The following is a 57,671-nucleotide window of genomic DNA, read 5'->3' as shown; positions in this document are numbered from 1 at the left end:
TCATTGGCTTGTTTGATAAACTCATCCGCACGCTCAAAAAAAATCGCATTTAAAGCTTCTTCTTCTGTTACATCAGTCGCATTAATTTTTTGAGACATGGTCTTTTCCAACGAAAACAAGATCAGACATTATAGACAAAGCCTTGCATAAACAAAACCGTTGCCTTAATCTAAAATAGCCTAAGCAATTAGAATAATCATGATGCAAGATGCAATCGCTATTCAAAGTCTAAAAACAGATATTGCCTTACTTCGTCAACATATCCATCCACCGCAACTTTTACAACAGGTGGAGGGCTTACCGATTTACTATGGACTGCAAGCAGAGGTTGACGAGTACTATCGTCAATGGCAACCATTGATTGAAAGGGCACAACAGCTTTGTCAGCCATTTATGCAGGATGAAATCGTAGACGTGATTCATTTACCGAGTCATTTGAATTTACCTCTGTTTTTCTTTCATGTGGATCGTATTCGGATTAATAAAACCCGAGCGAAGGAATCAAAAACGTTTCGGGGCGTGGCAGCTTTAGTCGAAAAATGTGGGCAGTTTGATACAGACCAGATTTTTGCGATGCAAGAATGGCTTGAAAGTGATGACACGGCGGCGTTGGTCGCACACCGTGAATTTATTGATCTGCGGACTTATGTATTTCAACATGGTCAGAGCGAATATACGCGAACTCGTTTTTATATGAATGGCATGATTTTAACTGTAGAACCGCATTTTAAATTGGTCGATGCACGGGATAAACCACGTAAGCAACGTAATGATAGTTACAGTGATCCGATTGCAGATAATGGCACGTGGAAGATTTTTGGGAAGTATCGGTAATTACTCCCAGAAAATATCTTTATGAGACAATACTTGGAGCTTTTTATCTGCTTTTTTCATCACATGCGGTTGCTGCGCCTTGACCCAACCTAAAGCAAATAAAAATTGCGATTGCTTAGCTGTATGCTGCTGAAAAATTTGCTCGGCTACAAATAAGTCATTATAAAAACCTAAATATTCTTGAATCGGTTGTAACTTATCTAGGAATTGCTGAACCTTCTTTTCAGGATATAAGCCTGATACAAAATCAATGCAGTAGCGTAATTGCTTCACGCGCTTACGGGTACGATGTTGCTGTTCGATAGGAAGGTCAGAAAACTGAGATGCGTCTTTTAAGATTTTTTGATAAAGCCCTGTCAAGCTTTTGGCCACTTGTTTTGTGAGTTTGGTTTTTGATTCATTTTCACTATAGCTAAAGCTGAGTAGTGATAAAAACAGTTGGGTGGTTTTGGTGTTACTCAAAAGCTTAGTGACATTTGTCGCTGCTTGAGCGTTGAATGGAAAATTAAAATCACAAACTTCTTTGATCAACGGAATGACTGAATCTTGAATGGCATCATTATCTCGCGATTGCCCTAAAGCCCTGAAAATGTCAGCCAATTCACTTTCCCAAGTCGCATCAATTTGCGTTGACCAATGTGAAAAATGCTTGAGTGCTGAGCGTAAACGTCGTAAACCAACACGCGCTTGATGAATATGTTCTGCTTCAGCAACACCATCAGCAATTGCAGCGGCATTGGGTGAAATCTGATTTAAACTATTTTCAATAATCAGTTTGAGGGCTTGTTCAGCAGAAAACTCTGGTTGCAATTGTAATGTTTTGGCTTTAGTTGCGGGGGAGACTTTTTTACCCATTGCCAGTAAATTTCCACGCTCGGCTTTACTGCGTACATCTAACCACAGTTGATATTTTTCCACTAAGTGATTTGAAAAAATAATCAGATCTCGAGCCGATCCCTGTTTTAACTCAAACTCGACTTCACAGATTTTGGCTTGATCAGTTGGTGTACGAATTTCGCCATCATCAAGGCAGACTTCAATCTGAGAACCTTGGAATTCAAAAACGTGAAATGTGCGCTCAACATCGGTTTGGAACTGCAAAAGTAAATCAGCAGGTGTATCGCCTAGTAGGTCGCGTAAAATGTCTTGAACAGTTTGATTATGTTGATACAGGGATAAATCCAGCTCGGGTTCTTGTTCACATTGACCCAAATGAATATCTTCTTCAATCCGTTGTAAATGATTTTTACTCGCCGCCTTAAAGGTTTGAACCCAATGTTCACCTTCCTGACGCAGACGAATCGCAACATGATTCTTCGCCAGTAGGCGATCAGCGGTATCATAGTATTTTGCTTGTAATCGAATTTTTTGCGCTTTTTGCTTATTTAATGCCAGTTGAACACTTTTTTTCTTAGATACAGGAAGTTGAAATTTAAGTTCTATTTCCATGATGCCGTGACTCCTGATCTTTTAGAATGAAGAATTTAAAAATGGGTGTATTTTACTTGTGGATCGTTGTTTTTCATACTGTACTATCTTGCGCCAAAAAAGCCGATCTCGCAATGAGAGCTATAGCTCGTAAGGTGGTATATCAATAGAGTATCGCTTTGTTGGCATGCAATGACTTTATTTTGTACAAAAAATACAGTACCGTGTCATGAGCGTTATACAGGATTAGGACGATCAAAATGAATGCACCAGCGACATTGACCAAGCCAGTGGAATTTTCATTGCCAATAAAAAACTATGATGAATTTTATCGTTTTTATTTAACCGAGCATCGTAGTATCGCAAGTCGCCGTTTACATGTGGCGGGGAGTTCGGTTGGTTTATATTTCTTTAGTAAAGCGATTCGTCAGCGCAAGGCAAAATACTTGGCCTATGGTTTATTGTCGGGCTATGCCTGTGCATGGGTTGGGCATTTTTTCTTTGAACATAATAAACCTGCAAGTTTTAAACAGCCACTTTTTAGCTTTATTTCGGATTGGCGGATGTTGTCCGATGTGGCACGTGGACGTTTGAGTTTGGTTGATCGCCAGTTTGATCAGATAGATTCTTGAGTTGGATCGGCACTAAAAATAATCAGAGTTAAAACGACGTAATATGTCGCCTAGCTGCTTCGGCAGCTTTTTATTCGTTCTGATTTTCATCGTTTAAAAGTGACAACACACAACCTCTCTTTAAATTTTCGAATAGAAAATATAATCTGAGGTGAACTTACTTATAGTGAAATTCTAATGCGCGGTGTTTACCTCATTACCAATGATGATCCTCTCCAATTATTACTAGAAAAATTAAATGCAGCATTGGGGACAGGGCATATTGCCATTTTGCAATATCGCCGTAAAAAAGTAGCGAAATTAGATCAACCAACCGAAGTCGAACAAATCAAAAGCCTTTGTGAAAAATACCAAGTTCCATTTGTGATTAATGATGATTTGGCAATGGCGGAAAAATTTGGTTTAGGAGTTCATCTTGGGCAGTCAGATGGTGAAATTACCGAAGCGACTCAACGCTTAGCGCAAGATGTCATTATTGGGCGTACTTGTCTCAATTCATTAGAGCTGGCTGACAAAGCAATTGCCGATGGGGCAAGCTATGTTGCTTTTGGTGCCGTATATGCAACGGCAACCAAGCCTGAAGCAGGAAATGTTGGCATAGAGGTTATTCAACAAGCCAAACAAAAATATCATGTGCCCATTTGTGCAATTGGTGGTCTAACTGTGGAAAATTCTCAAGCTGTGATTGATGCTGGGGCGAGCCTTTGTGCGGTGATTAGTGATATATTAGGACGATCAACAGCCGAAATTCCTGCTCGTGTAGACGCATGGGCAAAGTTATTTGCATAATTTTTTCATTCGCCTTGTGGAACTGTAGTCGTTCCTCATTTTCGATTTAGGTTGAGTCTTTTATGAGTTTATCTCCAAAGCAAGAACAGTTATTTAAACAAGCAAATAAACATATTCCGGGCGGTGTAAATTCGCCTGTACGTGCATTTAACGGTGTTGGCGGTACGCCTGTCTTTATTGAAAAGGCAAAAGGTGCGTACTTATGGGATGTAGATGGCAAGCGTTATGTCGATTATGTTGGTTCATGGGGACCGATGATTTTAGGTCATGCGCATCCTGATATTATCCAAGCAGTCCAAACTGCGGCTGAAGATGGTCTGAGTTTTGGTGCGCCAACAGTTCATGAAACCACTTTAGCGGATACGATTTGCGACATCATGCCTTCAATTGAAATGGTTCGTATGACCAGTTCAGGTACAGAAGCAACCATGACTGCGATTCGTCTAGCTCGTGGTTATACAGGTCGTGACAAAATCGTGAAGTTTGAAGGCTGCTATCACGGTCATTCAGATTCATTATTAGTGAAAGCAGGTTCAGGCTTACTGACTTTAGGCGAGGGCGAACCAACATCGAAAGGTGTGCCAGCCGATTTTGCTAAACATACACTTACTTTACCGTATAACAATATTGAAGCTTTGAAGGAATGCTTTGCTAAGTTTGGTCATGAGATCGCTGGCGTAATCATTGAGCCTGTGGCAGGTAATATGAACTTAGTCACGCCGATTGATGGTTTCTTACAAGCCATTCGTGATGTCTGTGATGAATACAAATCTGTGTTTATTATCGATGAAGTGATGACTGGTTTCCGTGTTGCTTTAGGCGGCGCTCAGTCGGTCTATAACGTAAAACCAGATTTAACCACTTTAGGGAAAATTATTGGTGCAGGTTTACCTGTTGGTGCATTTGGTGGTAAACGTGAAATCATGGAATGCATTGCGCCTTTAGGTGGTGTCTATCAAGCAGGTACATTGTCAGGAAATCCATTGGCAATGCGTGCGGGTATCGCCATGTTCAAGCATTTACGTGAACCTGATTTCTATGCAAAGCTCGCTGCGCAGTTAGCAAAATTATTGACTGGTTTACAAGCTGCGGCAGACGAAGTGGGTATTCCATTTAAGACCCAACAAGTCGGTGGTATGTTCGGTTTGTATTTCACAGATCAAGATGACATTACCAGCTTTGATTCAATGTTGGCTTGTGATGTTGAAGCATTTAAGAAATTCTTTCATGGCATGTTAAAACGTGGTGTTTACCTTGCGCCATCTGCATTTGAAGCAGGATTTATTTCGTCGATGCATTCTGATCAGGATATTGCCGATACTATTCAGGCAGCAAAAGAAACTTTTATTGAAATGAAATAATGCTGTGATGCCTACATAAGCCCGACTTGTTCGGGCTTTTTTAATGGAATAGATTTAGATTGATCTGAATAAAAATAGACCTTAATCGATTTAAAATAATCAATGATTGGAATGCAATCTTAACGAGTTCCCAGTTATTTGTATGATAAACCTCAACTACGAACAGCAAAGTTAAATAATCTTTACTGTACCGCAAGATAAAATAATGCTTGAATAGTAAACTATATTTGCGCTTATCTTGGGCTGTCCAAAAGCCTTAACGTTTTGGCTTGCGCAAGCTATAGATGGCGCTTCTATGGATCATATTTTAAATAAGCTTTTGATAAAAAACTCATAGGAATGGAGTAACAATGAAAACTAAACATTATTTAACTGCGGCGGATGTGGAAATTCTGGTTGATGCAGCATTGCAATATGCAACAGAACATAGCTTTAATGTCAGCATTGCAGTTGTTGATGACGGTGGAACACTGTTGATGATGAAGCGTATGGATGATGCATCGGTATTATCGACAAAGATTTGCCAAGAAAAAGCCCACTCTGCTGCGGTCAGTCGTAGGGCAACCAAAGTATCAGAAGATCTGATTCGTGATGGCAAAATCGGTTTTTTAACAATAAATGCAGCGAATGGCATGTTAGAAGGCGGTGAGCCGATTGTCTATCAAGGGCAGGTTGTAGGGGCTGTTGGGGTTTCAGGTGTGCAATCTTTTCAAGATGCAGAAATTGCTCAGTATGCGATTCAACAATTTTTAGGGAAACAGGCCTAAATTATCGTTTAAATTCGATTCTGGATGAAATATCGAGAGAAACACGAAAAAAATCAGTAAAAATACGTGTCATGCATTGTAATTCAGCTCTAAGCTTTTTATGATTGCCCGCTTGTTTTCATCCAGTCGTTGGAAAGCTACCTTGAATGATTTTCTAAGTGAACATTTGATTCATCGTGATGAAGATTTTATGGTCATCCACAAACCAGCAGGCTTACTCACCGTGCCGGGGAAAACTGCTGATTTACAAGATTGTTTGATCAATCGTTTATTAGAATTAGAAGCAAAAACGTTACTTATCCATCGTTTAGATCGAGATACTTCAGGTATCTTAGTGTTTGGCTTATCTAAGTTCGGTCAAAGCACCATTTCACGTCAATTTCAAGATCGTCAAACCTCAAAAATTTATCAAGCATTGGTGGCAGGACATTTACAGGGTCAGGGCACGGTTGATATTCCTGTGATTTATGATCCAACTCGTCCACCACTTCATATCGTCGATGCCTCATATCACAAACCTGCATTAACCGAATGGCAAGCGATTGAGCATTTTGAAATCCAAGGGCAACCTGTTACACGTGTCAAACTAACGCCAATTACAGGGCGTTCCCATCAGCTTCGTGTGCATATGCAATATCTAGGTCATCCGATTCTTGGCGATACTTTATATGCCACAGCAGAACAGCAACAGCTTTATGCGCGTTTATGTTTACATGCAACGCAATTGAGCTTTGCTCACCCTAAAACTGGTGCAACACTCACTTTTGATTGTGCTGTGCCGTTTTAGCAGTAGATTTTTTGATTAAACAGGATATAGAGCACGCCATTTGAGCTTGCTTTATGTCAAAATATTGGGGTTATTAGGTGGTTCAATCGCACCATAATACCAAACTTAAAACTACATAAAATAGCTTAAACTTTCGTCGGTTTAACGCATACAATATGTAGGCTAACATGAAATAAAGGTGGAATAAATTGCAGCAGTTTGCTATTGGTCAACGTTGGTTATCAGATACAGAAACTGAACTTGGTTTAGGTGTTCTTATTGATGTAGATGAACGTTCTATCAGCATTTTATTTCCAAAAAGCGATGAGACCCGTGTTTATGCACGCAATAATGCACCTTTGTCTCGGATCATCTTTAATGTAAAAGATGAAGTTCAAGACCAAGAAGGCGTTAAATGGGTTGTAGAGTCCATCGAAGATCGTCACGGTGTATTGCGTTATGATGTGATTCGCAGCTTAGAAAATGGCGAACAAGAGCGTAAATCCCTGAATGAAACACGTATCGGTGCGCAAATCCAGCTTTCAAAACCATTAGAACGACTGTTAGCCAGTCAGGTCGATTACAAAGAATGGTATGACCTTCGCATTGAATCTATGCTGTTGCAAGCCCAAATGCACACCAGCCCATTACGTGGTTTTCTCGGTGCGCGTGTGGGACTGATTCCGCATCAACTTTATATCGCGCATGAAGTCGGTAAGCGTTTTGCACCACGTGTTTTGTTGGCTGATGAAGTAGGTCTAGGTAAAACCATTGAAGCTGGTTTGATCATGCATCAACAGCTTAAAACAGGGCGTTCAGAACGTATCCTGATTTTAGTGCCTGATTCATTGCAATATCAGTGGATGATTGAAATGCGCCGCCGTTTCAATCTGCAATTTTCTTTGTTTGATTTAACCCGTACGGCTTCGATCAAAGAACATGATCCTGATCTCAATCCATTTTTGACTGAGCAATGTATTATTGCCAGCGTAGATCTGATGGTTGACCATGAAGATTTACGTGAACAAGCCATCGAAGCTGGTTTTGATTTGCTCGTGGTCGATGAAGCGCACCATTTAATGTGGAGTGAAGAAGAGGGCGGCAATGATCGTTATGATCTGGTCGAAGAACTTGCAGAACAAACAGCGGGTGTATTATTGCTTACAGCAACACCTGAGCAGCTTGGCGTAGAAAGTCATTTTGCCCGTTTACGTTTGCTTGATCCGCAACGTTTTAGTAGCTTAGAGCGTTTCCTCGATGAAGAAGAAAAATATCAACATACTGCAAAAGTTGCAGAAGTGTTGATGTCAGATGATGCATTGACTGAAGAACATCTTGTCGCACTTGAAAGCTTATTAGGTCATCGTATTGATGATCAGCCAGAACAGCGTATGCGCGCTATTCATGAATTATTAGACCGTCATGGTACAGGTCGTATTTTATTTCGTAATACTCGTGAAGCGATTCAGGGATTCCCTGGGCGTGATTGCCAACCTGTGCCTTTGCCAGCGCCAGCCGACTGGTCGATGGATGGCAAAATGCGTGAGCAAATGTGGCCAGAAGAAGGTCAACTTGATGGCGCGTGGATGGAAAGTGATCCGCGTGTATCATGGTTGATGGAAGTGCTACGCAAAGATTTAAAACACAAAAAAGTGTTATTAATCGCACGTAGTGGACCTGTGGTTGAAGCACTCGAAAATGTCTTACGTTTACATGCAGGTATTCGTACTGCGATGTTCCATGAAGGCATGAGCTTATTGGAACGTGACCAAGCGGCGGCATATTTTGCTGAAGACAGTTATGGCGCTCAAATTCTCTTATGTTCTGAAATTGGTTCGGAAGGGCGTAATTTCCAATTTGCCAGTGATCTCGTTTTATTTGACTTGCCTTCAAACCCTGACGTGCTTGAACAGCGTATTGGGCGCTTGGATCGTATTGGTCAAGAAAATCGCATTCAGATTCATGTGCCATATTTAATTGGTACTGCGCAAGAGCGTATGTTCCGTTGGTACAACGAAGCGCTCAATATTTTCAGCAGTATTTCGCCGACAGCACAAACACTGCAAGAAAACTTTATTATTGAGCTTAAAGACTGTTTGTTGGCGGATCAAGGCCAGACCTTTGAAGATCTACTTGAAGAAGTTAATGTACAACGTCAAGCCTTAGAAGCTGAGTTACAAGCGGGTCGTGACCGCTTGTTAGAATACAACTCGTGTCGTCCGATTGTGGCGCAGGGGATTGTACAAGCACTTGAAGATTATGATGACAATACGACGTTGCCAATGTTCGTAAAACGTTTTATGTCATCGACCAATATTGATTTTGATGAGCAAAGCAATGGTACTGTGATCATCAAACCAACCGATCAGATGCAAGTTCAAGGTTTAACTTTAGACGAAGAGGGTATGACTGCAACCTTCTATCGTGATCAGGCACAGATCCGTGAAGACGCACAATACTTGACGCTGGAACATCCATTTATCGAAAGTATGATGGAAATGATCCGGACTCAATCCTTTGGTAGTACCAACGTTGCATTGCTCAAATCCAATGCTCTGAAACAAGGCTCGGTATTACTCGAAGTTTGGTTTAAAGTGGAAGTGATCGCACCGAAAGCACTAAACTTGCCATCAAGCTTACCAAAGCAATTGATTCGCGTATTGCTCAGTGAAAATGGTCAGGATCTATCTGCCAAAATTGATCCAAGTATCTTACGTCCGTACTTACATCATTTAGATGGCAATAGCTGTCGCCAAGTGGTGAAAGCGCGCCGTGATGTGATTGAAGAGCGCTATGCGCAAGCTTTGGAAATTGCCAAGACCTCTTTACCAGAGTTGATGCAACAAGCCAAAGAACACTATAGTAATAAGTGGCAATATGAAATTGAGCGTTTAACCTATCTCAAACAATTCAATCCAAGTATTCGTCAAGATGAAATTGAACGTTTACAAAAGTTCCAGCAAGAAGGCTTGGGTTTATTGGATAGTCTTTCTGTGACACCAGAAGCGATTCAAGTTTTGGTTGTGGTAAAGCCTTAATATTATAAGTTCGATTTATGACTATTAATTTTTGAAACAATCAATAGTCATAACGGAATCATGTAACTTCTTTATCAAATTTTAGGATATGCCTTCGGCTCGACCTACTTTTCTTTCGGGAAAAGTAGGCAAAACCATTGTCATTTGCAAAACCTGTCCACCTCTTTCAATGATCTAAGTTTTCGCAGAAACAAGGTATTACAGATAATGCGCAGGTTGCAAATGACGTTTCCGAGTATCAGATTTTATTTAAGACTCCGATTGCATGAAAAACAAGGAGTTGTGCCTCGTTTTTTTATGCTGAGATAAAATTATTTTTGGTCAATATTGGCTTCTAAGAACCATAAATATTGATCTAAATCTTCCAAAGCAGCATGAATAATATCTTCAGAAATTGGATCTTCAATTTCATCAATGGTGTCACGCAAATGATTTGCCACCACGCCATAACGATCGGCAAGTTCTTTTAAGTGATCTTGTACAGCATGTATAGCGACTGGATAAGGTTTTAAATGCGAGCTTTCAGCAACGGTTTGAGTCGTTCCCAATGCAGTTCCACCAATCTGTACCGCACGTTCAGCAACATTATCCAAATGCGTAATAAGTGAAGTGCGGAACATGTCTAACATTTCATGAACAGCGATAAAGTTACTACCACGCATATTCCAGTGTGCTTGTTTGGTCAGCAATGATAAATCAATAAGATTGGCAAGAATTTGATTGAGTATTTTTACGGTGGCTTCTTTGATCGAGTCGTCTAAATTATTACGTGTATAAACTTTTAAAGTTTTAGCTGCTGAAGAACTCATAGTTACCTCATTCAATTATAGTAGGGTGAAACGAAGTGAATAAAACGTTTATTTCAACTTTAGCCTACGCCTAATGATGGGGGACTGTGTGTTTTAATTTTCTATGCTTTTGTAATACTTAAACTATAAAAAGAGGGCAAGTATTTAATATTCAAATACTTACCCTTTTAGAATTGTAATTTAGAGTTTTAGATGCCATTTATCTTAGACTGGCTTCATCCAAGTGGCGAGCACCTTCCAAAATCATACGAATCATTACCATGGTTTGTTCTGCAACTTCTAGACGTTGTTCGGCAGGCAGATCAAGAACTTTTGCCCCCATATTGAAAACCAATTGGGTGATGGCTTTCGCTGCAATATCCGCATGGCTGATTTTGCTGTTATTCATTTGCTCCAAACGAATCAGATCTTCTTGTAATTCTTGTTGGAAAAAAATCAACTGGCGATCAACTGCAGCTTTATAAGAGGTCGAACCCGTATAGCTTTCACGAAGTAATAAACTGAGATTGCCTTCATCGGCATCGAGTTGTTGAATAAACACTTCGACTGAGCTACGGATAATACTTTGTTGCAATATGGCTTTTAATCGAGCTTCACGAATAATTTTACGCAAAACCAAGCCAGCTCGATCAATTAAGGCAATTGCAAGTTCATCAATATCTTTAAAATGACGATAAAAACTATTTGGCGCAATCGCTGCTTCACGTGCAATCTCTCGAAGACTGAGTGATGAAATGCTTTTTTGTGGACCGATTAAATTTAAGGTTGCTTGAAATAATTCTTCTTTGGTAATCGTCGCTTTTCGCCCAACAGTACGGATGGGTTGTTTAACTGGATTGACATCTTGTTGCGCTAATGTGTCATGAGTTGGTGCTGTCAAAGAAGAATGAACCATTGTTGTCAAAATATAAGTGAGCTAGTTCAGAGTATAGCGGTTGTCTGTGAACTTGTGAAACACAAATTATTATACACATGTATATATACAAATATATATACATGTGTATAATAATTAAAAAACAACCAGAGTACCTGCTCATGTATGCAACCGAAAAGAGAAATTCTCTATTCAATTCATTGGCTCAAAGCGTAATGAACAGCCATGACGCCAATTTTTGGTTACAGAAGATCAATCCGCTATGGTCGATTAATCAACCCTTAGCCAAAGTCGTAAAAAAACAAATTGTGGCAAAAGATACCGTGAGTCTTATTTTGCAGTGCAATCGTCATGTAAAGCGTGGTGTAGCAGGTCAGCATCATCCGATTACGGTTGAAATCGCTGGACGCCATTACGAACGTACTTATAGTTTGATGCAATTGGATGAAGATAATCTTTGTTTAACGGTTAAAAAGGTTGATCAAGGAATCGTGAGCTCTTGGTTGGTTGAACAAAGTAAAATCGGAGATATTCTGTATTTCGGTCAACCGTATGGCGAAATGCAACGCCGTCATATTCAAACCTCTCATTTATTACTATTAGCGGCAGGTAGTGGCATTACCCCGATGTTGAGTCTGGTTGAAGACCTTTGTCAGTCAAAACAACTTGTGCGTATGCCTGTTCAATTGATGTATTGGGTGAAAACGCATGAAGATGCAGCTTATGCTGAATATTTAAAAGAAGTTGCTGAAAATTTTCCGAATTTTAGTTATCAGATTTTTTATACCCAACAACAAGATCAACGCTTAAACCAAAGCCATGTTGAGCAATTCACGACTTTAAGTGAAACGACAGTATATGCATGTGGACCATCTGGATTTGCAGCGACAGCGGAAACATTGTTTGCAGATGCGGCTTCAATTCAGACAGAAGCATTCAGTTTGAGTCAATTTGATGTTGATGCAAATGATACAGGCTTTATTAATGTTCGTTTGACGCAGTCCAATAAGACGGTAGCAATTCCAAAAGGCCAATCGATCTTAGCGAGTTTGGAACAACAAGGCATCAAGCCAAATCACGGTTGTCGTATGGGCATTTGTAATAAATGCGCGTGTAGCAAAGCGCAAGGTGCAACCAAAAATCTTCTGAATGGTTCAGCAAATCATGAACCTGCTCAGCTATTAAAAATTTGTGTAAATTCGGCTCAATCAGATCTTGTGATTGATCTATAAGCGAGAAAATGATTATGAATATGCCTGTTAAAATTGAATATTTTAAAAATCCTAAAAACCGTGATTTGACTGCCGCAGAGTTAGATGATTTTGCGCGAGAGCTGGATCAAATCAAACAAGAGGTCTTGAATGATTTAGGTGAAAAAGATGCCAAATATATCCGCCGTGTCTATTCTTCTATTCGTTATAGCAGCATATTAGGGCGTGCTTTGCTATTTGCAGGTTGGTTTCCACCAGCATGGTTATTGGGTACAGGTTTATTGGGCTTTGCCAAAATCATGGAAAACATGGAACTTGGCCATAATGTAATGCATGGTCAATATGACTGGATGAATGATCCAAAATTCAATGGTCAGACCTATGAGTGGGACACTGTAGGAACATCAGACAATTGGAGACAAACGCATAACTTTAAGCATCATACCTATACCAATGTGAAAGGGATGGATGATGATGTTGGCTATGGTGTGTTTCGTCTGTTTCCTGAGCAACGTTGGTCGAAACTTACTTTAATTCAACCTTTGTACATCGTGCCATTTAGCTTGTTATTTCAATGGGGGGTTGCGATTCAAAATCTTGAATTAGGCAAAGTGATTTACAAGCGTAAATCAGTCGCGCAATTAAAGCGTGAATGGCAGCCAGCGCAAAAGAAAATCATGAAGCAAATGTTCAAAGATTATGTGTTTTTCCCATTGATTGCAGGGCCTTCGGCAATTCCTGTTTTTGCAGGCAACTTGGTTGCTAATGGGATTCGGAATGTTTGGACATTCAGTATTATTTTTTGTGGTCACTTTACCAAAGATGTGGAAGTTTTCCCCAAAGCTATTTTACAAAATGAAAGCCGTGGGCACTGGTATATGCGTCAGATTCGTGGCTCATCCAATTTAACGGGTTCGGAAGCGTTTCATATTTTGACAGGTCATTTAAGTCATCAGATTGAACATCATTTATTTCCAGATATTCCTGCACGTCGCTATCGCCAAATTGCACCGAAAGTTCAGGCTGTCTGCGAAAAATATGGCTTAAATTATAATAACGCGAGCTTTGTGAAACAGTTCGGTGAAGTGGTTGGGCGTATTTTTAAATATGCATTGCCGTTTAAGAAGTAAATTTTTGAACATAAAAAAGCCCCAAGTTTAATTGCCTCGGGGCTTTTTTCTATTTAGAAATCAAAAGATGTTTGTAAGAAGAAAGTACGTGGCTGTCCCACGTATTTACCGCCCGTTGAGTCAGATGAGCGAGTAAAGTATTGTTTATCGAATACATTTTTCACTCCTCCAGCAACTTTTAAACCTTTCAGTTGATGACTAAAATCATAACCCGCCCTTACTGCAAAAGTTGAATAACCCGGAATGTCGCCAATACGACCATCTGCGGTTTCTTGTGTCTGATAAACATCACCAGAACCCGGAGCATGTTGTTTTGATTGCGCAAACATGTCTGCATTAATTGACCACTGATCAACTTGAAACGCTAAACCGAGGTTACCTAAGTGTCGTGAATAATAGGGTAAATCTTTGCCTTCAAACTTGCCTGCTTCAGAAGTTGCTTTGGTAAAGGTATAGTTACCATAGGCTTTAAGACCCTCTAAAGCATCAGCGAGTTGACCAAAATCATAACTGATCCCAGTTTCTATCCCTTTATGGCTGGTTGCACCTAAATCTGTCCAAATCCCTGTACCAATAGTATCAGGGCGCTCTAAGAAAAGTTCTTTATCGAAGTCTAAATAAAATATGGTTAATTCGGCACTGAGACCATTACCTAAATATTTAGTACCAATTTCATAGTTTTTTGACTTCTCAGGATGTAAGCCATCAAGTGTTGAAAAAGCTGTATTTTTACCATCAACAGTTTTCGTCGTGACAAGTTGATTATATTGTTGTGGTCCAAATGAAACGCCTGCATTGGCAAAGATATTCCAGTTCTCATTGGCTTTATAAAGTACAGAAAGGCTTGGTAAGAACTCTTCTGATTTGATTTTTGGATTGATCGTGTTGGTTGGTATGCCATTGCTATATGCGGTGAAGTTATTATGTGTATCAATCGATTCAAATCGAAGGCCTGGAGTGATCACCCAATCTCCGATGCCAAATCGGTTATCGATATAAATCGCATGTGCTTTGGTGCCACCTTCACTGGTTGTGTTTGCAATAGACTTACCAGGACTTCCTGTAGCGGTGTCATATTGTGAGCGTCCTGAAAACTCGGAGCTTTCTTCTTGTAAATAACGGTAACCCACGGTCACTTCGTTATCCATACTTGCCCATTGATAGGCACGTGAGTAACGCGGCTCAATACCAAAGTATTTGTAATCACGCGGTGAGCTGCTGAGCGTACTTGTGCCTTTATTGCCAATTGATTCTAAATCGCTGGTACGAAAAGAATCAACGTAATAACCCAAAAGTTCAAAATTATTCAGTTCATCTTTGTGGCTATATTTCACTGAAATATCAGATCGACGCCCTGCGAAATAATTGCGACTTTGATTAGATTGATAAGGATTTTCTACAAACTTTTCGGCAGTTAACCCTTCGGGCATTTCTCCACGCCCTTCATAGTGATGTAGGTTAATGGCAATTTGATCTTGGTCAGTCCATTGGTAAGCTGTTTTTAACATGACATCATCAATGTCAATATTATTATTTGCTTCCCTATATCCATCTCCTTTTGTCCCAGAATAAAGTAAAGCTAGACCTAAACCATTGTCCAATGTTCCACCGAGGAAAAGATTTGGGGTGTATTTAAGTTGATCTGTACCCGTTGCAAATTCTGTGGTTAAGCCAACTGAGCCTGAAAACTCCTGTGGAATGGCACGTGTTGTAAAGTTAATGATTCCACCCACGTTTTGTGGTCCAAAACGAACAGAACCTGCACCGCGAACTACATCTACAGATTCAATATTACCCATTGATACTGGAGCTAAAGATAATTGTGGTTGACCGTAAGGAGCGACTGCAAGTGGAATACCATCCATTAATACAGTTGAACGAGGGGATAGGCGCGACGTTAAACCACGTACGCCAATATTCAAGGAAACATCACTTCCACCAGTACCATTACTGTCTTGGACTTGGACTCCAGGAATCTGTTTTAAAGCATCGCGGATAGAGGTTGTTGCGATTTCATCGAGTCGGTTTTGATCGATAATGCTGCGTGCACCTGCATGTTGCAGTACTTTTTCTGCATTTGCTTCCTCTAGCCAGTTACCTTGTGCTTGAATAGAAATTGTTGCAAGCGTTTGTGTTTCAGCTTGTGGTACTTCATTGGCAACCGCGCTATGGCAGATGCCACTGAGTAATGTTGCGATAGCGAGACTTAAAGAAGAGGGCGGAAATTTTACTAAACAGGCGGTAGAGTAAGATGTAAATTTCATAAGGCTAGAAAATGGTGTAAATTTACCGAATATTAATCTTTTATTACACAAAATGAAATAATAACTATTATCATTTATAACAATTGTATGGCTTGGGTTTATTGTTTTTATGGGAGATATTTTAGTCCAATATATCTAAAAAAAGCCGTGCTTGAGCACGGCTTTAGTGAAATTGACCTTATTATTTAAACTGAATCGTTCCATTGGCATTGACAATAATTTTAGATTCGCCTGCTGCCATATCTTGTGCAGGAGCTGCTTCTGCCATCGCTGCAAATTTTGGCATCGCACCACGCATAATTGGCTGCGGGAAATAATTACTGGTATTTAGGTTGAGATTAACAAGATTATATTGCGCTTTATTCCAAGCTTGGCTAATGGCTTGCGCACGTTGTTGGAAACTTTTAGACGCTTCAATCATCAATTCATTTTCAACTTTTTTACGCTGTTCATCAGACACTGTAAAGTTGATGGATTGAGTTTGGAAGTTTTGTTGTAACTCACTAATCAACTGGCTGGCTGCTTTAAAGTCTTTACTCTCGATTTGGATTTCAGCGCGACCACGCCATTCTTTGAGTTTTCTGCTGTCATTGTCATAAACTGGATAGGTACTTTGTGCACCCGTTTCTACTTTGACTTGTGTATATTTGCGAGAAATTGCTTGTGCTTGATTCATCAGTTGATTGATTTGATTTGATAGCTCAGCAGGTTGTTTATGGCTTTTCTCAATATAGAGAACAGCTCGCATTTCATCATTCGCCACTTGACGTGAAGCATCGGCTTGAATATTGACAATGTTATAGTTTATTTTTTCTGGCTCATGGGCAAAAAGAGTTGGACTCAGTGTTGCTCCAAGCATCATGGTCATGAGAGCTAAAGTACGCATAAAAAATCCTTGGAATTTAGTATCAAAAATTTATTTTTACATGTTCGATATTAAAAAGAAGTCATGGAAAATATCTGCACATTTTGTGGGGTATTTGTAATATCTTGATGCTCTCTTGCAACGAAGAAAAAATAAACAAATATTTTATAAATCAATGCATTGGTTTATAATATTTGACCATTTATCTAAAAATAATTGTCTGGTTAAAAAAAGCTTACTTTCTTTCGCTTGTCACATAGTATGATGATAATTCATCATACTTAATTGAAAGAACTTTTTTTTCAATAATATTAGATCAGTGTCAGGCATAAAAAGTATTTCTTTTCTCTAAAAATTAGGTATCATCTCGCTCCTAGTTGAAAGATATAAAATATTGTGTCTGCGCTAGATTCTTACAAGCACCGAGTCCTACGACCGCAAGTCACCAGACTTATTTCTTTTACCCATATCAGAGATGGTAATTCGATATGAGCGTTACTTCCGTAAATCCTGCCGCTAATGCAACCAACGAATATTATTTGACTCGCCAAAGTCAGATGGAATCAAATGTTCGTAGTTATCCTCGTAAACTACCGTTGGCAATAGCAAAAGCGCAAGGCTGCTGGGTTACTGATGTTGAAGGTACAGAGTACCTTGATTGTCTAGCTGGGGCAGGAACATTGGCTTTAGGTCATAATCATCCTGCGGTGATTCAAAGTATTCAAGATACATTGGCAAGTGGTTTGCCATTGCATACTTTAGATTTAACAACTCCTTTAAAAGATGCGTTTACAGAAGCACTTTTGGCATATTTGCCAGGTGGTAAAGAAGAATATTGTTTACAGTTTTGTGGGCCTACAGGCGCAGATGCGACTGAAGCAGCGATTAAACTCGCAAAAACTTATACTGGTCGTAGTTCTGTGATCAGCTTCTCTGGCGGTTACCATGGTATGACTCATGGTGCGCTGGCGATGACGGGTAATTTGAGTGCAAAAAATGCGGTCAATGGTTTAATGCCGGGCGTACAATTTATGCCTTATCCGCATGAGTACCGTTGCCCACTTGGTTTGGGTGGTGAAGCTGGTGTTGATGCTTTAACTTACTATTTTGAAAACTTCATCGAAGATGTTGAAAGTGGCGTAACTAAACCTGCTGCAGTGATCCTTGAGGCGATTCAAGGCGAAGGTGGCGTGGTCGCTGCACCTGTGAAATGGTTGCAAAAAATTCGTGAAGTGACTGAAAAGCACAATATCGTTTTAATTTTGGATGAAGTTCAAGCTGGTTTTGCACGTTCGGGTCAAATGTTTGCCTTTGAACAAGCAGGGATTGAGCCTGATGTTGTGGTGATGTCAAAAGCTGTGGGCGGTAGTTTGCCACTTGCAGTCCTCGGGATTAAACGTAAGTTTGATGCTTGGCAGCCGGGTACGCATTCAGGGACTTTCCGTGGTAATCAACTCGCAATGGGTACGGGATTAGCATCACTTCAAGTGATCAAGGAACAAAACCTTGCCCAAAATGCACAACAGCGTGGTGATTTCTTACAATCAGAGTTGAAGAAACTTGCTCAAGAATTCCCATGTATTGGTAATGTGCGTGGTCGTGGTTTGATGATTGGTATTGAGATCGTTGACGAGCGTAAACCTGCAGATCATATGGGTTCTCTTCCTGCGGATGCGCAGTTAGCAGCAGCGATTCAAACTGCATGTTTCAACAATAAGTTATTGCTTGAGAAAGGTGGTCGCAATGGTACGGTTATTCGTTTACTTTGCCCATTAATCATCAATCAAGATGAATGTGTTGAAGTTATTGCGCGCTTCAAAAAAGCGATTGCTGAAGCATTAAAAGCAGTGCGAGGCTGATTCATGGTTGATTTTGCAGAACATCGTAAAGCGTTACTCTGCAATGATGCTCAATCCATTGCTGACTATCAGTCAGCAATGGGCGAAGCGGTCGAAGCCGTTTCAGCATGGTTGCAAAGCGACAAAATGTACACAGGCGGAAGCATTAAAGATTTGCGTGCCGCAATTTCTTTTAATCCATCTAAAGAAGGGTTAGGTGTACAACAATCATTACAACGTATGATTGAGCTTTTTCTGAATAAAAGCTTAAAAGTACATCATCCGCATTCATTAGCACACTTACACTGTCCAACTATGGTGACAAGCCAAATTGCGGAAGTGTTGATCAATGCGACCAACCAATCGATGGATTCATGGGATCAAAGCCCTGCTGGTTCATTGATGGAAGTGCAGTTGATTGATTGGCTTCGTCAAAAAGTTGGTTATGGTGCAGGTCAAGCAGGCGTGTTCACTTCTGGTGGTACACAGTCGAACTTGATGGGTGTCTTGCTTGCGCGTGACTGGTGTATCTCAAAAAACTGGAAAGACGAAAATGGCAAGCCATGGTCTGTTCAGCGTGATGGTATTCCAGCCGATGCAATGAAAAACGTCAAAGTGATTTGTTCTGAAAATGCACACTTTTCAGTGCAAAAGAACATGGCGATGATGGGCATGGGTTTCCAATCTGTTGTCACTGTTCCTGTGAATGAAAATGCACAGATGGATGTTGATGCGCTTGAAAAAACTATGGCGCATCTTCAATCTGAAGGTAAAATTGTCGCGTGTGTTGTTGCTACAGCAGGTACAACCGATGCAGGTGCAATTGATCCACTCAAGAAAATCCGTGAAATTACCACCAAATATGGTACATGGATGCATATTGATGCAGCTTGGGGTGGTGCACTGTTACTTTCGAATGACCATCGTGCAATGCTTGACGGTATCGAATTATCAGACTCAATCACGCTTGATTTCCATAAGCATTATTTCCAAAGCATTAGCTGTGGTGCTTTCTTATTGAAAGACGAAGCAAACTATCGCTTTATGCATTATGAAGCAGAATATCTAAACTCTGCTTATGATGAAGAACATGGCGTACCGAACCTTGTGTCTAAATCATTACAAACGACGCGCCGTTTCGATGCGTTGAAATTGTGGATGACGGTTGAAGCATTGGGTGAAGAACTTTATGGTTCGATGATCGATCATGGTGTGAAATTGACGCGTGAGGTTGCTGACTATATTAAAGCGACCAATGGTCTTGAATTGTTGATTGAACCTCAATTTGCTTCAGTGCTGTTCCGTGTTGTGCCTGAAGGCTATCCTGCTGAATTCATCGATAGCTTAAACCAAAACGTCGCAGATGAATTATTTGCACGTGGTGAGGCGAATATTGGTGTGACGAAGGTTGGTCAAGTTCAATCATTGAAAATGACGACTTTAAGCCCAGTGGCAACGCTTGAGAACGTACAGAACTTGCTTTCATTGGTATTGATCGAGGCTGATCGTATTAAAGATGCGATTGTTGCAGGAACGTATGTTTCAGCGCTCGATTAATCATTGAATCGGTTGAAAAAGGCACAGATATCTGTGCCTTTTTCGTTTTTGGAGGTGAGGGGCGATTGAAGTTGCCAAATTCGGGGTGCATTGCATTGTGATAAAAAATAGCTAAACTAGAAAAAACTGCAAATAATTTACAACTAAAATTGATCATCATCAAAGCGTCATAAAGCTGTAACTTTATTGTCATATTATCTATTCAAAATGCAGTTAACCAAAGTGCAACACTTAAATCCAAAAAGAGTTGTAATTCAAATTGCATAAATGAGAGAGAAATAGAATGCGCTTAAATCCACGTCAAATCGCACTTGCTATAACATTAACTGGGGTAGCTGCGGCATCCACTGCACATGCAGCTCGTGATACTATTCAGATCGCTGGTTCTTCAACTGTGCTGCCATTTTCAAGTATTGCAGCGGAAGAGTTTGGTAATACGTTCCCACAGTTCAAAACTCCTGTTGTCGGTTCTGGCGGTTCTTCAGGTGGTTTGAAACAATTCTGTCAAGGTGTTGGCGACAACACGATTGATATCGCAAACTCTTCACGTCCGATGCGCAGCAACGAACTTCCAGCTTGTGCAAAAGCTGGTGTGAATAAGATTCATGAAATCAAAATTGGTTATGATGGTATTGTTTTTGCCTCAAACATCAACAAAGCTGAGTTCAAATTAAAGCCATATCATGTCTTCACTGCGATTGCAGCTGAGTTACCATCGAATGGCAAAATGGTTCCAAACCCGTATACACATTGGAATCAAATCGATAAAACACTTCCAAATGAGCCGATTACTTTGGTCATCCCTGGTTCAAACCATGGTACGCGTGAAGTGTTCCAAGAAAAAATGGTTGATGCAGGCTGTAACGCTTACGAACAGATTAAAAACTTAGATAAAGATGCGCACAAGAAAGCATGTACGACTTTCCGTCAAGGCGGACGTGTGATCGAAATCGCGGGTGATTATACTGAAACATTGGCTCGTTTAAAAACTTCTCCAAGTGCGGTAGGTGTTTTTGGTTTGAGTTTCTATGATCAAAACCGTGACAAATTACGTGTAGCAAAAGTAAACAATATCGTACCAACAGAAGCTGCGATTTTAAGTGGTAAATATCCTGTATCACGCCCTTTATTCTTCTATGTGAAAGGCGAACATTTACAATCAGTGAAAGGTTTACCGCAGTTTGTTGAATTTTTCTTAAACAAGAAGACTTCAGGTAAAGGTTCAAAACTAGAGCGAGCTGGTTTAATTCCTTTGTCTGATGCTGAACGCGCAAAAATTCTTGCCGACTTTAAAGCTGGTAAAGTATTTAAGTAATATTGGTGTTAATAGAGGCTGATGGTGAGGGGAATTTACCATCGGCCTTTTTGTCAAACTAGGTTTTTTCAAATGATTAGAATTGGAAAAACGGTGGAGATCACATGAATCTGCTACTCATAGGTGTGTTATTAGCCCTCATGGCAATTGCATATCAAATCGGGCTGAGCAAAAGCCGTAACCTAGCAGGTAAAGGAAATAACTCAGTCACACTACATTCACGCCCTGGTTATTATGGTGCGTTGGTTGCTTTGTGGTGTGGTATTCCTGCTTTTTTAATTTTGATCACATGGAACTTGATTGAACCGAGTATTTTACAACATATTATTCTCAATCATATTCCTGCATCTGTCAGTGATTCTTTAGATCCTGCTAGTCGAGATGTATTGATTAACCGCGTTCAGGCAATTGCATCTGGTTTTGGTGTGACTGGTGAGCCTGTTGCCTATGAAGTTGCCGCAGCACAGCAACTGGCTAGATTTGAAGCGATTGGCACTTTTGCAAAAATAGCGGTGGTCATTAGTGTCGCGCTGGGTGGTTTGATTTGGGCCAAAAAACATATAAGCGAACAGTATCGCGCGCGTAATCAAGTAGAGCGTGCGATTAATGTCGCACTGATCTTATGTTCGGGTGTTGCCATCCTCACCACTATCGGTATCGTGATGTCGATGTTTGGTGAAGCACTCAACTTCTTTAAATTCGTAAGCCCTTTCGATTTCTTCTTCGGTACTGTATGGCAGCCTGGATTTAGTCAAGTTGGTCAAGTATCAGGCAGTTACGGACTATTACCATTATTGTGGGGTACATTAATGGTGAGTGCAATTGCACTCTTAGTCGCAGTACCCGTTGGTTTAATGATCGCGATTTATCTGGCTGAATATGCTTCTCCACGCTTACGTTCTTGGGCGAAACCAACGATTGAAGTTCTCGCAGGTATTCCGACCATTGTGTACGGTGTATTTGCGATGATGATTATTGGTCCATTTATTAAGATGGCAGGCGCAAGCGTCGGTCTTAATATTAATGCCACCAGCGCACTGACAGCTGGTCTGGTCATGGGGATCATGATTATTCCGTTTGTGTCTTCTTTATCGGATGACATTATTACCCAAGTACCTCGTACGCTACGTGATGGTTCATTAGGTTTGGGAGCGACCAAATCAGAAACGATTCGTCGCGTGATTATTCCTGCTGCTTTGCCGGGTATCATCGGTGCATTTCTATTAGCGGCTTCTCGTGCCATCGGCGAAACCATGATTGTGGTACTTGCCGCAGGGAATAGCCCAGTTTTACATGCGAATCCATTTGAAGCGGTTTCTACGGTCACGATGACTATTGTTACTCAGTTAACAGGTGACTCAGATTTTTCTAGTCCGCAAGCTTTAGTGGCTTTTGCATTAGGCTTAACGTTGTTTGTTATTACTTTAGGTTTAAACATTGTCGCATTGTACATTGTGCGTAAATATCGTGAGCAATACGAATGAGTTCATCAAATACATCTTCTCCTGTGGATCAAAATGTATTTGATCCGCAAACGGCGCAAGAGTTACGTGCACAACGTAAAGAAAGAATCGAAAAGTCGCTTGGCAAACGCCATCGTAAAGAAAAGGCATTTCGCTTCTTTGGATTTTCTGCTGTTGTGCTTGGTTTGGCCTTTGTCGCGCTGTTATTTACGAGTATTTTAGCAAAGGGTTTACCTGCATTTTGGCAAGCCAGCATGACAGTGCCTGTTTATTTTGATCCAGCCATCATTGATGTTGGACCAAAACCAAAACAGCTTGCGGGCGAAGCTCCTGTTGACTATCAAGAGCGCTATGTTGCTTGGCAAACTGAAATGGGGATGGTTGACTGGGATGCGTTGATTATCAATGGTCTGGTCGCAAAAGATCCGTCTTTAGCAGATAAACAAGATGATTTGAGCAGATTATATACCAGCTCTGAGTCGTATCGTTTACGTGATATGGTTTTCGCAGATCCATCCTTGATCGGTAAAAAACAGGAAATCGAATTTCTTGCTGATGCCAATATTGATGTTTGGTTAGCAGGTAATATCGATCGATCTTTGCCAGATGAACAACAACAATTGAGCCCAGAAGTTCGTCAGATTGCAGATGAACTTAAAGAAAAAGGGATCATTGCTAGTACGTTTAACTTCAACTTATTTACCAATCCTGATTCTCGTAGCTCTTTGGCATCAAGTGGTTTAGCTGGTGCTTTCATGGGCTCGCTGTTTATGATGTTGATTGTGATCTTTATTTCGATTCCAATCGGTGTTGCGAGTGCGATTTATCTGGAAGAGTTTGCTAAACAAAATTGGTTGACGGATATTATTGAAGTCAATATTAATAACTTGGCTGCTGTACCTTCAATTGTTTTTGGTTTATTGGGTGCTTCGATTTTTATCGGTTGGTTCCATTTACCGATTTCAGCACCTTTGGTCGGTGGTTTAGTTCTGAGTTTGATGACATTGCCTACTGTGATTATTACCACACGTGCATCATTAAAAGCAGTGCCACCTTCGATCCGCCAAGCAGCTTTAGGGCTGGGCGCATCTAAAGTTCAAACTGTATTTCACCATGTTTTACCATTAGCTTTACCGGGTATTTTAACAGGTGCAATTATTGGAGTTGCTCAAGCATTAGGCGAAACAGCACCGCTCTTGCTTATTGGTATGAGTGCCTTCGTGGCAAGTGTACCTGCTTCGCCATTAGATCAATCTACGGCATTACCAGTACAAATTTTCTTATGGCAAGGTAATGAGTTGCGTAATTTCTTTGAAGGGCGAACTGCGGCAGCAATTATTGTATTGCTTGCATTAATGATCGGTTTAAACAGCCTTGCAATTTGGTTACGTAAGAAATTTGAAGTACGTTGGTAATCGGAGATAACATGATGAATACTATAGATACCACGAACTCCTTAGAAAAGGATAAATCAGTGAACCCACAGCAAACTCAATTTACATCGTCTGAACGACCTGCACAGCAAGGTACCGCTTTCGTCGCACAATTTGAAACATCGGCCCATACAAAAAAATTGCAGCATGGTGATGTGAAGATCAGTACGCAAGATGTTCATGTTTATTATGGTGAAACTGAAGCGATCAAAGGCATTAATCTTGATATTTACCAAAATGAAGTGATTGCATTTATTGGACCGTCAGGTTGTGGTAAATCAACTTTTCTACGTACCTTGAACCGTATGAACGATACGATTGATATCTGTCGTGTAACGGGTAAAGTCACTTTAGATGAACAAGATATTTACGATCCTAATCTTGATGTTGTGTTGTTACGTGCACAGGTAGGTATGGTGTTCCAAAAGCCGAATCCATTTCCAAAGTCGATTTTTGAAAATGTCGCTTATGGACCAAAATTACATGGGCTTGCACGCAATAAATATGATTTAGAAGAAATTGTAGAAAATAGCTTACGTAAAGCAGGGCTATGGGACGAAGTGAAAGACCGTTTAGCTCAACCGGGTACGGGGTTATCGGGTGGTCAGCAACAACGTTTGTGTATTGCACGTACGATTGCAGTCAGTCCAGAAGTGATTCTGATGGATGAACCATGTTCTGCGCTTGATCCGATTGCAACAGCAAAAATCGAAGAGCTTATTTCCGAGCTTTCAGAGCAATATACCATTGCAATCGTAACGCACTCAATGCAACAAGCGGCGCGTGTTTCTGATCGAACAGCTTATTTCCATTTAGGTGATTTAATTGAAGTGAATTCGACTGAAAAAGTCTTTACTCAACCTGATCATCAGCTGACTGAAGCCTATATTACGGGGCGTTTCGGTTAATTATTTTCCGCACGAACGCTCTAAAAAACACCCTTCATGTCGGACCAAGCGTCTGGCTGGTTGGGTGTTTTTTTTGTTATATCGATGAAAATGAATCTATTTTGCAAAATCGCTATTGAATTTTTATTGAACAGGCCACATCTTAGAGCAATAAAGCCGAACTAAAGAGCACTTATTTTATGTTATTCCATTTACCTAAATTTCCTGCTGAAATTCGTATCAGTCATTTAAATGCGCGTGTAAATGAACAAAGAAAAAAGATTACGCAAACCACCGCATCTCGTTTGGAATTATTACAGCTTGTTCAACAACTCGCTAAAGAAGCAAAAGTTCGTAAAAAGAATGATCGAAAAATTTATGTCCTCGATTTTAAAGGGGACATCCAAGCTTCGGCAGTAGATTCGATTCGTGAAGAAATTACCTTGATATTGGCCACAGCCAAAGCGGGTCAGGATCGTGTCGTAGTACGTTTGGAGAGTCCTGGTGGGATGGTGCATGGCTATGGCTTGGCAGCTGCACAGTTGGTACGGTTACGTGATGCAGGTTTTCATGTCACCATCTGTGTCGATAAAGTCGCTGCAAGCGGTGGTTATATGATGGCATGTATTGCCAATGAAATTATCTCAGCACCATTTGCAGTGGTTGGCTCAATCGGCGTAGTCGCGCAGGTACCAAATTTCAATCGTTTACTAAAACATAATAATGTTGATTTTGAATTGTATACGGCTGGGCAGTACAAACGTACTGTAACCATGTTTGGAGAAAATACAGCGGAAGGCAAAGCCAAGTTTGAAGAAGAGTTACAGCAAACGCATGTCTTATTTAAACACTTTATTGAAAAATATCGTCCACAACTCGATGTTGAAAAAGTTGCGACAGGCGAACATTGGTATGGTGAAGATGCACGTGAATTAAACTTGGTCGACAAGTTACAGACTTCTGATGAATATTTGCTTGGCTTACTTTCACAGCACGATGTCTACGTGATCAATACGCGTAAACGTCCAACTTTGGGTGAAAAACTCGGTCTGCAAGCTGCGCAAATGGCTGAGAGTTTGATTCCGACGGTAATGAATAAAATTACTGATAGTTTAGTTAAAGCGAACAGTACATTGGTTCAAATGCGTGATCCTAAATTCTAATTAAATTTACAATAGACTTTTTCGTACATCCTTTTGCTACTCCAGTTAGGAGAAATACAAAGAGGGGTAAATAATGATGAAAAGGTCTATCGATTCTTTAAAAGAAAGCCAGTCTATATGACTGGCTTCTTTATTTGTTGGTGGTTATTTTCATCATTTCTGACAGGAGTTTTGAACAAATGGTTGGTTAAATAAAATTGACAAAACTTCTGTCGGCAAAGATTGTCCTTATCGTGATCATTTGATATTTTAATTGCTAGATTAATAACTTAATTATTCATTAATCGACAAGTGTTTAAAAATATAATTGATCAGTGAGTATAATAATGACAAAGGTTGTCGTTTCTTCAAAAAAAAATTTAATGACTTTACAAGATGCGCAAATGCAAGATGTGATTCTTAATCAACCTTCTATTGTTCAGATTGGTGTAACTCAAGCAGATATTAAATCCATGATGAAACAAGGTGATGACCTTGTCATTACACTCAACAGCGGAGAAAAAATTGTTATCAGTGGTTTTTATAATGATGTAAATGTCACTGAACATACCTTAGCACTCGTCAAAGAGGACGGTACTTATGAGGTTGCTCAATTTGATGATTCTGGAAAATTTATTCGTTATGTCCCAACAACGCAGTTAACTCAATTTGCATATACGGAAGTCCCTGCACAAACGCCCATGGGACAGGATGGAATAGATGATAGTGGGATCAGCAAATCACAATTGATGAAAGCGGGTCTGGTGGCACTAGCCGCGGAAGGAGTTTATTTATGGGCAGTGAAAGATGACGATGACAAAGATAAAAATAAATATAATAAATCACCAGACATTACCCCCCCAGCCACACCAACCGCAGCTTTATCTAGCGACACCCAAACCATCACAGGAAAAACCGAAGCAAAAGCGAAAATTCTGATTCGTGATCTGACTGGCAAAGTGATCGCTACGGGTCAGGCCGATGATCAAGGGAATTATACCATTAAGCTCGATCAACCTTTGGTCGATGGCAATAAGGTTAGCGTTGTTGCAGTAGATCGAGCGGGAAATGTTTCACAAGGTGTGATTGTCACGGGAAGCAAAGATACAATTGCTCCAGATGCACCCATTGCACAATTAAATGCAGATGGAACAATTGTGACGGGGAAAACAGAAGCCAATGCCAAAGTATCTATTTTTGATGCTAATGGAAATCTTTTAGGTACGGTGAAAGCCAATAAAGAGGGGCTATATTCGATTCAAGTATCACCGCCATTAACCAGTGACAAAGGCGGAACGGTCGTCGCTGAGGATGCGGCTGGTAATAAGTCGGAACCTTCAAAGGTGGTTGCGGGCAAAGATACGGTTGCACCTGAGCAACCTTTGATCGAGGTGAATAAAGAAGGTACTTCTATCCACGGAAAAGCTGAGGCTAATGCCAAGGTCATTATTAAAGATGCGGCTGGGAATGTGATTGGCAGTGGTACGGTTGATGCACAAGGTAAATTTGAGGTGAATATTTCTCCTGCACTAGCTTCAGGCGAAAAAGGTTCAATTATTATTGAAGATGCGGCAGGGAACCAATCTAAGCCTGTGGAAATTAGTGCAGGAAAAGACACAATTGCACCCGATAAAGCCTCAGTACAAATCACCGCTGATGGAGACTCGATTTCTGGAACAGCTGAAGCCAATGCCAAAATAGAAATTAGAAGTGCGGATGGAAAAATTATTGGTACGGGTACAGTGGGAGCTGATGGGAAATTCACTATTGCTGTATCGCCAGCTTTAACTGATAAAAATATCGGTAAGGTTTATGTGATTGATGCAGCAGGAAATCGTTCTGTTGAAACAAATGTGGTGGGAAATAAAGATACTATTGCGCCAAATAAGCCAATCTTAGAAAAGGTCATGGATGATGTTGGAGATGTAAAAGGCGCAATTTCAGCAGGTGGCAGCACCGATGATGCCAAACCTGTTTTATCTGGAAGAGGCGAAGCAAAAGCTGTTTTAACCCTTTATGATAATGGTCAACCAATTGGAACCGTTACTGTCGGAAATGATGGAAAATGGAGTTTCGAAATCAGCCAAGATCTTACTTTAGGGGCACATAAGATCACCCTCACGCAAACGGATGCCGCAGGTAATACCAGTGAAGTGAGTGATTCATTTAATTTTACTGTGGTTGCACCGACGACAACCAATACCATTGCATACAGTGAAAATTTTGAATCAGACCTAATAGAGATGTCTCTGGTAGAACCCATTGATTTAGCGGCTTTGGAAAGCGATTCGATCGTAACTTTTGATGAACCGCCAGAGCTTGAAAACATGCTAATAGATGATTTACTGCTCTCATCAGATTCTTCTGATCACCAAGTTGATGATGTACTCAATCAGTTTGTAGGGACAGAATCAACTGCTGCCGTCACGACTCAAGTGGCATATTCAACACAGGTCGAATATGCCCAAGTAGTGAAATCTGATCCTTTTGAACAGTTAGAAGTAGTGCAACATTCAATCGTTTAATAGGCGAAATCGTGTCAATTTAAACTCTTATTTTCGAATAGGAGTTTTTTCTTTATAGAGTTGAATTATTCCGATGAGAATCGCACCTATCGTTGCCAAGAACATGTCTTTGTGTGCATCCCACATATCACCTTGTTGACCATTATAGTTTTCAGCATCTTCAGGAGATAAACCCAACGAAAGTCCCCATTCCAGTAGCTCATAAAGCATACTCGAAGCCATGACAAATTGAATGACCAATAGGAACAGTGTAAAAGGCTTTGCAGTTGGGAACCACACTTGAAAGCAACGATAGAAAAAAGGATAGAGTAATACCCCATAGGCAAAATGCACTAGTCGATCATACATATTGCGTGACCAACCCATGGTTTGATTTAAGTCGAAATTAAATAATTTTAAGATCCATTCATTATAAGGAACATAGGAATAGAGGTAATGTGCCGCAACGATATGAATGAAAAGAAAAAGTAGATATAAACAAAAACTGACAAAGCTGATGCCGATCCTTTTTATGCTCAGGATCAGTACGATCAGCATCAAAACCGTACCTGCCTGATGGAGCAGGTATGATTCAAATTCGAGTGGATCAATACTGGCAACGACTACAGCCAATATAAGCATAGCAAGTGCAATGTAGTGCTTCAAACTTAGATGTTTTTCGATCATGCGATTTCCAAAAATAAGCCAAGCACATCTGTTTTTCTTTACTCAGCAGAACCTAAAGTAATCTGTTGCTTTGTGGATGATACTCCGCCAAGTGCCTGACAAGCTTGTTTATAAAGTTGATATTTTTGTTCTACAACCTCATCCAAAGGAATGTTAAAAAGATCTTCACCATTTTTATATTGGTCTATGTAAGTTGACACTTTTTCTTTATTTACTGCAAGGGTTTGTTGATGAAAGTTGGTGATGGATGAGGTGGCGAGTTGGCTCGTTTCAATATTATTACATTGAAAATTTTGCAAAATTTTTTCGGCACGTTTTATTTCATTCGATTGTCCAAAGACACAACCAGTTAAGCTTAAGGTGACAATAGACAAGAAAAAAAGCTTCATGAGAGATAATGTGAAATTTAAGAGTTGGCATTATTGTATAAAATATTGATTTTATATATTAATTATTTATGTCTAACATAATAAAATTTATCTTTTTTTGCTGTGCATATCTAATTGAACAAAAATTAAATAGGTTGGATTTAAAAAATGGAACTATTCTTCTAAAATGACTGTGTATCAAGCATAAAAAATATTCAATTGATTGATAAAAAATGATTTTTAGCGGTATGCTAAAGAGGGGCATCATTACACATCTTGTTATGCATATTAAGCACATTCTCTTATTCAGTTTTTTGATGGTTCTCTCTGTTGGAACTTATGCGAATGACTATGATTTTTTTGCAGAGATAAACGATGATGCTGAACACATGTTTGATTCAGCCTACCCACAGAGACAGGCTGATTACTCCGTTTTGCATAATCAATTTTTTCAAGATGAACGTTGGCGTGTATATAACTATACGGCTTATCAAACCAATCAGTTTAATCAAAAAATGTTAACAGGCGATACTACCAATTTGTCCTTGGACGATTTCTCAATTTCACTGGGTTATGGCATCGTTTATCAACTCAATCAAAGCAATCGTATTGGCTATGAATATCTATCCAGTTTCCCTTATGATCGTGGACAATTGATTCGGTTCTTTTGGCTAAGTATTTTTTAGCTTATTTTTTGATATAAAGCTGCTCGAACCAGACCTGCTTTGGTTTCTTTAACTTTTTGCCATGTAGCTGGAAGTTTGAGTTGAGATAAATCTCGATCAGCTTCAACATAAATATAAGCTTTTTCTACGATCAATGGATCAGCCAGTTCAGCCAGTTCTTGCCATAGATCAAGACTATAAGGTGGATCGAGAAAGACCACATCAAATGATGAAGTGCTTAATTTCTTTAAAGCCTGTTGTGCTGTTGATACGATCAATTTGCAGTTTTGGGCTTTTAACAGTTGGATATTTTCTTTTAAAAAATTGGCTTGAGTTGTATTCGGTTCGATCATGACCACTTTTGCGGCGCCACGTGACAGGGCTTCAAAAGCAAGTGCACCTGATCCTGTGCATAAATCCAAGACCTGTGTATTTTGAATATCCCACATCAACCAGTTGAATAAAGTTTCACGAACCCGATCGGGTGTAGGTCGTAAACCTTCAATATTAGCAAATGGGAGTGTTCGACGTTTCCACTCTCCACCAATAATACGCAATTGATTTTTCATTATTCAGTTGCTCCTTCACTTGCTTGAGCAGGAGTTGTTGTCGCTGTGCTATTCGTTACGATTGGAGGATTATTGGTCGGTGCTGCGTCTGTCGTTGCCGTTGTATTTTGTTGGATGCTTTCGATCGTTCCGTTACCACTTGGTAACTCACCTGGTTTAATACCAGCGGTCATGAGACCACCGCTAACTTGATGGTTGGCTGGACGCAATGGATCAGTTTTACGCTTTACCAGCCAATAATCAAAAATTGGACGGGCAATTTGTGTGGCTGCACCGCCACTTCGACCGTTTTCCCAAACCACAGCAATGGCAATTTCAGGATTTTCAGCAGGCGCAAAACCAACGAATAGACCATGATCGCGCTGACGTTCAGAAAGTGCCGCTTCGTTATAGCGCTTGCCTTGCGCAATACTTTTAACTTGGGCTGTCCCTGTTTTACCCGCAATAGAATATTGTAGACCGCTTTTGATGCCTCGACCTGTACCTGATTGAATGACATCGACCATTGCCTCACGCATTTTGATCCAATCATCGAGTGTTCCATTAAATTTAATTTGTCCGTCTGGGGCATTGTGGACATCAAATTTTTTGGTACCTTTGGTTTCACGTAATACATGAGGAGTGACGTGAGCACCTTGATTTGCTGTAATGGCAGTTGCCATTGCTAACTGTAAAGGTGTTGAGGTAAAAGCACCTTGTCCAATACTCACGGAAATCGTCTCACCTTTTAACCATTTGGCATTTCGAGTGCGCATTTTCCATGCAGGACTTGGGTACAAGCCCGTGCTTTCACTTGGCAAATCAATTCCAGTCTTTTCACCAAAACCGAATTGGCGCATCCAGTCATTCATTTTTTCAATGCCCATGCGATAAGACAGTACATAAAAATAGGTATCGCATGAAACAATTTGTGCTTTGTGCATATTGACGAGACCATGACCACTCTTTTTGTGGTCACGGAAGCGGTGACTATCACCCGGTAGTGAGAAATAGCCCGGATCAGAAATCGCTGTATTCCAATCCACCAAGCCATAGTGGATACCACCTAAACCAAACATCGGTTTAATGGTTGACCCTGGAGGGTACACTCCTTGGACAGCACGGTTAAATAGGGGTTGATCCAGATTGTCGCGCAGCTCGCCATAATCTTTGAAACTAATTCCAGTTACGAATAAGTTTGGATTGAAACTTGGACTAGACACCAACGCTAAAATTTCACCTGTACGTGGGTCCATCGCCACAATTGCACCACGACGTCCTGCGAGTTGCTCTGATGCAATGGTTTGTAAGCCATAGTCCAGTGACAAATATAAATCATTACCGCGAGTGGGATCTTTGCGGCCTAGATTGCGCAGTACATTGCCGTGAGCATCAGCTTCAACTGACTCGTATCCGGGGAAACCATGTAACAGTTCTTCATAGCTTTTTTCCACCCCAATTTTGCCAATGAGGTTGGTACCCGCATATAAGTCTTTATCAATCGCTTTGAGTTCTTTATCGTTAATACGACCTACATAGCCGATTACATGCGCAAATAACTCACCAAATGGATAATAGCGGGTCATTTGTGTTTCTATTTTTACGCCGGGAAATGCATATCTAACTTCACTAAACTTGGCAATATCTGCTTCGGTTAGATTAAGTTTGATGGTGATTCGCTCAGTCTTTCGTGCTGTTTTTACACGACTTTTAAATCGGTCAACGTCTTCTTGTGTGAGATTTAGGATTGGTACTAAGCGCTCAATGCTATCGTCAATATCACTGACATCAGCACGACTGAGCGTGGCTGTAAATACAGGATAATTGTCTGCTAACAGGATACCATTGCGGTCATAAATATAACCACGAGCAGGCGGAAGCGGTTGCAAGCGAATTCTGTTCTTATCTGAGGCCGTTGTAAAATCATCGTAATGAACAATCTGTAAATATGCATAACGACAAATCAGTAAAAGTAAAAAAGTCGCAACCAGAAACATTGCAAACAAAATTCGACCCTTATAAATGCGCTTTTCTTGTTGCATGTTTTTTAAAAGAAAGTGCTGTTTCATAGGGTGTCGACTTAATTATACGATTGAGGGGTGGATTGGCTAAATATTTTAACGTAAGTTGCATGATCTTACTGTAGAATTTTCAACACTTCATGCAAATGATGACGCGACAGTTTTTGACTTTGCAGACATTAAAATTGTACGGTCTTGTATATTAGAAGCAAAATAATTCTGTTAAAGTCACAAACTGTTTGAAATGGAAAGACCAATATACACTCTTAGGGAAAATGGAGAAAATAATGAGAAAAATTTATCTTTTACTCGCGGTTTTAGCATCCAATGGTTTAGCGCATGCTGGAGAGAAAGCATATCTTCCCGAAGCAAAATTGACAGGGGCAAACGTTTCAACGTGGAATGTTGGGGCTGGTTTTACCAAAAAATTATTACATGCCAATCTTGAGTGGGTAAATCCTTATGGGATCGCCTATGCCAAAGCGGGTGTTTTTTTAAATGATGAAAATCCAGCAGGGGGACAAGTCGGATTTCGCTATCCGTATCATCTTACTGGCACAGATAAAAATGGTTATTACATCGGTGCGTATGCCGGCCATATAGAAAGTAAACAAATTGATGGTGAAGAAAAAGCGCGTTTAGGCGCAGGTGTCGATCTTGCGTACGTGTGGCTAAATTCAGAACGCATCAGTACCTTTAGTGTGGGAATTGGAGCGGGTGAAAAACTCAAAAATGATCGTGGAAACGTGATTGAGAAAACTGAACCAACGCTGCAATTTTCATATTCGTTAAGTTTTGGTTTATAGGAGTGAACACACTGTTCATTTTTTTATAAACCATCATGTATCAATAATTCTGAGAGTCATGCATGTTTGATTACGTCAATGAATTGTGGCAGATTTTTTTAGCACGTCCAGATTTTTGGGCAGTCCTCAGTATTATACCTGTAACTGCTTTTGTGACTTGGGCACATGTGTGGATGGCTTTAAAAATGGTGTTTTACCCGATTAACTTTTGGGGATTTCACTTAGGGCCATTGCCTGTGGGGTGGCAAGGTATCGTGCCACGCAAAGCGGGGCGTATTTCAGGCATTATTACGGATAATACCCTGTCTAAATTGGGATCATTGCGCGAGTTTTTAGAAGCAATGGATCCTGAAGACATGGCGATGATCATTGGTGAGCAAGTTGGTTTTGAGCTTGAACATCTCATTGATGAAGTCATGATTGATCGCAATGCGGTGTTATGGGAAAACTTACCTTATTCCATTAAACGCCGTATTTATGCACAAGCACATAAGCAATTACCAACCACCTTGAGAGAGCTTGTCACCGAGCTGACTTTGAATGTAGAGTCATTGGTAGATATGCGAGAAATGGTGGTCAGCCAAATGGAAGGTGATCGCCGTTTGATGGTGCGCATGTTCCTCAAGGTCGGACAAAAAGAAATTAACTTTATTTGGCATATTAGTGCACTCATCGGGATGTTCTTCGGTATCTTCCAGATGATTGTATGGTTCGTGGTGCCTTGGCATTGGACAGTGCCGTTTTGGGCTGCGATATGGGGTTTCTTGACCAACTGGATCGCAATTTGGATGGTATTCAATCCAATTCAACCCCATCCTGTTCGCTATCCGCAGTTTTTCCGTTTAACCAAAGACCGCAAATTCCCTTGGGTTGTGCCAGTCCTTAAGATTGGAACTTATAATGTTCAAGGTGCATTTATGAAGCGTCAGGAAGAAGTTTCTGATGTATTTGCGAGTGTAGTGACTGAAGATTTGATTACCTTGAAGTCAATTATGACTGAAATGATGTATGGCAGTAAGAAAGATAAAACACGCCGTATTGTTAAACGTCATATCAATGAAATCATGGAAACACCATTGGTACGCACGTCGTTGCAGTTATCTTTAGGTCCTAGGGAGTATGCTAGACTAAAGACCGACTTGATTGATCGTTCAATTGAAATTACCATGGGTCCAGTATGTGATCCAGCCTTGAATGCAAGCCGTGCGCAGAAAATCTTTCATATGTTTAGAGAGCGTATTCGTGAACTAACACCGAAAGAGTTCCAGAACTTATTACGTCCTGCATTCCAAGAAGATGAATGGATTTTAATTGTACTGGGTGGGGTAACTGGTTTCTTGGCTGGTTTAATTCACTTATTTGTTGCTTTCTTATAATTAATTTGATGTTGGTTGAGTGATAACTCTGTATGATATTGCTCAATTTAAAATTTATTGTTTTTAGATGAGGATGTTCTTTATGCGCATTATTTTACTCGGACCACCTGGGGCAGGCAAAGGTACTCAAGCTCAGTTGATCTGTAAGCGCTACAATATCCCACAAATTTCAACCGGTGATATGCTCCGTGCTGCAATTCGTGAAGGTACTGAACTTGGCTTAAAAGCGAAAAGCGTGATGGAGTCAGGTGGCTTAGTATCTGACGAGCTGATTATTGGCTTGGTTAAAGAACGTATTGCTCAGCCTGACTGTGAAAATGGTTGTATTTTTGACGGTTTCCCACGTACGATCCCACAAGCTGAAGCATTAGAATCAGCAGGTATCAGTATTGATCATGTGATTGAAATTGATGTACCAGATGAAGAGATTGTTCAGCGTCTTTCAGGTCGTCGTCAGCACCCAGCTTCTGGTCGTGTCTATCACATTGTTTACAATCCACCAAAAGTGGAAGGTAAGGATGATGAAACAGGTGAAGAGTTGGTACAGCGTCCTGATGATCAAGAAGCTACGATTCGTAAGCGTCTAACGTCTTATCATACCGAAACTGAACAATTGGTTGGTTTCTATCAAGGTCGTGCTGCTTCTGGCGAAAATGCACCAACTTACAATAAGTTAGATGGTTTACGTGCAATCGAAAACGTGCAAACAGATTTATTTGCAATCCTAGATAAATAATTTGGATTGTTGATCGGAAAAGAGCTCTGAATATAGGGCTCTTTTTATTTTGGAGGAAACAATGCTAAAGATTGTCTTGATCGCCGCCGTTATTTTAAGTTTTGCATTATTGTTATTCTTACTGTACCAAAGTCAAAAAATGCTGCGCCATGTACAAGCGCAGCAAGCTTTGGAAAATAAGCAAAATGGCAAAGCACGTCAACTACATCCTAAATTGCAAAAGAATAAAGAGACTCAGGATTAATTGAGATTTTTGATCGCGATGGCTTTGGTTGCGCCAAACTCAAAGCGTTCAGGCCAATTGCATACATCAGAAACGATGCACTCATTACACTTGGGTTTACGTGCAATACAGCAATAACGTCCGTGTAGAATTAACCAATGATGCGCATCTAAAATAAATTCTTTTGGAATGACTTTAATTAAGCGATGCTCTACCTCTAAAACATTCTTTCCAATAGCCAAACCTGTACGATTACCGACACGAAAAATATGGGTATCTACCGCCATTGCAGGTTGTCCAAAAGCCGTATTTAACACCACATTCGCTGTTTTTCGACCTACACCGGGCAAAGCTTCGAGTGCTTGGCGTGTTTCAGGCACTTGACCTTGATGTTGTTCCAGCAAAATACCACAAGTTTTGATGACATTTTCAGCTTTAGAGTTATACAAGCCAATGGTTTTTATATAGGTTTTTAAACCGTCTACACCGAGGTTGAAAATGGCTTGAGCAGTATTCGCAATCGGATAAAGTTTGTCGGTGGCTTTATTTACACTGACATCGGTGGCTTGTGCTGAAAGCATGACCGCAATCAATAACTCAAATGGTGATGAATAATTGAGTTCCGTTTCAGGGTTGGGTCGCTGTTCGCGTAAACGCTCAAAAAAGGTTTGAATCTGCTTTTTGGTCATATTTTTAACGGGCATTTAGACTTCCTGCAACTCGTTTAAACGTTGTTGAAGTGCGATGAGCTGGACTTGTTTTTGTTCATCTGTACGAACACTGAGTTGCTTTTCTAACTTCTTAATTTGAGTACGAATTTTAGCAAGTTCAATGGTTGTTTTGGCATCAAGGGTAGAGCTTTCTTTAGGTTTATCTGCTAAGGTAATCGTCGGAATATTATTTGAGGCCTGTGAAAACTGAGCAAAGAACTCAATATCAATTTCTGCACGTACGATAGGCCCTTTACGACTGATACGACGTTTTTCTTCACGTTGGATATGCGCATAGTAACGATGTCTAAGATCATCTTGTTCGATATGACGTTGTTGTATCGTGGGTAAAGGTTGGGTATCTGCAACTAGATCAATACAATCGACAGGACATGGTGGAATACATAATTCGCAGCCTGTACACAGGTCAGTCAAAATACTGTGCATCAGTTTACCGCTGCCAATGATGGCATCAACGGGACACGCACTGATACATTTGGTACAACCAATACATTCATCTTCTCGAATGATGGCTTTCATGCGTTGCGGGCGACCATCTGCTTGGATATCCCAAACACTTGGTTCAGCCGTAAGATAAGGGCGTTGTAAGAACACAGCAAGTGCATCGGCAACAGGCTGTCCTCCCGGAACACATTTATTGGCTGCTTCACCTTCCGCAATCGATTTCGCATAAGGCAAACAGCCATCACGATGCCCACATAAACCGCACTGTGTTTGTGGTAAAAATTGGTCAATTTGGACAATAAGAGAACGTTGTGCAGATGGTGACATGAAAAAGGGTGGAGCGAAAAACAGGATAGGTAGTATAGCAAATAATAGTTTAGTGCGACGAGTCATCTAGGCATTGGATTTCACTTTATGTAAAGTGCCCGTTTCAATTGGTTGACATTAAAAACATAGACTAACTTGTATGTTTATTATAGAATCGGGCAGATTTTAGTAAATATTTTATAACAAATGTTGAACAACATATTCCAAGCATTGTCGCAATTAGGCTTAACTGCCCAAAAACGCGCGATTCATATTCAATTTGCCAATCAAGCGCTCAACACAGAAGTGTTCCTACAAAAAATACAAGGTCAGCATGCCATTAATCAGGGCGTAACTGCGGAACTGATTTGTCTATCAACCAATGCGACTATCCCATTAAAACAATTCATTGGCTCTCAAGTCGCCGTCGATCAAGTGACCGACACAGGCACATTATTTAGAACCACCGGCATCATCACTGAGGCCGTACAAGGGCAAAGTGACGGTTCACTGACCCTATATAAACTCAAACTGCAAGACCCTACTGCACTGTGGCACAAACGCCGTAACAGTCGCGTGTTTATGAATAAAACCGTATTGGATATTGTTCAAACCCTGTTCAAAGAATGGCAGCAACGCAGTCCCTTATTCGCTTCCAGTCTCACGCTTGATATCAGCGGCGTGACGCAAGACTATGATGTCCGACCCTTTGTGATGCAAGCCAATGAAAGCGACTATGATTTCATTACCCGACTGCTCAGAAGCGAAGGCATCAATTGGCTCATCGACGAAGCCCAACTCAACGTTGCCAACAGCAACAGCCCGATCCAAGCACAAAAACTCCGCTTAATTGACGATAACAACCAATACCAAGCCTTAAATCGAAGAACGATTCGCTACCACCGCAGCAGTGCCACCGAACAATACGACAGCATGACCAGCTTAATTGCGGAACGTAGCCTACAACCCACCGCAGTGCATATCCAACGCTGGCAAGCCGATGCCCTAGAACAAGAAGACGGTGCAGGTAGTGTACAAAGCAGCCATCAACATAGCGGACAACACGACAATGCCAGCCTAGGACTTGAAGACGCATGGCACTTCACCCCAGCATGGATGCAAGACCTCAATGGTGAAGATGGCGCAACCGCATCAGGCAACAACCAAATTGAAAAACTCAATCAAAACCTCAGCCACTACCACGATGCCCAAGCCAAACAATTTATTGCCCATACCACCGTACGCGATAGCCAAGTGGGCTACTGGTTTAAACTGAACGAACACCCAGAGATTGACCAACACAGCGGATCGGACCAAGAATTTCTGATCACTGCCAAAAACTACTACAACCAAAACAACTTGCCCAAAGACTTAAACCAACAAATCCAAAGCCTGATCACTCAAAGCCAATGGCAAAATAACAACATAAACTCAAATACAAACCCAGCAGAACGCCAAGCCAACCAACTGACCCTACAACGTCGCAGCATCAAAACCGTACCCGAATACCAACCCCTACAACACCGCCCAGCAGCCCATCCACAACGCGCCAAAGTGGTCGGACCATCAGGTGAAGAAATCCATGTTGATGAATGGGGCAGAATCAAAGTCCGCTTTCTGTTCACTCGAAATGAGGATCACCAACACGATGGCGGCGCAGGCAGTAACGACAACGATACCGACTCGGCATGGGTGGATGTACTCACTCCATGGGCAGGTGAAGGCTATGGCGCACGCTTCCTGCCACGCATTGGCGAAATCGTGGTCATCGACTTCTTTGATGGCAATATAGATCGACCTTATGTCACAGGACGACTGCACGAAGCACAACGCAGTCCAACAAAATTCGATAACCAAGGACAACTGCCCGACACTAAGAAACTCGCAGGGATTAAGTCCAAAGAATACCAAGGCTCAGGTTATAACCAACTGCGCTTTGACGACACCACAGGACAAATCAGCGCTCAACTACAAAGCAGCCATGCATCAAGTCAACTCAATCTCGGAAAACTCAGCCATCCTAAAGCGCAAGCAGAAAGCGAAGACCGAGGTGAAGGCTTTGAACTACGCACTGACCAATGGGGAGCGATCCGAGCAGGCGAAGGCTTACTGATCACCACCCATGCACAAGACCAAGCTGAAGGCGATCATCTCGAAGCGCAAACAGCCAAACAACAACTAGAAGGCAATCAAAGTAATGCCAAAGCCTTAAGTGAAGTAGCCAAGAACCAACAGACCGATGAGTTGGAATCGGTTGAGCAGTTACAGGCATTTGCAGAGCAGATTCAAGACAAAATTGCTCGTTTCGAGCAAGCGATGCTATTGCTGAGTTCACCCAATGGTATAGGACTCAGTACATCAGAAGACATTCATCTATCAGCAGATGGACAACTGAACCAATTTGCAGGCAATAGCATTAACCTAACCACGCAAAAGAATTTAATTGCCCAAACCAGTCAAAAGATCAGTTTATTTGCAGCACAAGGCGGAATTAAGCAAGTTGCAGCAAAAGGTAAGTTTGAAATCTTAGCGCAAGGTGATGCTTTGGATGTGGTTGCTCGTGGTGGTATTCAAATTATCTCGACGGAGAATACGATTTACATTACCAGTCCGAAAGAGATCAATTTGATTGGGGGTAGTTCAGGTATCAAGATTAATAGCTCAGGAATCTTCCCAACCACCAGTGGAAAGTTTGAGGTCAAGGCTGGGCAGCATTTGTTTAAAAGCGGAGCATCTGTTAGTACGCCTGCGATTGATTTACCTGATTGTTCGGCGAAGCAGACTCAAGCTGCTCAAAATGGTTCAGCAAAGGTGGATTTATCGTGATTGTTTCTCCTTTTCAAAAGCAGATGGAAGCAGAACATTTAAATTTTGATTGCTTAGCTTTAGAAAATCGCTGCTTACAAATATTAGATACGCATGGACATATTTTATTTTTACTTGATCGGACATTAAATGAATCAATCTTTGATGATCTTTTACCTAAGATTGAGAAAAAAAATATTGCCTACATTCCATTAGCTTTAAAAAAGGATATGCAGGTTTCAAATCTTTTATTTATAAAAATTGAAGCGAAAGACAAATTCAACTTAATAAAAGATAACCTTATTCAGTTGCTTCTAAAAAATCATGAAATAGAAAACGACAGCTATTTTGTTCATGGTTTCGGAGTTGGTAAGTCTGATATAGAACTAGATGAATTAGTTGAGTCTATAAAAAAGAAATTGGTGATTGTTGATCAAGATAAAAAAATTCTTTTTCGCTGGTATGATCCACGGGTATTAATCTATTTACCCGAAATTATTAAAAAAGAATATGTTCTAGGTCTGTTGAGAGATTTTAAAGAATGGCATTTTTTGCATCCTAAAGGTTTTTTTAGTTTTGATGCAACCTTAGACGTAGTCTCGATATTGACTTTAAGGCAAGTGAATGATGAGCAGTCTATAGATTTAGACTTAATTGAAATTGCGAATAGTGTATTTCAGCAACTAAATGAGTTTGAACAGATTGAAATGGCCGAGATCAATCCTATCGATATACATCAAAGCTTAAAATATGCATATCAGGAATATGGTATTCAAAATTATTTAGATTTGGTGACATATGGTCTTTATAGCCAGATTGTACATAAAGATTTTATTCAGCACTCGATTGTTACGGATGTTCTTTATGAGCACTGCGTCGTCGGTGAAATGACATTTACTGATGCCATGGATTATGTAAGTAAAGATTTATATGAGCAAATTGGTAAAGAATTGAATGGATATGAAATATGACTACGAATCAAAAGACGGTATTGGCTAAGCCGCAAACAAATAACATACTGGCTGAGAAAATTGCAAAGCAAAAACAACAACAAGCTAGAATTCCTGTTGTTGGAAAAACGGAAACAGTTGGGGACATGCGCAAGCCATCAGTTGCCAAGAAAGTAAATAAAAAAATAGAGCAAGGTCCGATTGCTAAATCAGCAAAGCAGTCTACACCTGCAAATATGCAGAACAGTAGTGCTGGACAGCCTCAAAAAGAGTGTTCTAATTTTTGCCGAAAAACTGGTTTTAATATTTTACCTTTACGTTATACGGTGGTAGGTGGAAATGTACCTGCTTTGCCTGCAACATTAGGCAAAAATGTCAAAGATATTCAATTAAAACATTTTAAATATGCTGTAGAAATGATAGATACAGGATATATCTATCGTTTAATAAAACGAGCATCTGGTGCTTTAGAATGGGCTGGCTATTTGGTCACATCAAAGGGGCATTTATCATATTTTCCTGTTGGAAAAGTCGCACCAAAAAGTGTTCCTGAGTTTGCTTGTAAAGGTGCGGGGCATAGTGTTAATTCATCTTTGATTACTATAGAAAGTAACCCGAAAGATGAAGCTAAAGTTGCTTATATTATCCATACCCATGATCCGATGAGTAAGCTAAAACTCAAAGAGTATGAAAAAAATGCCGAGAAATTTGTCGCTGAAGGTAAATGGCAAAAGTTTATTGTGGGTGGCGGAGCAATCCAAGATCATTGTTTGGCTGCAACTAATCTAAAAAATTCAATTTATAATATTAAAAGCTTTGGCACAGGGCGTATCGAGCAGATTTTGAAAAAGTTTGCTCAAGAACCAAATACTGTTGCATGCATGGCATTATATGATCCAATTGGAATCACGCTTAAATTAAATGATAGTAGAAATGGACGATTTGAAAAACTCACAAAGTACATTGCCGAAAGTGAAAAAGACATCACGAATGAACACCGCCTTCAATCATCTCAGCTGATAGATAGTATTAAAATCATTGTAGAAAATAAACTCATTAATCAGAAATTAAGTACCAATAATTTGCAAGTTGATTTGAGCACTAAATTAATATTCGCTCAAGGTAAAATCCCTCGCTTCGGTTCGATGGATAACAGAGAATACCAACGCAAAGTCAACGAAATTTGGGATAAGGCATCTCCACAAGAAAAAGAAAAATTTTTACAACAGCACAATAAAAAATATGCAGCGGGACAAAAGCAACAAAGAAATAAGATTATTAGTCAATCCAAAGCCCAAGCGAAATTGGATTGGGAAACGAAGTATTCGACAAAAATTAATTGGACTGAAAAAAATGCTTTCGATACCAAAGTTAAAGCATTAACTGATGACGCACGTAAACTGGCCCAAGCTTATGCAAGTGATCATTTGAAATGGCTGCAATCAAAGCAGTTGTTAAATGCTTTTTATATATACGATCAAACCGTTCTAAAAGGTGATGGTGCATTATTTCATATAAAAGCACTATCAGTCATGAATGGCATGACAGGCTGCGATGAAGGCCAAGCATTGATGGAAAAATGGTTAGGGGTGGATAAAATCTCTGACGATAATTTATATATGCGGGCTGTGACCTATAATCAAAAAAGTTTGATAGATGAATATAATGCGAAAAGTCCTGAGATCACGTCCTTAACATGGGATCAAACACAAACAAGTTTAAAAGGATTAATTGCTGCATTTGTCAGTGCAGATCAGTTATGGGAACAATGGCTTGCTGATCCAACGAATAAAATCAATGAGTTGAAGTGGTATAATCCAGCACGGACTTTGCCTTGGATTTCTGAGATTACACGAAGCGTAGCCAAGTGGAGTCTGCAATATAATGCCAATCCTTTGATTGCAAAGAAACTTTCGAGGGTTTCTTTTATCGCTTATGCGCATAGTTCTTTGTTAACCGATAAAGTGCCGAAATGGTCATTGCTGTATAACATTGACTTAAAAATGACAAATGCGGGCAGCCAACTGAATGCGACTGAGATCCAAAAACGTTGGAAAAATGCTGGGCAAAACACGGCAGCACAAAAGATTCAAGATATTTTAAGCAAATCTCCACAAAGTGTTTCTATCAGGATCTCTGGTATTGTTGCTTTGTTTGAACTTATTAATCTTGGGACACAAACCAATAACTTTGCTGGGGATAAGAATTGGGAAAATGGCTTTAAAGTAACAGCAGGTTTATTTGCATCTACAGCAGTTGTCTTAGATATTGCTGGTGGCGGTATGGATGCTTTAAGTTTCCAAGAGAAAGCCAATAAAATAAGGTTATATGGCGCGGGGTTTGCTATTGCCGGTGCCACGTTTAGTTTTATTGTAGATACAACGGCGTTAGGTAAAGAATATTTGGGTGATCGAAATGGTTGGTTAATGGCATTGCTCATACTTAAGTTAGTCCCCTCTATAGGGATGTTAGTAGTCGGTATGGGAATATTAATTCAACTACCTATTTTAAAATCTAAAATGACAGAAATCGCAGGGAAGAATATTGTGATTAATAGATTGCTTCTTATGAATGTGATTCGTGGTGCATCAATCTTTAACTGGCTGGGTTTGGGTTTAACTGTTTTAGAAATTGTTTTGAGAAATTACTACTACACAGAAGATGAACTGCAAAAATGGTGTAAAAAATCGGTATTTGGTATTGACTCAAACAAGTATAAGTCTCTTGAAGATGAGGAAGAAACTTTTGGTAAAGCAATTGTGAGTATTTAAAATGGATAAAATGCGTGTAATTCAAGGTAAGATACGAAATTTAAAGACTGAAGACTCTCATGTACATTCCTTAAAGAATCTTAAAACACAAGCAGCAGGTACTGCTGCGATTGGTGCCTTAACAGCAAGCAGCACCTTGGCAACCAATGCTCCAATTATGATAATGGCAGCAAAAGGAAGAGAGGCTAAAACTTTTACGGGCGAGATTGATGACATTAGAGTGATTGGACAGTTTACTACTGTAAAGTTTCAAACAAATGATTCTTTAATATTCGTCATCAGCGAAGAAAAAGAACAAGGGCGGCATTTAGTTTATGCGACTTTAGATCCTAAAACAGGATTGCTGTATATGATGTATGAAATGGGACGTTCATTAAAAAAACTATATAAAAGTACTATAAAAGCAGGTTTCTTATTCTTTTTATTTTTCTCTGTATTCTTTTTTATAATTTTTAATGTTCTTGTTATTATTGATGATAGGGAGTTTAATATTAATGAATATATGAGTTTTATAGGAATTGGGGGGGGGATGCTTTTTATATTTAGTTTTATTGTAGTGTTTGGATACATTACTATTGGGAACTCATTAATTTCACTATCTAAGTTGTCTGAAAATATTTTTGAAACATTAGGTTTTGAAAATCCTAAAGATCAAGATTTTTATAAAAAAAACTTACTTGATAGAGATGGTTTACATGTAAGTGTTATGGAATATCGTAAAAATTTAAAAGGAAAAGATCCATATCCAGAAGATTATTTTGATAAGAAATGAAAAAGATAGAAGGTCGTGTAAGGAATCTGAAAGTTGAAGATTCTAAGGTTTTCCCATTTAGAAACATCGAAAGGCAAGCTGTCGGTACAGCTATGGTTGGCGCTTTAACCGCAAGTAGTAGTATGGCTGCTAATGCTCCAATTATGATGATGGCAGCTAGAGGGGAAGATGCTAAATCTTTCACTTGTGAAGTGGATGACTATCGATTGATTGGTCAGTTTACAACAGTACAGTTCAAAAATGGAGATGAACTGGTTTGGGTAATTAGTGAGGAAAAAGAACAAGGAAGACATTTAGTTTATGCAACCTTAGATCCAAAAACTGGATTATTGCATATGATTAATGAGATGGGGCGTTCTTTAAAATGTGGTTATATTAGTATTATTAAAACAGCTTTAGGCGTATCACTCTTTTTTTTAATATTTATTAATCTTATTGTTTTAGTTACATGGTTTATTTCTGAAGATGGTTTAGGTTTTAGTTTAGTTGAGTATATATTTCCACTTGTTTTAGCACCATTTGCATTTGCATTTACATTTTTATTTGTATTAAGTACATTTTTATTTTCACGTGATCAGAAACAGGCGTGTAGATTATCAGAGCAGGTCTTTGGTGTACTAGGTTTTGAAGATGTTAAAAATCAGGATTTTAGAGCTAATAACTTTTTTACTGATGATCAGGGTAAATTGAGACGAAGTGTTATGTATTATCGCAAAAATTTAAAAAGTTTAGATCCATATCCAGAAGATTACTTTGATAATAAATGAAAAAGATAGAAGGTAATGTAAGGAATCTAAAAGTTGAAGATTCTAAGGTTTTCCCATTTAGAAACATCGAAAAGCAAGCTGTTGGTTCAGCCATGCTAGGTACTTTAGCCAGTAGTAGTGCTTTGATGACAAATGCTCCAATTATGCTTATGGCTGCAAGAGGAATTGATGCTAAAACTTTTACTTGTGAAGTGAGTGGTTATAAGGTTATAGGGCAATTTACCACTGTACAGTTTAAAGAGAATGATCCTTTGATATTGGTAATAAGTGAGGAAAAAGAGCAGGGTCGACATTTAGTATATTCAGTGTTAGAACCTAAAACAGGGCTGCTTTATATGATGTATGAAATGGGTAGATCTATAAAAAATGGGATAAAATCTATTTTTAAGCTGGCAATATCCTTTTTTTTAATTTTATTTTCAATATTAATCATAATCTTAATTAGTCACAATTTTTTTTCTGAAGAAAAAATTGATTTTTTTAGCTTTGATTTTTTAAAAGATCTGTTGTTTATTGTTGTTTTTGGATTGGCTTTTTTTCTACTTACTTTTTTGGGGGCTTTATATAAATCTAATAAAAAAGCAGGGGAGCTATCCGAAAAAGTATTTTCTATTTTAGGTTTCAAAAATGTAGATGAACAAGATTTTTACAATGATTTTATTATTAAAGATGGAGTACATGTTAGCGTAATGGAATATCGAAAAAATTTAAAAGGTACAGACCCATATCCTGAAAGTTACTTTGATAAGCTATAAAAAATGTAGAAGCACATCTAATAAATAATAAGGTGAGAACTAAAATAAATTCATTGTAACTTTATATATGTATATTTTAATAAACTCTATATTTATTAGATTATTAAGCATTCCAAAAAACTATATTTTATGCTGCTTACAACTGGACACATCTTATTGATATCAATATTTGAATTAAGCGCCTATGGTTGATGAGTGCTAGATAATTATCTACACATCATTATAAAGGAGAGACACTCATGTCTCAGAACCAAGATAACTCTAAACAACAACCTAATCAGCAAAATCAATCACCTGGTCAACAACAACAGTCTGAGCCAAATGCTAAGCCTCCAGCACAACAAGACCAAAAACAGCCAACTCCAAAGCAACCTAGTGAAAATAATGGGCAACAGAAATAATCATTATTTTTATGCTTGTAAGAATCTAATCAGCTAAATCCAAATTTATAGGAAACTAATTTATTTAGTTTCCTATATTATTTATAAGGTTGATTTTATAAAACTTTAATCATGAATAAGTGATTAATTTAAATAGATCGCTGATCAATTTAAGGATGTCATATTTACTCAGTGTTAATAGAAGCATTCATTTTTTTATAATTTTGCTTCTTTTGTTGATATCGTAAAGTTAAGCATCGATAGTATTTATAATTTTAGAATAAAAATGATTGGGAAAGCAGCAAGCGAGATAGAAAGAGCTTAGATCGTCAGGTACTTTCGCTCCAAAACAATGCTTATTATGTTTTTTTGGTGCAATAGAAGAAAATGCTTGTAAAGACTAAGCTGTAGCAATGGCGAGAATAATTGAAAAAGTGTTTGTTTTATCTATATTTACTATAAAAATAACGAATATACATAAATTTATCTATATGATTTTTAAGGTTTAATTGAGATTTTATTGAAAGTCGTATAAAAGTTGAATAGTAATCTATGTTCGTTGTGTGAGATATTCTATTTTGGTGCATTTCTAGCACCAAAATAAATCACTGACTCGGGGGTGAATGTTGAAATACAATAGCTTAAATGACTTTCTGGCTTATGTGAAAGCTAGAGATCCTGATCAACCTGAATTTTTACAAGCTGTTGAAGAAGTAATGTTGAGCTTGTGGCCATTCATTGAGAAGAATCCCAAATATGCTCAATATGGCTTATTAGAGCGTCTAGTCGAGCCAGAGCGTGCAATTCAATTCCGAGTGTCATGGATGGATGATCAAGGGCAAACACATGTTAACCGTGCTTTCCGTATTCAATATAATTCAGCCATCGGACCATATAAGGGCGGGATGCGTTTTCATCCATCGGTGAATTTATCAATTCTAAAATTCTTGGGTTTTGAACAAACTTTTAAAAATGCATTAACCACCTTACCCATGGGTGGAGGAAAGGGCGGCTCGGACTTTGATCCAAAAGGAAAGTCTGAAGCGGAAATTATGCGCTTTTGCCAAGCATTAATGTTAGAGCTATATCGTCATTTGGGTCCGAATACCGATATTCCCGCTGGTGATATTGGTGTTGGCGGTCGAGAAGTTGGCTTTATGGCTGGTATGATGAAAAAGCTAAGTAACGATACTGCTTGTGTATTTACAGGTAAAGGCATTTCATTTGGTGGAAGTTTAATGCGTCCTGAAGCAACAGGATATGGTGCAGTGTATTTTGCTGAGGAAATGCTCAAAACGCGCGGTGAAAATTTTACTGATAAAACAGTTTCAATTTCAGGTTCAGGAAACGTTGCTCAATTTGCAGCAGAAAAAGCCATGTTCTTGGGTGCAAAAGTGGTTAGTCTTTCAGACTCAAATGGCACAGTTTACTTAAAAAATGGTTTTACTGATGAGTTGCTTGCCGAAGTGATGGAGCTTAAAAATAATAAGCGTGGGCGTATTTCTGAGTTTGCTTCAAAACATGGCTTTGAGTATTTTGAAGGCAAGACACCTTGGCATATTCCTGTTGATATTGCATTGCCTTGTGCGACTCAAAATGAGTTAGGCGAACAGGATGCGGAGTTGCTACTTGCAAATGGTGTGATCTGTGTCGCTGAAGGTGCCAATATGCCGTGTACATTAGATGCTGTAGAAAAATTCATTACCGCAAAAATTCTCTATGCACCAGGTAAGGCTTCAAATGCGGGTGGTGTCGCAACTTCTGGGCTTGAAATGTCACAGAATGCTTTGCGCCTCAGTTGGATGCATGGTGAAGTCGATGAACGTTTACATGCAATCATGAAAGATATTCATGCGAATTGTTTAAAATACGGGACCAAAGAAGATGGTACAGTGAATTATGTAGATGGTGCTAATATTGCAGGATTTGTGAAAGTTGCTGATGCAATTTTGGCTCAAGGTATTTATTAATATTTCGCCGAGCAAATAATAACTCCGATGTAAAAACATCGGAGTTATTATTTATAGCTATAGCAATGTATTAAGGTTTCTTAACAATTTCTTGTTCAACAACCATATCTAATACGTCAGCTAGGCTAGATTGGTCAGCCGCTGGGTTTTTAATTTCAAAGCGTTTCACACGAACGATGACACGTTGGTTTGGGTTGTGTTCAAAACCTTCGATTTGACCGTAGTAAAGTGACCAGTCTTTATCCGCGTATGTTTTTACACCTTTGTCATCATATTTAATTTCACGAACTTGCATACAAGTCTGTGGCGCTACACCTACACAAGACTTAGTTTCTGGTGAAATTTCCATGAAAACAGTTTTAGGTTCTGTTTGGTATTTTGCTTCAGCTGTCATTTTTCCGACAAATGTATATTTTTGACCTTTAGCATCAGTAATCACGAGTGTTGGTTGCTCAAGGTTGCTTGCATTCACTTCAAACGGAATCTGACGTTTTTGTAAAAGAGTTCCTGCAAATTGCTCTTGTTTCATAAGTGCTGGATTACACGCCATCATCGTTGATGCACCATCACCTGTCGCGATCAAACCATTTTCAATTTTCCATGATGTATTTAAGCGGTTACAACCTGTATCTACAGACAAGCGATCATTGGCTAAGAAGCTTAATACGATTGGACGTTTGGTATCAGCAGGTTGATATGACCAAGTGTAGTTAGTTAACACGTTGCTATTCGTCACTTTTGCACCTGTAAATACGTGTTTTTGCCCTTTGCTATCAGTTACAGTCAAGATTGGTTGACCATTCATAGTACTGATTTGAAATGGAACTTTTTTATCACTGAAAATATCAGCAGATAAACGTTCTTGTTTCATTAAATCATCTGCACAAGCCATTTTTGTTGATATAAGCGCAGAAGTAACAATATTGTTGCCTTCAACTTTCCAAGTACCACCTTGACCATTACAACCCGTTTGAATCGAAAGTTGTTGATTGTCATTAAAGTTTAAAACCAATGGCTTTGACGCTGTAGATGCTTGATAAGTCCAGTGATAATCCGTGAGGTTTTTAGCCGCTGTCGCGTTAATTTCAGTTGTTACATGATCAGCAACATTTTGTACTGTTTGACATGCCATTAAAGAAAAAGGGAGTAAGGCAAGAATTAAATATTTGATTTTCATATTCAAAGAACATATATAATATAGCAGCCATAAGCTTAATGGATTCTTAAAAAAAGAGCATGTAGTCAGTTTAGGTATTAAGTTCGTTAAATGTATTGATTTGTAATATTAAATAAAAGTATAGGATTTTTAAAAGCTTGGTGCTCATTTATTAAACTTTTCTGCCGAACACCAAGAATATGATTCAGTCGAAACGATAGATATCCATTCCTAATGAACCCATTGAAAAACTACTATGTACGATATTAAAACGATGACCTGTGCCCATTGCAAAGAATAGCGGTGCAAAATGTTCAAGTGTCGGATGATTACGTTGAACATAAGGCAATGATGGCCAATCCAATACAGCATCATAGTTTTGATGCGTAAGCTTATTGACGACCGTATTACGGAAGGTACTTGCCCATATCGGTACATCGGTATCAGTATGCCAAGAAAGCTCCGCAAGGTTGTGGGTAATGCTCCCTGAGCCAATTAATAACATCTGTTGTTCTCGCAAAGGCGCAAGGGTTTGTCCGATTTTGTAGATGTCGTCGGCATTTAAGTGAATAGGAAGTGAAATTTCGATCACGGGAATATCGGCTTCAGGATACATGTGCAATAAAGGCATCCATACGCCATGATCACGCGGACGAGTACTGTTGGCATGCGCAGAAAATCCTGCTTCAGCAAATAACGTGAGTATTTTTTCTGCCAGTTCTGGTGCACCCGAAGCAGGATAGCGAATGTCATATAGTGCCTGTGGAAATCCACGGAAGTCGTGCCATGTTTGTGGTCGGATTGAGGTGCTGACTTCAAGCGCTTGGCTTTCCCAATGGGCAGACATGACGATAATTGCCTGTGGTTTGGGTAGATTGGTACTTAGCCGATGCAGAGCAGGACCAACTTGTTCTGGGTCAAGTGCAAGCATTGGCGAACCATGAGAGATAAATAACCCTGGTAAAGTTTGCACATTCATCGTTAAGCACCTGACTGGAAATACATGGTTATGGTGACAAAAATAAGCACTGTTTAAAAGAGGCTAAGTTTCAACAGATTGTTCCAAAACTAGAACACGATATTAAATCACGCACGGTGGTAAGGGTGATTGTGATTAATACTCATGGCACGATAGAGTTGTTCGATGAGTAACACACGAACAAGTGGATGAGGCATGGTGAGTTTGGATAATGACCAGTGCCAAGCAGCAGCTTTGCGTACTGCATCGGATAGTCCATCAGGGCCACCTATGGCAAGTACGATATCGTTGCCTTCGAGCATCCATTGCTGCATGGTATCCGCAAGTTTCTCGGTACTCAGTTCACGTCCACCCACTTCTAAGGCAATCAGAGTTTCATTGGCTTTGACCGCATTCAGAATACTTTCACCCTCGATTTGGCAGTATTTTAAGATGTCAGCTTCTGAATCATTTTTGCCACGCTTCGCCATTGGCAGCTCAATCACTTGGGTTTGTACAAAAGGTTGAATACGTTTGAAATAGTCTTCAAACCCAGTCAGTACCCATGCAGGCATTTTTTGGCCAATCGTCACGATACGAATTTTCATAAGACAATACGTGTAAATAATATGGGCGCATTATAAACGCTGAGACGGATTCATGTGGACTCGAATAGATTTATTGTTCTTAAACGCTATGCAGGGTGGTGCTTTATTCCACAACATAAAAAACGCAGCTCAAAATGCGTATGAGCTGCGATCAAAGCATCATCCGTCTGGAGTTCAGATGACGCTAAAAAAATGAGTTCACAAGTCAAATTTAGCTTTTGTTTTTATCGACTCTATTTCATTATGCAAGATATTGGTTGTTTTTCAACCTAATTTTGTAATAAAAAATTATGTAACAAAAAAGAGAGCCGAGGCTCTCTTTTTTGTTACACACAGATTAGTGTCGCGCAGCCTTGGTATCTTCTACTGGTTTAACAATAGGTGTTTTAGCCAAAGGTTTCGGCATATCTGTTAATGCTAAAGGAAGAATTTCATCAATGCTTTTCACTGCTTTGATTTCTAAACCTTCTTTGACATTGTCAGGGATTTCAGCCAAATCACGTACGTTATCTTGTGGGATAAATACCAATTTGACCCCACCACGGTGTGCAGCAAGCAGTTTTTCTTTCAAGCCACCGATACGCATCGCACGACCGCTAAGACTGGTTTCACCTGTCATCGCAATATCTGGGCGAATCGTAATATCTGTAAATGCAGATACCAGTGCAGTCGTCAGTGCCAAACCAGCAGATGGACCATCTTTCGGAGTTGCACCTTCCGGTAAGTGAACATGCACGTCGGTTTCTTCAAAACGAGATGCTTCAATACCAAGCTCATCCGCACGCGTACGAACCACAGTCATGGCCGCAGTAATAGACTCTTTCATGACATCGCCGAGTGAACCTGTAGTAATGAATTTGCCTTTACCTTTCACGGCAGCAACTTCAATGGTCAATAACTCTCCGCCAACAGAAGTCCAAGCTAAACCATTTACACGGCCGACTTGCGCTTCATCTTCAGCAATACCAAAGTCAAACTTATGCGGACCTAAGTAATCTGGAAGATTTGCAGAGGTGACATCAAGCTGTAAGTTTTTCGATTTCTTACTCACCGCTTCTTTCACGACTTTACGTGCAATTTTAGATACTTCACGTTCCAAACTACGCACACCCGCTTCACGCGTATAACGTTGTACGATGTCACGAATCGCTTCTTCATGAACGGTTAGTTCTTTTGCACGCAGACCATTGTTTTTGATCGCTTTAGGAACAAGGTAGCGCTGAGCAATATTCACTTTTTCATCTTCGGTATAACCCGGTAGACGAATCACTTCCATACGATCTAATAACGCTTCTGGAATATTCATACTGTTTGCAGTACAGATGAACATCACTTCAGAGAGGTCAAGATCAAGGTCTAAGTAGTGATCATTGAACTTATTGTTCTGAGATGGATCAAGTACCTCTAGTAACGCAGAAGCAGGATCACCACGGTAGTCTTGTGCCATCTTGTCGATTTCGTCGAGTAAGAACAATGGGTTCTTTACTCCAACCTTTGTTAAAGATTGCACAATTTTACCCGGCATCGCACCAATATAAGTACGACGGTGACCACGGATTTCCGCTTCGTCACGTACGCCACCAAGTGCCATACGGACAAATTCACGACCTGTTGCTTTAGCAACTGATTCACCAAGTGAAGTTTTACCTACACCAGGAGGGCCAACTAAACAAAGAATCGGGCCTTTAAGTTTTTTCACACGAGATTGAACCGCTAGATATTCAACAATACGATCTTTCACGTCATCTAAGCCGTAGTGATCTGCATCTAGTGTTTCTTGTGCTTTACTTAAGTTAATGCTGACTTTGCTGGCTTTATTCCATGGCGTATCTAAAATCACTTCTAGATAGTTACGGACTACAGCGGCTTCGCTAGAAGCAGGTTGCATGGCTTTGAGTTTACGAAACTCTGCTTCGGCTTTTTTGCGTACATGTTCAGGCAAATCTTCTTCAGCAAGACGCTTTTCAATCTCTGCTACATCATCTTCAGCACCGCCATTCATATCGGAAAGCTCACGCTGAATAACTTTCATTTTTTCATTGAGAAAGTATTCGCGTTGATTCTTTTCCATCTGACGTTTTACGCTGTCATGCAGGGTCTGCTCAATTTGCTGTTCAGCAGATTGATTGGTCAAATAACTCATCAACTCTTGTAAATGTTCTTCAAACTCATCGTGCTCTAAGAACTTTTGCTTTACTTCAATGTTCAAAGGTACACGTGTTGCAACGAAGAACATCAATTGTAATAAGTCTTCGATTTTGTTGGCAGCTGCGACAAGTTCGCGTGCATTACGTAGTTTTGCTTCAGCATATTGAGCAAAAAGAGTACGTAATTCATTCAAGCGAGTCTCTTGGGTCTCTTGATCCAATGCAACAGTCATCGGGCTTAAATGATGTTCAGCGGTTAAGTATTCTTCACCGTCAATAATCTGTTCTAGTTTTGAACGGTGTAGGCCTTCAATTAGTACTTTAATGCAGTTTTCATCATTTTCATGATTCACGACTTGTACGATTTTAGCTACAGTTCCATATTGATACAGGTTATCGTGATCAATTTCTTCTGTAAGCGAATCTTTTTGCGCAACTACAAATACTAAATTATCACCGTTACGAGCTACGTCCACTGCATTGATCGATTTTTCACGACCCACGAATAGCGCAATTTGCATGTGTGGATATACCACGACATCACGTAATGCTAAAAGTGGTAATACACTCGGAACTTGCGGCTCTAAGATAGTTTCATCATTCATAATAAATTCGGACATGAGCACTCCTAATGAGTGACAACGGTGTTGCCATGCTTTTTATAGTGATGTGCATTTTAAAAATTACAAGGGTTTTATCTCAGAAAATATTAAAAAATAACTAAATTAGTCGGAATTCAGGCGAAATATACTAAATTTCATAGATTCAACGGCTAAAACGGTACTGTTGCTTTGGCGTGAGTAGTCCATCAAGCGGTTGATCCCATTTTTGCCGTAGTAGTTGCTCATCAATATATTGAAAAGAGTGAGCGAGTCCTAAGCGATATGGATGATGTTTGGCTGTCGCAAGTGTACGGTCGTAAAAACCTCCACCCATACCAATTCGAGTGCCATGATGATCACAGGCCAGTAAGGGCATAATCAGTAAATCTAATGCAGAAACATGTTTGCCTCGACTTGCCATCGGCTCTTTCATCCCTAGTGCGTGGTGTGAAAAACGTTTGTTGAAATATTGGTTTGCGCTAATTTTTACCCATACAAGTGTCTGATTCATATTGCAGATCATCGGCAAGTAAACTTGTTTCTTCTGTTGGAAACAGAGTTCTAACAGTTTTTGGGTTTGTATTTCCCCAAATGCATGTAAATACAAACCAATTTTTGTCGCTGTTTTAAATTGAACTGTATGTCTCAGTTGGATCAAAACTCGATGTTCTGCTTTTTTTTGTTCGTAACGAGAAAGGCGTTTTCTTTTTAAACGGAGCTGTTTTCTTAATGCGTTTAATGTGTTGCTCATAAAGCTTTAAAAAATGGTTTTGATAGAGGGATCATACTTGATTTATAGGGTTGTCGGTTTAATACCTAATTAAAAAATAGCAAAGCTTTATTTCTTCTACAACTATATCGAATGATGATAATTTTAGTCATCAAAAAGGGAGGTAGCTTGGAGTGACAACAATGTAAGTCTATAGTTTCCCGTCGAAATAAAGTGATTTACTAAACATTAAGCTGATCAAAGCTTAATAAGTTTTGTGAAATTTTTTACTTAAAATTGGTTAGTCAATAATTGAGCTCAATATTAATTGATAGTTAGAACAATGGATTCATTAAAAAGTCAGCATAAATGCTGACTTTTTTATTTTTGATACAATTTTTTTTGGATATTAAAAGTCAAACAGTGTTAATTATTGTCATGTATATTCATTTTTCCGACTTATAGTGTGAGGATTAGTTGATAAGTGCAATTTTATTATTATCTTTGGTTAATTTTAATACTTGTTTTAATTGTAATTTTTAACATAAAATCAATGCATTATATTGAATTGTAGTGTGTGATTTGAAATGCATAATCATAAAAATATTGTGATTTACTTGGCATATAAAAAAAGTTATTTTATTGAACATTAAATTACATTTATTTACCTGATAGACAGGTATGTACACATAAGCAAACATGTTTTAACGTTTAATTTACGTCTAGGAAAAAAATATGAACAAAGTTTATAAAGTTGTTTGGAATGCGTCTTTAGGCGTTTGGGTAGCGGTTTCAGAACTTGCTAAAAGTAAAACTAAAAATAGCGGTGTGAGTGATACTGCTGGTCAAATCAATAATTCAGTGGATAGTCAACAAGCTAAATTGTTTTTCTTAAAGCCATTGTCTTTTGCTATTTTTAGCATTCTTGTTCCATCATTTGCTTTTGCAGAAGTCAATACAGAAGGGGGAAGTAGTAGCCAAGCTTCAAGTACAGCGATATCACCAACAAATGCTCAATGTCGTACTTTAAATCAAGCTACCATTAGCGGGGCTACCTCAACCAATAGTATTGCAATGGGTTGTGGAACAACTATTAGTAGTGCTCCAGATTCTGTTGCTATAGGTAAACAAAATACAATTAATGCCACTAATGCTACCAGTCAACAAATTGCTGATCGTAGAGGTGGTGCTACACCAGTCAATTATCCAAATGGACAAACTGGATATACAAGTGCGTCAGTCGCAATAGGCACCCTAAACTCCACAGGTGCTGGTGGAGGTGTGGCGGTTGGTAATGGAAACCAAGTTGAAGGTGATTTTCATGGTGTCGCTGTTGGTCAGGGTAACCGTACGACCAATGGATATGCTGTAAGTTTGGGTGTTGGTAACCTTGCTAGTGGAACATCATCGGTATCTGTCGGAACAGCCAACCAAGCAACGGGTAACACAGCAATTGCTGTGGGTCGCCAAAGTTATTCAAAAGCAGATTTTGGTATCGCTATAGGTAATATAGCGACTGTTGAAGCTGGTGCAACGAAAGGTATTGCTATTGGTGATGGTGCCAATGCTAGTGTAGAGAACTCTGTATCATTAGGTGGGGGTTCAACGACTACGGCACAATCAGGAAATTCATTCTTAACAAATGTTGCTCCATCTGCCACAAATGGTGTGGTTTCTGTAGGTACAATTGGCGCAACTCGACGTATTCAGAACGTCGCCGATGGTGCTGCGCTCACTGATGCAGTGAATGTTGCACAATTAGATAAGGCTTATGATGATACACATAGTCGTTTAGCGACAGCATTGGGTGGTGGAGCAGCATATAATTCAGCCACGAATGCTTATACAGCACCAACCTATAATGTTACAACAGATCCTGCAGCTGGTACTAAAACAGGTAATGTGAATAATGTAGGTGCAGCATTATCGGGCTTAGATACAGCTGTTAATAAAGCAATCACATTTAATGGCAATACTGGTACTTCATCCAATAAACTTGGATCATCTTTAAATATCACTGGTGGTTTAATAGGTGCAGGCTCAAATGCAAATGTTAAAACAGTCATTACTGGTAATACGCTTGATATTCAAATCGCAGATGCACCTACATTTACTGGAACTGTAACCGCAGGTAATCTTGCCACTGGTGGCACATTGAGTGTAGCAGGTGCAAGTAATTTAAATGGCGGGGCAAATTTAAATAACCAGAAAATTACGAATTTAGCTGCTGGTACTGTTGCAAGCGATGCAGTTAACTTTGGTCAATTAACGACAACGAATAACAATGTTACGACAGCACAGAACACAGCAAATACGGCATTAACCAATGCTAATAATGCGCAAACCTCAGCTAATGCAGCACAAAGTACAGCCAACACAGCATTAACCAATGCGAGCAATGCACAAAGTACAGCAGATACGGCACTGACTGAAGCACAAAAAGGCATTAACTTTGGTGATGGCACAACAAACAATAACTATGCCCTAGGCGAGACGATCAATG

48 protein-coding genes (1 of these 48 cut by a window edge) are annotated in these 57,671 nt (G+C 39.6%); 31 read left to right on the top strand and 17 right to left on the bottom strand.

Annotated elements, in window-relative coordinates; translation table 11 throughout:
• A protein-coding gene (locus tag F903_RS13575; RefSeq protein WP_004670422.1) for a DUF3144 domain-containing protein crosses the window boundary here: on the bottom strand, nucleotides 1-98 show its 5' portion. It extends 289 nt beyond the left edge of the window; the window shows 98 of its 387 coding nt (coding positions 1-98); it begins with the start codon at nucleotides 96-98; the stop codon falls past the left edge of the window.
• Nucleotides 99-201: 103 nt separating this feature from the next.
• Here F903_RS13575 and F903_RS13570 point away from each other — a divergent pair, with 103 nt between their 5' ends.
• Nucleotides 202-834, top strand: a complete 633-nt coding sequence (locus tag F903_RS13570; protein WP_034595076.1) for a hypothetical protein — start codon at nucleotides 202-204, stop codon at nucleotides 832-834.
• Here the strand turns inward: F903_RS13570 and F903_RS13565 are convergent, their stop codons facing one another.
• A complete protein-coding gene (locus F903_RS13565) occupies nucleotides 835-2,283 on the bottom strand; it encodes a CYTH and CHAD domain-containing protein (RefSeq protein WP_005197805.1) in 1,449 nt (482 codons plus the stop codon).
• A gap of 239 nt (nucleotides 2,284-2,522) precedes the next feature.
• On the opposite strand from F903_RS13565, the gene F903_RS13560 reads away from it, so the two are divergent.
• From F903_RS13560 to rapA, 6 genes are all read left to right on the top strand, one after another.
• Entirely contained in the window at nucleotides 2,523-2,894 is a 372-nt protein-coding gene (locus F903_RS13560) for an Mpo1-like protein (protein ID WP_005197803.1), read from the top strand.
• A gap of 177 nt (nucleotides 2,895-3,071) precedes the next feature.
• Nucleotides 3,072-3,683, top strand: a complete 612-nt coding sequence (gene thiE, locus F903_RS13555; protein WP_005197801.1) for a thiamine phosphate synthase — start codon at nucleotides 3,072-3,074, stop codon at nucleotides 3,681-3,683.
• Nucleotides 3,684-3,745: 62 nt separating this feature from the next.
• The gene (gene hemL / locus F903_RS13550) at nucleotides 3,746-5,044 is read left to right on the top strand and encodes a glutamate-1-semialdehyde 2,1-aminomutase (RefSeq protein ID WP_005197799.1); all 1,299 of its coding nucleotides are present in this window, start codon (nucleotides 3,746-3,748) and stop codon (nucleotides 5,042-5,044) included.
• A gap of 350 nt (nucleotides 5,045-5,394) precedes the next feature.
• Complete coding sequence (locus F903_RS13545) at nucleotides 5,395-5,811, top strand: GlcG/HbpS family heme-binding protein (RefSeq protein ID WP_005197797.1); 417 nt, start codon at nucleotides 5,395-5,397, stop codon at nucleotides 5,809-5,811.
• Between the two features lie 142 nt (nucleotides 5,812-5,953).
• Nucleotides 5,954-6,598, top strand: a complete 645-nt coding sequence (locus F903_RS13540) for an RluA family pseudouridine synthase (protein ID WP_171065243.1) — start codon at nucleotides 5,954-5,956, stop codon at nucleotides 6,596-6,598.
• Nucleotides 6,599-6,786: 188 nt separating this feature from the next.
• Nucleotides 6,787-9,615 carry an RNA polymerase-associated protein RapA gene (rapA, locus tag F903_RS13535; RefSeq protein ID WP_005197795.1) on the top strand — a complete coding sequence of 943 codons (2,829 nt, stop codon included), beginning with the start codon at nucleotides 6,787-6,789 and terminating at the stop codon, nucleotides 9,613-9,615.
• Nucleotides 9,616-9,926: 311 nt separating this feature from the next.
• On the opposite strand, the gene dps is transcribed toward rapA, so the two are convergent.
• Together dps and fabR are read right to left on the bottom strand one after the other, a co-directional pair.
• A complete protein-coding gene (dps, locus tag F903_RS13530; protein WP_005197794.1) occupies nucleotides 9,927-10,424 on the bottom strand; it encodes a DNA starvation/stationary phase protection protein Dps in 498 nt (165 codons plus the stop codon).
• 199 nt (nucleotides 10,425-10,623) lie between these two features.
• Complete coding sequence (gene fabR, locus F903_RS13525; protein ID WP_004670440.1) at nucleotides 10,624-11,319, bottom strand: HTH-type transcriptional repressor FabR; 696 nt, start codon at nucleotides 11,317-11,319, stop codon at nucleotides 10,624-10,626.
• Nucleotides 11,320-11,459: 140 nt separating this feature from the next.
• Here fabR and F903_RS13520 point away from each other — a divergent pair, with 140 nt between their 5' ends.
• The gene (locus tag F903_RS13520) at nucleotides 11,460-12,530 is read left to right on the top strand and encodes a ferredoxin reductase (protein WP_005197793.1); all 1,071 of its coding nucleotides are present in this window, start codon (nucleotides 11,460-11,462) and stop codon (nucleotides 12,528-12,530) included.
• Nucleotides 12,531-12,544: 14 nt separating this feature from the next.
• Entirely contained in the window at nucleotides 12,545-13,639 is a 1,095-nt protein-coding gene (locus F903_RS13515) for a fatty acid desaturase family protein (protein ID WP_005197792.1), read from the top strand.
• A gap of 53 nt (nucleotides 13,640-13,692) precedes the next feature.
• On the opposite strand, the gene F903_RS13510 is transcribed toward F903_RS13515, so the two are convergent.
• Entirely contained in the window at nucleotides 13,693-15,903 is a 2,211-nt protein-coding gene (locus F903_RS13510) for a TonB-dependent receptor family protein (protein ID WP_005197791.1), read from the bottom strand.
• A 181-nt stretch (nucleotides 15,904-16,084) separates the two neighbouring features.
• Nucleotides 16,085-16,789, bottom strand: coding sequence for an SIMPL domain-containing protein (locus tag F903_RS13505; RefSeq protein ID WP_005197789.1), 705 nt, complete (start codon nucleotides 16,787-16,789; stop codon nucleotides 16,085-16,087).
• Nucleotides 16,790-17,256: 467 nt separating this feature from the next.
• On the opposite strand from F903_RS13505, the gene F903_RS13500 reads away from it, so the two are divergent.
• The 8 genes from F903_RS13500 (at nucleotide 17,257) to blp2 (ending at nucleotide 28,928) form a co-directional block, all read left to right on the top strand.
• Nucleotides 17,257-18,627 carry a diaminobutyrate--2-oxoglutarate transaminase gene (locus F903_RS13500; RefSeq protein ID WP_004670445.1) on the top strand — a complete coding sequence of 457 codons (1,371 nt, stop codon included), beginning with the start codon at nucleotides 17,257-17,259 and terminating at the stop codon, nucleotides 18,625-18,627.
• 3 nt (nucleotides 18,628-18,630) lie between these two features.
• Nucleotides 18,631-20,163 (top strand): pyridoxal phosphate-dependent decarboxylase family protein, encoded by a 1,533-nt coding sequence (locus F903_RS13495; RefSeq protein ID WP_005197787.1) that lies wholly within the window; start codon nucleotides 18,631-18,633, stop codon nucleotides 20,161-20,163.
• Between the two features lie 283 nt (nucleotides 20,164-20,446).
• Complete coding sequence (locus F903_RS13490) at nucleotides 20,447-21,478, top strand: substrate-binding domain-containing protein (RefSeq protein WP_005197779.1); 1,032 nt, start codon at nucleotides 20,447-20,449, stop codon at nucleotides 21,476-21,478.
• A gap of 104 nt (nucleotides 21,479-21,582) precedes the next feature.
• On the top strand, nucleotides 21,583-22,962 hold the full coding sequence (gene pstC, locus F903_RS13485) for a phosphate ABC transporter permease subunit PstC (RefSeq protein ID WP_005197777.1): 1,380 nt from the start codon (nucleotides 21,583-21,585) through the stop codon (nucleotides 22,960-22,962).
• Nucleotides 22,959-24,356 carry a phosphate ABC transporter permease PstA gene (pstA, locus tag F903_RS13480; RefSeq protein ID WP_005197776.1) on the top strand — a complete coding sequence of 466 codons (1,398 nt, stop codon included), beginning with the start codon at nucleotides 22,959-22,961 and terminating at the stop codon, nucleotides 24,354-24,356. Before pstC ends, pstA begins: the two co-directional genes overlap by 4 nt.
• A gap of 14 nt (nucleotides 24,357-24,370) precedes the next feature.
• Nucleotides 24,371-25,282 carry a phosphate ABC transporter ATP-binding protein PstB gene (gene pstB, locus F903_RS13475; protein WP_034595073.1) on the top strand — a complete coding sequence of 304 codons (912 nt, stop codon included), beginning with the start codon at nucleotides 24,371-24,373 and terminating at the stop codon, nucleotides 25,280-25,282.
• A gap of 179 nt (nucleotides 25,283-25,461) precedes the next feature.
• Nucleotides 25,462-26,424 (top strand): protease SohB, encoded by a 963-nt coding sequence (gene sohB, locus F903_RS13470; protein ID WP_004670451.1) that lies wholly within the window; start codon nucleotides 25,462-25,464, stop codon nucleotides 26,422-26,424.
• Nucleotides 26,425-26,750: 326 nt separating this feature from the next.
• Nucleotides 26,751-28,928, top strand: a complete 2,178-nt coding sequence (blp2, locus tag F903_RS13465; RefSeq protein ID WP_005197774.1) for an Ig-like repeat protein Blp2 — start codon at nucleotides 26,751-26,753, stop codon at nucleotides 28,926-28,928.
• A 27-nt stretch (nucleotides 28,929-28,955) separates the two neighbouring features.
• Here the strand turns inward: blp2 and F903_RS13460 are convergent, their stop codons facing one another.
• On the bottom strand, nucleotides 28,956-29,594 hold the full coding sequence (locus F903_RS13460) for a DUF2238 domain-containing protein (RefSeq protein ID WP_005197773.1): 639 nt from the start codon (nucleotides 29,592-29,594) through the stop codon (nucleotides 28,956-28,958).
• Between the two features lie 38 nt (nucleotides 29,595-29,632).
• Nucleotides 29,633-29,983, bottom strand: a complete 351-nt coding sequence (locus F903_RS13455) for a hypothetical protein (RefSeq protein WP_005197771.1) — start codon at nucleotides 29,981-29,983, stop codon at nucleotides 29,633-29,635.
• 260 nt (nucleotides 29,984-30,243) lie between these two features.
• Here F903_RS13455 and F903_RS13450 point away from each other — a divergent pair, with 260 nt between their 5' ends.
• The gene (locus F903_RS13450; protein WP_171065242.1) at nucleotides 30,244-30,648 is read left to right on the top strand and encodes a hypothetical protein; all 405 of its coding nucleotides are present in this window, start codon (nucleotides 30,244-30,246) and stop codon (nucleotides 30,646-30,648) included.
• Here the strand turns inward: F903_RS13450 and rsmD are convergent.
• Nucleotides 30,645-31,196, bottom strand: coding sequence for a 16S rRNA (guanine(966)-N(2))-methyltransferase RsmD (rsmD, locus tag F903_RS13445; RefSeq protein ID WP_005197768.1), 552 nt, complete (start codon nucleotides 31,194-31,196; stop codon nucleotides 30,645-30,647). The genes F903_RS13450 and rsmD overlap by 4 nt on opposite strands.
• On the bottom strand, nucleotides 31,196-33,244 hold the full coding sequence (mrdA, locus tag F903_RS13440; protein ID WP_005197767.1) for a penicillin-binding protein 2: 2,049 nt from the start codon (nucleotides 33,242-33,244) through the stop codon (nucleotides 31,196-31,198). Before mrdA ends, rsmD begins: the two co-directional genes overlap by 1 nt.
• 239 nt (nucleotides 33,245-33,483) lie before the next feature.
• Here mrdA and F903_RS13435 point away from each other — a divergent pair, with 239 nt between their 5' ends.
• The 4 genes from F903_RS13435 to F903_RS13420 all read left to right on the top strand — a co-directional run bounded on the left by F903_RS13435 (nucleotide 33,484) and on the right by F903_RS13420 (nucleotide 36,358).
• Entirely contained in the window at nucleotides 33,484-34,002 is a 519-nt protein-coding gene (locus tag F903_RS13435) for a hypothetical protein (protein ID WP_004670458.1), read from the top strand.
• 62 nt (nucleotides 34,003-34,064) lie between these two features.
• On the top strand, nucleotides 34,065-35,378 hold the full coding sequence (locus F903_RS13430; protein WP_004670459.1) for a DUF445 domain-containing protein: 1,314 nt from the start codon (nucleotides 34,065-34,067) through the stop codon (nucleotides 35,376-35,378).
• Nucleotides 35,379-35,460: 82 nt separating this feature from the next.
• Complete coding sequence (gene adk / locus F903_RS13425) at nucleotides 35,461-36,114, top strand: adenylate kinase (RefSeq protein ID WP_004670460.1); 654 nt, start codon at nucleotides 35,461-35,463, stop codon at nucleotides 36,112-36,114.
• 61 nt (nucleotides 36,115-36,175) lie between these two features.
• Nucleotides 36,176-36,358, top strand: coding sequence for a hypothetical protein (locus tag F903_RS13420; protein WP_005197765.1), 183 nt, complete (start codon nucleotides 36,176-36,178; stop codon nucleotides 36,356-36,358).
• On the opposite strand, the gene nth is transcribed toward F903_RS13420, so the two are convergent.
• Both nth and F903_RS13410 read right to left on the bottom strand, forming a co-directional pair.
• Nucleotides 36,355-37,041 (bottom strand): endonuclease III, encoded by a 687-nt coding sequence (nth, locus tag F903_RS13415; RefSeq protein WP_005197763.1) that lies wholly within the window; start codon nucleotides 37,039-37,041, stop codon nucleotides 36,355-36,357. The genes F903_RS13420 and nth overlap by 4 nt on opposite strands.
• A complete protein-coding gene (locus F903_RS13410; protein ID WP_034595070.1) occupies nucleotides 37,042-37,839 on the bottom strand; it encodes an RnfABCDGE type electron transport complex subunit B in 798 nt (265 codons plus the stop codon). It abuts the gene before it with no gap.
• Between the two features lie 186 nt (nucleotides 37,840-38,025).
• Here F903_RS13410 and F903_RS13405 point away from each other — a divergent pair, with 186 nt between their 5' ends.
• The 8 genes from F903_RS13405 to gdhA all read left to right on the top strand — a co-directional run bounded on the left by F903_RS13405 (nucleotide 38,026) and on the right by gdhA (nucleotide 48,988).
• The gene (locus F903_RS13405; RefSeq protein ID WP_005197759.1) at nucleotides 38,026-40,644 is read left to right on the top strand and encodes a type VI secretion system Vgr family protein; all 2,619 of its coding nucleotides are present in this window, start codon (nucleotides 38,026-38,028) and stop codon (nucleotides 40,642-40,644) included.
• Between the two features lie 23 nt (nucleotides 40,645-40,667).
• Nucleotides 40,668-41,594, top strand: coding sequence for a hypothetical protein (locus F903_RS13400; RefSeq protein ID WP_171065290.1), 927 nt, complete (start codon nucleotides 40,668-40,670; stop codon nucleotides 41,592-41,594).
• The gene (locus F903_RS13395) at nucleotides 41,591-44,344 is read left to right on the top strand and encodes a T6SS effector BTH_I2691 family protein (protein WP_005197756.1); all 2,754 of its coding nucleotides are present in this window, start codon (nucleotides 41,591-41,593) and stop codon (nucleotides 44,342-44,344) included. Before F903_RS13400 ends, F903_RS13395 begins: the two co-directional genes overlap by 4 nt.
• A 1-nt stretch (nucleotide 44,345) precedes the next feature.
• Nucleotides 44,346-45,116 carry a putative type VI secretion system effector gene (locus F903_RS13390; RefSeq protein ID WP_005197753.1) on the top strand — a complete coding sequence of 257 codons (771 nt, stop codon included), beginning with the start codon at nucleotides 44,346-44,348 and terminating at the stop codon, nucleotides 45,114-45,116.
• Nucleotides 45,113-45,883 (top strand): putative type VI secretion system effector, encoded by a 771-nt coding sequence (locus tag F903_RS13385; RefSeq protein WP_005197750.1) that lies wholly within the window; start codon nucleotides 45,113-45,115, stop codon nucleotides 45,881-45,883. Before F903_RS13390 ends, F903_RS13385 begins: the two co-directional genes overlap by 4 nt.
• Nucleotides 45,880-46,638: a putative type VI secretion system effector gene (locus F903_RS13380; protein WP_005197748.1), complete on the top strand. Its 759-nt coding sequence runs from the start codon at nucleotides 45,880-45,882 to the stop codon at nucleotides 46,636-46,638. The genes F903_RS13385 and F903_RS13380 overlap by 4 nt, the downstream gene beginning before the upstream one ends.
• Nucleotides 46,639-46,877: 239 nt before the next feature.
• Nucleotides 46,878-47,039 carry a hypothetical protein gene (locus F903_RS16715; protein ID WP_005197745.1) on the top strand — a complete coding sequence of 54 codons (162 nt, stop codon included), beginning with the start codon at nucleotides 46,878-46,880 and terminating at the stop codon, nucleotides 47,037-47,039.
• 602 nt (nucleotides 47,040-47,641) lie between these two features.
• On the top strand, nucleotides 47,642-48,988 hold the full coding sequence (gene gdhA, locus F903_RS13375) for an NADP-specific glutamate dehydrogenase (RefSeq protein ID WP_005197744.1): 1,347 nt from the start codon (nucleotides 47,642-47,644) through the stop codon (nucleotides 48,986-48,988).
• 70 nt (nucleotides 48,989-49,058) lie between these two features.
• On the opposite strand, the gene F903_RS13370 is transcribed toward gdhA, so the two are convergent.
• The 5 genes from F903_RS13370 to F903_RS13350 form a co-directional block, all read right to left on the bottom strand.
• Nucleotides 49,059-50,165, bottom strand: a complete 1,107-nt coding sequence (locus F903_RS13370) for an META and DUF4377 domain-containing protein (RefSeq protein ID WP_005197742.1) — start codon at nucleotides 50,163-50,165, stop codon at nucleotides 49,059-49,061.
• 184 nt (nucleotides 50,166-50,349) lie between these two features.
• On the bottom strand, nucleotides 50,350-51,123 hold the full coding sequence (locus F903_RS13365) for a DODA-type extradiol aromatic ring-opening family dioxygenase (RefSeq protein WP_005197740.1): 774 nt from the start codon (nucleotides 51,121-51,123) through the stop codon (nucleotides 50,350-50,352).
• Nucleotides 51,124-51,230: 107 nt separating this feature from the next.
• Nucleotides 51,231-51,710 (bottom strand): 23S rRNA (pseudouridine(1915)-N(3))-methyltransferase RlmH, encoded by a 480-nt coding sequence (rlmH, locus tag F903_RS13360; protein ID WP_005197738.1) that lies wholly within the window; start codon nucleotides 51,708-51,710, stop codon nucleotides 51,231-51,233.
• A 337-nt stretch (nucleotides 51,711-52,047) separates the two neighbouring features.
• Entirely contained in the window at nucleotides 52,048-54,477 is a 2,430-nt protein-coding gene (lon, locus tag F903_RS13355; RefSeq protein WP_005197736.1) for an endopeptidase La, read from the bottom strand.
• 145 nt (nucleotides 54,478-54,622) lie between these two features.
• On the bottom strand, nucleotides 54,623-55,210 hold the full coding sequence (locus tag F903_RS13350; protein ID WP_005197734.1) for a 5-formyltetrahydrofolate cyclo-ligase: 588 nt from the start codon (nucleotides 55,208-55,210) through the stop codon (nucleotides 54,623-54,625).
• Nucleotides 55,211-55,903: 693 nt separating this feature from the next.
• On the opposite strand from F903_RS13350, the gene F903_RS13345 reads away from it, so the two are divergent.
• On the top strand, nucleotides 55,904-57,671 hold a 1,768-nt coding region (locus F903_RS13345), incomplete at its 3' end, for an ESPR-type extended signal peptide-containing protein (protein ID WP_005197732.1).

It is taken from the genome of Acinetobacter sp. NIPH 298, assembly GCF_000369505.1.
Classification (GTDB): Bacteria; Pseudomonadota; Gammaproteobacteria; order Pseudomonadales; family Moraxellaceae; genus Acinetobacter.
The sequence above is the reverse complement of the archived record's forward strand: the minus strand, read 5'-3'. Positions and strand labels throughout refer to the sequence as shown.

Coding starts and splice junctions, on each gene's coding strand:
- fabR (WP_004670440.1), bottom strand. CDS start 11,319: ATGGTTCATTCTTCTTTGACAGCACCAACTCATGACACATTAGCGCAA.
- F903_RS13565 (WP_005197805.1), bottom strand. CDS start 2,283: ATGGAAATAGAACTTAAATTTCAACTTCCTGTATCTAAGAAAAAAAGT.
- F903_RS13435 (WP_004670458.1), top strand. CDS start 33,484: ATGAGAAAAATTTATCTTTTACTCGCGGTTTTAGCATCCAATGGTTTA.
- F903_RS13520 (WP_005197793.1), top strand. CDS start 11,460: ATGTATGCAACCGAAAAGAGAAATTCTCTATTCAATTCATTGGCTCAA.
- F903_RS13490 (WP_005197779.1), top strand. CDS start 20,447: ATGCGCTTAAATCCACGTCAAATCGCACTTGCTATAACATTAACTGGG.
- pstC (WP_005197777.1), top strand. CDS start 21,583: ATGAATCTGCTACTCATAGGTGTGTTATTAGCCCTCATGGCAATTGCA.
- F903_RS13450 (WP_171065242.1), top strand. CDS start 30,244: ATGCATATTAAGCACATTCTCTTATTCAGTTTTTTGATGGTTCTCTCT.
- gdhA (WP_005197744.1), top strand. CDS start 47,642: ATGTTGAAATACAATAGCTTAAATGACTTTCTGGCTTATGTGAAAGCT.
- rsmD (WP_005197768.1), bottom strand. CDS start 31,196: ATGAAAAATCAATTGCGTATTATTGGTGGAGAGTGGAAACGTCGAACA.
- F903_RS13380 (WP_005197748.1), top strand. CDS start 45,880: ATGAAAAAGATAGAAGGTAATGTAAGGAATCTAAAAGTTGAAGATTCT.
- pstA (WP_005197776.1), top strand. CDS start 22,959: ATGAGTTCATCAAATACATCTTCTCCTGTGGATCAAAATGTATTTGAT.
- F903_RS13570 (WP_034595076.1), top strand. CDS start 202: ATGCAAGATGCAATCGCTATTCAAAGTCTAAAAACAGATATTGCCTTA.
- F903_RS13390 (WP_005197753.1), top strand. CDS start 44,346: ATGGATAAAATGCGTGTAATTCAAGGTAAGATACGAAATTTAAAGACT.
- F903_RS13460 (WP_005197773.1), bottom strand. CDS start 29,594: ATGATCGAAAAACATCTAAGTTTGAAGCACTACATTGCACTTGCTATG.
- blp2 (WP_005197774.1), top strand. CDS start 26,751: ATGACAAAGGTTGTCGTTTCTTCAAAAAAAAATTTAATGACTTTACAA.
- F903_RS13505 (WP_005197789.1), bottom strand. CDS start 16,789: ATGCGTACTTTAGCTCTCATGACCATGATGCTTGGAGCAACACTGAGT.
- F903_RS13410 (WP_034595070.1), bottom strand. CDS start 37,839: ATGTCACCATCTGCACAACGTTCTCTTATTGTCCAAATTGACCAATTT.
- F903_RS13400 (WP_171065290.1), top strand. CDS start 40,668: ATGGAAGCAGAACATTTAAATTTTGATTGCTTAGCTTTAGAAAATCGC.
- sohB (WP_004670451.1), top strand. CDS start 25,462: ATGTTATTCCATTTACCTAAATTTCCTGCTGAAATTCGTATCAGTCAT.
- F903_RS13430 (WP_004670459.1), top strand. CDS start 34,065: ATGTTTGATTACGTCAATGAATTGTGGCAGATTTTTTTAGCACGTCCA.
- F903_RS13510 (WP_005197791.1), bottom strand. CDS start 15,903: ATGAAATTTACATCTTACTCTACCGCCTGTTTAGTAAAATTTCCGCCC.
- F903_RS13385 (WP_005197750.1), top strand. CDS start 45,113: ATGAAAAAGATAGAAGGTCGTGTAAGGAATCTGAAAGTTGAAGATTCT.
- F903_RS13365 (WP_005197740.1), bottom strand. CDS start 51,123: ATGAATGTGCAAACTTTACCAGGGTTATTTATCTCTCATGGTTCGCCA.
- hemL (WP_005197799.1), top strand. CDS start 3,746: ATGAGTTTATCTCCAAAGCAAGAACAGTTATTTAAACAAGCAAATAAA.
- F903_RS13420 (WP_005197765.1), top strand. CDS start 36,176: ATGCTAAAGATTGTCTTGATCGCCGCCGTTATTTTAAGTTTTGCATTA.
- thiE (WP_005197801.1), top strand. CDS start 3,072: ATGCGCGGTGTTTACCTCATTACCAATGATGATCCTCTCCAATTATTA.
- mrdA (WP_005197767.1), bottom strand. CDS start 33,244: ATGAAACAGCACTTTCTTTTAAAAAACATGCAACAAGAAAAGCGCATT.
- F903_RS13370 (WP_005197742.1), bottom strand. CDS start 50,165: ATGAAAATCAAATATTTAATTCTTGCCTTACTCCCTTTTTCTTTAATG.
- F903_RS13350 (WP_005197734.1), bottom strand. CDS start 55,210: ATGAGCAACACATTAAACGCATTAAGAAAACAGCTCCGTTTAAAAAGA.
- F903_RS13405 (WP_005197759.1), top strand. CDS start 38,026: ATGTTGAACAACATATTCCAAGCATTGTCGCAATTAGGCTTAACTGCC.
- F903_RS13515 (WP_005197792.1), top strand. CDS start 12,545: ATGAATATGCCTGTTAAAATTGAATATTTTAAAAATCCTAAAAACCGT.
- pstB (WP_034595073.1), top strand. CDS start 24,371: ATGAATACTATAGATACCACGAACTCCTTAGAAAAGGATAAATCAGTG.
- F903_RS13455 (WP_005197771.1), bottom strand. CDS start 29,983: ATGAAGCTTTTTTTCTTGTCTATTGTCACCTTAAGCTTAACTGGTTGT.
- F903_RS13495 (WP_005197787.1), top strand. CDS start 18,631: ATGGTTGATTTTGCAGAACATCGTAAAGCGTTACTCTGCAATGATGCT.
- F903_RS13500 (WP_004670445.1), top strand. CDS start 17,257: ATGAGCGTTACTTCCGTAAATCCTGCCGCTAATGCAACCAACGAATAT.
- rlmH (WP_005197738.1), bottom strand. CDS start 51,710: ATGAAAATTCGTATCGTGACGATTGGCCAAAAAATGCCTGCATGGGTA.
- nth (WP_005197763.1), bottom strand. CDS start 37,041: ATGCCCGTTAAAAATATGACCAAAAAGCAGATTCAAACCTTTTTTGAG.
- F903_RS13560 (WP_005197803.1), top strand. CDS start 2,523: ATGAATGCACCAGCGACATTGACCAAGCCAGTGGAATTTTCATTGCCA.
- F903_RS16715 (WP_005197745.1), top strand. CDS start 46,878: ATGTCTCAGAACCAAGATAACTCTAAACAACAACCTAATCAGCAAAAT.
- lon (WP_005197736.1), bottom strand. CDS start 54,477: ATGTCCGAATTTATTATGAATGATGAAACTATCTTAGAGCCGCAAGTT.
- F903_RS13395 (WP_005197756.1), top strand. CDS start 41,591: ATGACTACGAATCAAAAGACGGTATTGGCTAAGCCGCAAACAAATAAC.
- adk (WP_004670460.1), top strand. CDS start 35,461: ATGCGCATTATTTTACTCGGACCACCTGGGGCAGGCAAAGGTACTCAA.
- dps (WP_005197794.1), bottom strand. CDS start 10,424: ATGAGTTCTTCAGCAGCTAAAACTTTAAAAGTTTATACACGTAATAAT.
- F903_RS13545 (WP_005197797.1), top strand. CDS start 5,395: ATGAAAACTAAACATTATTTAACTGCGGCGGATGTGGAAATTCTGGTT.